The sequence below is a fragment of the Acinetobacter sp. 18QD2AZ41W genome (assembly GCF_009829025.1).
GTDB classification, from domain to species: domain Bacteria; phylum Pseudomonadota; class Gammaproteobacteria; order Pseudomonadales; family Moraxellaceae; genus Acinetobacter; species Acinetobacter pseudolwoffii.
On sequence record NZ_WURP01000012.1, the window covers coordinates 1 to 51,261 of the forward strand.

Genomic DNA, 51,261 nt, shown 5'->3' on the forward strand with positions numbered 1-51,261 from the left:
CACACAAGTTGTTCTTCATAATCTCTTAATGATCTTCTTGCTGATTCGTCACCAGCAAGCTAGGTCGGCTATATTACTCTCTATCTCTAGAAAGTCAACCAGTAATGAAAACTATTTTTAAACTTTCTTTCTAAAACCCAACTTAGTCAATCTTAACTAAGTTACTGTTTTATCAGAAGTTTTAATCTTCATCACCGCCGATGGATGTGCATTCTACAGCATTTCAGATCCCTTGCAACACTTCTTGCAAAGATTTTTTATCGTGTGTTTATTTTTCAAACCAATAAAAACATAAGATACTGTTATATATAGTTAATTTATTTTCATTATTTTTGATTTTCATGTGATCTAGCTAAGAACTCTCACCCAAGTAATTACAACCAATTGTTTTAATTAAAATTATTTAAAAAAATCATTTATTACGCACTCCCTATTGCTTAAGGCGTAGTCAATTCTTGTTTTATTCTTCACCGCCCTGACGCTTATATAGACAAAACTTGTTTTATACGGCCTTCTTCCTAGAAATTGGCACTCTATTTAAATATGCAAAATAAACTCCGACCTTAAAATTAAAAAAGCCATTGCTTAAAAGCAATGGCTTTTTCAAAAGATTAGACAACAATTAAAACTTCATACTGACTCTTGCCCAGTAGTTACGGCCAATATTGTTAAATTGCTCATTGGCAGCAAATCCAAAACCAGAACTGCCCATCTTGTTCAAATGCTCGGCATAGGTACGATCTAGGACATTATCGACCCCCACAGAAAGATCTACCCCATTCGTAATGTGATATGTGCCATTTAAAGACAGTGCGCCAAAGCCTGCACTTTTCTTAACATCATAACCAACGATATTCCCTTCACGCTCACTAATTCGGTTTTGACCATCGACCAAACGCCAGTAAGCACCCAAAGTATAATTATCCTGGATATAACGTAAATTCACCCGAGCCTCTAAAGGTGAAATCTGTGGCAACGGCGTATTATCAGTGGTGTTTTCACCCCATGCGTACATGGCACTGACATCAGCCTGAATCGCATCACTAAACTGATAACCAATGCCCGCTTCTGCACCTGCAATGACAGCATCGACATTTCGTGTTTCAGCTTGATCGTTTGCATTGTATTTGGTCAAAATAAAATCTTGAATCAAGCCTGTATAGGCAGATACCCATGAACTTAGGTTTCCATGTTCATGTTGGTAACCTAAATCCAACTGTAGGGTTTTCTCAGTATCAATGCTTTTAAAGGTATTGGTATTACCATTCCCTGTTTTAGGACTGAATAATTCCCAGTAATCCGGCATACGTTCGACATAGCCCACGCCAATATAGGTCTTACCATCGTCATGCTCGGGATGATGATTTTCAAAACGTACAAAGGCACTCGGTAGAGTTTCTTTACGTTCCTGATTTGACTCCACTGCTTCTACATTGACCTGATCCAGACGCAAACCAGACACTAGCTTATTGTTATCACTAAGCTGATAACTGAGCTCACCAAAAGCCCCAACAGACTGGAATTCCATATCTTTAGTACGTGACTGATTTTGATACGGCGTCATCAGACTTCCGTTACGTTTAGTATGTTGGTTATTCTGACTATCGATACCAGTAATCAGCTGTAATTTATTCCATTCATTGGTCATTGCCATACGAGCATTCAATGTTTTACGCGCAACATTGCTCGCCATGGGCATACTCATCATGGGACTAGCCTGAAACTCACGCAGACTATAATTATCCATGACATGATCATTAAAGTTATAGTTCACCTGTGCTTCAATCTTTTGAATCACATCGCTAATATTTTTCTTTTCGAGCTTTAGACCGAGACTTTCACGGGCAAATTTCGATCCATCCATAGCCCGACCAGCATAGACTGCTTCAGCATCCGCTTTACCACCGGTCAGTTCTACCCAGGTATTTTCATCAGGTGTCCAGCCTAAAGCCAGATCCGCATTCCAGCGCTCCCAATCCGAAGGAACAATGGTGCCATTTCCATCTTTATAACTGCCAGATACAGAACGGTTGGTATTCAGACGGATATATTTCTGCTCATCGCCTGCTGCCACTTCAATATTCTGATCCAGTCGGTCAAATGAACCCATCAAGACACTTGTTTGACCACGATAGTTTTTATCATCTTTAAACTGTTCCGGACTGCGCTCAAAAATCACGGTTGCGGCAGATCCAGTATTGGCATATTGAACCGTTTGCGGGCCTTTGATCACCGTAATCTGGTCGTAACTTTCTGGGGAAATATATGAGGTGGGTGAGTCCATCCGACTTGGACAGGCCCCCAGGTTTTCAGTGCCATCGGTCAGGATTTTAATTCTTGAACCAAACATACCCCGGAAAGTCACATCACCATTGGTGCCGGCACCGCTATTCACCGCACTAAAACCGACAATGCTTTGTAAATAGTCTGCACCATCTGATGCCGGAATCGGTTGAATCGGCTGTTTCGGATCAGCACGGACAATCAGTCCATTGGCATCATTACCTGCTGTAGAAGTCACCACAATCGGTGCCAAAGTTTGCACGGGCATCGTTTCATTTGCCATTGTGGCTGGTGAATAACAGATAACACAAATCGCAGCCGCAAGTGGCTGTAAAAAAAATTTAGGCTGAGCCATTTTTTTATCTCACTGAATACATAAAAAAGCATGGCTTGAGTCAATAACAACCCAAGCGAAAAATGCAGGTTTATGCAGGCAGTGGCGGCGCTCGTCCCTGAGGAATTAAAAAGAGCTGCTGAAGGACAAACCAGACATGCTTAAAGGTTTTTTGATAAGCAATTAAACGTACCTGAATCCGGCCAAGTACCTGTTTGATATCCAGATCCGGCGGTAAGACTAAATTGGCATAAACCGTACAGTATTGACACTGATGATTGGCATCATGATGATCATGCTGAATATGACCAGATTGGACTTTGAAATGGTGATGTTCACTGGCACTATGCTGTGTATGAACGTCTGTCGCGATAAGAAGCGCACGCGTGATGGTTTCGCAGACCGGAGCAACCTGATATTGCGTCGGTAACAAAGGCTGTAAAAATACAGCAATCTGTAGAAACACAGCTGCAAATGCAAATAGCAGCCCCGCGCGTAAAAACACAGGCCACTCCTAAAATATGCTCATGTCGATTATAACAAAGCCCAATCAGAATTGGGCTTTGTTGGATCATTAAAATAAATTAAAAAAATATCCTAGCGTTTAACTGCCACCTTGTCTTTATTACGCTGGCGTACCAGTTTTTCTACTTTTTCACGTGCACGTTGACGTTTTAATGGCGATAAATAATCAACAAATAATTTGCCACTTAAGTGATCCATTTCATGTTGAATACACACAGCGAGAAGTCCGTCAGCTTCGAGTTCAAATGCTTGACCTTCCAGATTAATTGCCTCGATTTTTACACGTGACGGACGGTCAACTTTATCGTATATTTGAGGAACTGATAGACAGCCTTCTTCGTAGGGCTGCGTTTCTTCAGTCAATGGTGTAATTTTGGGGTTAATAAACACCATCGGTTGATCTTTATTTTCAGACAGATCCATAACAATCAGCTGAATATGACGATCCACCTGAGTCGCGGCAAGTCCGATACCTGGTGCTTCATACATGGTTTCAAACATATCTGCAGCGAGCTGACGAATTTCATCAGTCACATCTTCGACAGGTTGTGCAATGGTACGAAGACGGGGATCCGGGAAACTTAAAATAGGTAATAAGGCCATACTGCGTCCTCAATTATGCCATTGATCAAAAAACCAAATGAAGGGAATGCTTCATCAAAAAAATGTGTGTAAGATCGTTATTATAACGCAACTACGCACATAATTTTAGGAATTATGATAATGAAAAAGGTTTTGAAGGGCATGCCATTTTTTAGTGCCTTGGGGTTTAAAAATCAGATGCTGGCACTCGCCGTTTGTGTCGGTGTCGGTATGGGGACTATTCATTCTGCCGAGGCCGCACCTGCACGTAATGTCAATCCGCCGGCATTAAAAGCCAGTGCACCCAATGTTTATGTGGTCAAAAAAGGCGATACCCTCTGGGACATCTCAAAACGCTTTTTGAAAAACCCGGTGCGTTGGCCTGAAATCTGGGCCAGCAACAAGCACGTGAAAAATCCACATTGGATTTTCCCGGGCGATCGCCTGTTGATGTGTGATTATCAGGGCCGTCCGATTATTGGCAAAGATGAAGGTGATGGTTGTGACGGTATTATCAGCCGCTATCTGGGCAGCACCTCTCTGCAACCTCAGATTCGGGTTGAATCTTTAAACAATACCATTCCAGTGATTCCACTAGAACATATCAAACAGTGGCTAGAGCGCTATACCCTGATGGCGCCTGATTCAGTTCAAGGCACCCCATACATTCTTGGAACTGCCGATCAGCGCGTACTGGCGGGCAAAGGCCAGAAAGTCTATGTACGTGGTAACGGTCTGGTCGTTGGTCAACGCTATGCCGTTTATCGTGAAGCTGAGCCTTATGTATTTACCGATGCCAATGGTAAGAAATATACTGCTGCACTCGAGCTGCAACAGGTGGCATCTGGTATTGCGGTACGTAGTGAAGGTGATGTGACCACACTGGAGCTGACTGACAGTTATAACGCGGAGGTGCGTCGCGGTGACCGCGTACTCGCTGAATACGACCCGATGTTACCGACGCTGTTCTACCCAACCAATGCAGAAAGTATTGTGCCTGGTGGTCAGATTGTGCGTGTATTGGGGTCGATTGGTACTGCAGCACGTCATAGTGTCGTCACCCTTGACCGTGGTACAGCACATGGCGTTCAGACAGGTCATGTCTTTAGCGTAAACCAGAAAGGTGAAGTGGTGACTGATCCGAAGACTAAAGAACGGGTGCAATTGCCAGGTGAGCGTATTGGTCAGGTCATGGTCTTTAAAGCCTTCGATCAATTGAGCTATGCCTATGTGCTGGATAGCGAGCTTCCAATTAAAGTGGGTGCCGGCATTCAGCCTCCTTTGTTAGAAGACTAAGGTTGCAAAGTGGGATGATGTTGATAGATCAGCATCATCTCAATTATTTTCATTCATACCAATAATAAGAAGACGCAAAAATAGGTCTCACTATGTTGAACAGATTGTCGACATCACAAATCAATGCCATCACGCTGTGGTATTTGGTGCAACATTCCCTTACCAGCTTTTATAAAATCAGTCGGCATTATGCAAATCTTGCGGATGCAGTCCATTGTTCTCAAATCGAGACCTGGCAAAAGCTCGGCCTTCATAAAAATCATATTCAACGCCTGAAAGACTTTCAAAGCAGCGAATCTCAAACCCATTTTCAGCACAGTCTAGAACAGATTCAGTTGCACAGTGATTTTGTGCTTTTGCATACAGATGCTGAATATCCACAACAACTGAGTCATTATGAGCATAAGCCGCCGATTCTGTTCGGGCAGGGACATGCAGATCAGTTACTCCAGCCACAAATTGCGATTGTTGGCAGTCGCAAGCCAAGTCCGCACGGACAGCAAGTCGCCTATGACTTTGCCTTTTATCTGAGTGAGCAAGGTTTTTATATTAATAGTGGCTTGGCACAAGGGATTGATGAAGCAGCACATCGGGCTGCGCTACAACATCGACGAACGATTGCAGTGATGGGTACAGGGATCGAACAGACCTATCCTGCTGTACATCAAGCACTACGTCAGCAAATGATTAACCACGGTGGTACAGTTATTACTGAGTTTTTACCTTTTACCCCACCCTTGCAGCAGCATTTTCCACGGCGCAACCGAATTGTCAGCGGCTTAAGTCTTGGGGTGATTGTGGCAGAAGCCGCGTTAAAAAGTGGTTCATTGCTTACGGCACAATGGGCAGCGGAACAAGGCAAGAACATATTTGCAATTCCGGGGCATATTTACAGTGAACATCATCAAGGTTGTCATCAACTGATTCGTGAAGGTGCAATTTTAATTGACCATCCACAGCAAGTGATTGAGGATTTAGCCCTAGCAACACAGTGGCAAGCGAATGCAAATCACTTCAAAAAAGATACTTATCCTGAGCAAGAGCGCACTATCCCGCCCCATTTAATTCATCTTTATAATCAACTCGATTGGGTCGGACAGAGTCTGGATCAGCTCAGTTTTCATTTACAACAGGAAGTATCTTCCTTGACCAGTCAATTGATGGAACTTGAGCTGCTCGGCTTGAGTACTCAACAAGCGGGCATGTATCAGCGTTGTCGTCCACTGAAATAAAGTTCACAATAGGGCTTTGTTGTTTTGTATAAGGTATTCACATGATTACTACCTCTGTTGCTGAAGCAGCAGCATGTCTTAAAGACGGACAAGTCTTGGCATATCCTACAGAGGCTGTTTGGGGCTTGGGTTGCGACCCTTATAATGAACAGGCATTTCATCAGATTTTAAAATTGAAACAGCGCCCGATTGAAAAAGGGGTGATTCTATTGGCAGCGCATATTTCACAGGTGGAACATCTGCTGCAAGATTTAACTACAGAAATGCGTGAACAAGTGATTGAATCCTGGAGCAATGACAGACCCGCTGAACGCGCCATTACCTGGCTGCTTCCCGCGCATCAGGAGATTCCGGCCTGGATTAAGGGCGATCATCCCAAAGTGGCGGTTCGCGTTACCAACCATCCACTCTGTATGGCACTGTGTCAGGCCTTTGGCGGTTTTATTGTGTCTACCAGTGCCAATCCTTCAGGATTGGAACCGGCACGTTCACTGCAAGATGCGATTCGCTACTTTGATCAGAATCTGAATTATCTGAATGGTGACTTAGGGTTAAGCCAGCAACCGAGCCGGATTATTGACGCCGTCAGTGGGGCGATTATTCGCGACTAAGTTGGTTCTCAGTCGACTCAGATATTCAAGCTCGACTAAAGTTTTAAGACAAAAAAAAGCTCAACCATATAGGGATGGTTGAGCATAAAAAAGGATGTGCATAAATCACATCCAGAGGGTTCAGAAATCTCTGGGAGTTTGATAAAACAAGGAAAAATATGTTTAATCATTCTCGATGGATGCATTATGAGAGAAAATTAGTGCAACGACAAGTACAATAAAAAACTCAATTAATACATATTTTCTATTAATACTAGGCAACTTTTAACCAAAATTCAAACTATCTTGCTCTTTCTATTCCAGTTTTAAAATAAATTAAGATTTTTATATTTATTTTCACATTTAAAAATTGGGATTTAACAGGCTATTTCAATTAAAAAACCTTGATTGTTTGCTTAATATTTAAACAATTAATATCTTGATAAACTGTTCCTTAGCTTATCACTTTGCTCTTCCCGGATATTGTGCCCATATAATTCCCAGTAAAATGATACCACCTCCAATACTGTGATACATGGTCCAGGCTTCACCTAACCAGAGATAGGCGACTATCGCGGTAAAAACCGGCATCAGATTCATAAAAATACTGCTACGATTTGGACCGAGTTGCTGTACCGCCATCATCCAAAAGAACGGAGCTAAAATAGAAGGAAAAATTCCGGCATAAACAATACTGGCTGCATTATGGCTATTGATACTGTCCAGACCGAAGTAAAGTACCAACGGAATATGATAGAGACAGGCCATAAAAATCTGGATATACAGACTCAGCAACAATGGAATCTGAATCTGCCATTTTTTCAGCAAGACGCCATAGCAGGCATAGAAAAATACTGCGATCAGCATCAGCAAATCACCGATATAACTGTCGCCCACCGTCAAGAAATGCAGCCCCTGCCCTTGGGCCATGACATACATCAGCCCAATAAAAGACAGCAGACTCCCCAGTACCGCAGCCTGTGTCGGGCGAATTTTTAAGACAAAAATACCCACAATAATGGTAAAAATAGGAATAAAGGCATTGATCAGCCCCATATTGGTCGCAGTGGTAAAGTGTGCAGAGCTATAGGCCAATCCTTGATACAGCACCATCCCCAAGGCACTCAAAACTGCAAAGTGTCCAAGATGTGGTCGAATTTCCGGCCAGGCCGCTTTGACCTTGGGCAACAGAAATGGGCTTAAAATTAGCAGTGCCAGTACCCAGCGGTAAAAACTGATACTGATGGGAGAAATATAATCCGCCACATAACGTGTCACCGTCATGTTTAAGGACCAAATAAAAACTGCGGCCAATGGCAATACCATCGCCCACCAGACTGCTTTGTGCTGCTGTGTCATACCCTCATCCATGTGTCGCTTGTCTTGTTATTTAGCGATTGCTATTTGCGCACCCTAGCATAATAGATTTTTCACATGATATTCAGGCAATTTACCGATTTAAGCCTCCTGCTTCAGCTGCTGTTACTTGTATTGAATCTAAATACCCGTTAAAACAAAGACGATTCAGTCTGAATAAACAGGAAATCTAATGACTCGCTCTGTATATGACATTCCAGTCAAAACCATTCAAGGCCCAGAAACCACCTTAAACCAGTATCAGGGCAAGGTATTGCTTGTGGTGAACGTGGCATCGAAATGTGGTCTGACTCCGCAATATGAAGGTTTGCAAAAGCTGTATAAAGACAAAAAAACGCAAGGTCTGGAAATTCTGGGCTTCCCTGCCAATAACTTTCTGGAGCAGGAACCAGGTAGCGAAGCAGAGATTCAGGAATTCTGCTCTATCAATTATCAGGTTGACTTCCCGCTCTTTGCTAAAATTTCTGTGGCGGGCGAAGACAAGCATCCGCTCTATACCACGCTGACTCAAGCTGTACCAGAGCGGATCGGTGAAGGCCCGTGGTGGAAAGATCTGGTCGATTATGGCCTGACTCCAAACCAACCGCCTGAAGTGTTATGGAACTTTGAGAAATTTCTGATCAATAAGAATGGCGAAGTGGTTGCACGTTTTGCGCCTGACATTACTGCAGATGATCCGCGAATTGTGGATGCGGTAAATGCCGAACTGGCCAAATAATTGCTAATCGCAAAGTAAGTATGTATTTACCCAATAGATACTTACTTTGTAATTTAAACACAGCGAGTTAAATACATAATGATTCATATAAATCCTATCTATAAGTCGCCCTCAACTTTTATTTTTGGCTATAGTTCGTCGCCTGTTCATCAATCTAACAGGCCTAATCTGCAACGATCCTCGGTTAGATTAACAATACACTTGAAGCAATAAACCATTGAGTAAAAGCAAGCGTATTTTCTATATCAAATGCATTCTACGCGTATGAGAAACCCGTACTGGATCAAGTGAATAGGGAGAATGTAAGCATGCATATCCAGAACTCTCCGTTTCTTAACATCATTACAGCCCAAACAATTTATTGAGTTGAAAACGTGAGTTTTATCTTTATTTTTTAAGCATTTTTAATCGAAGACGGTCTGCGCTTCAGTAAATTTGTTATAACTTTGCAACAATCTTTTTTATCTCCATAGTTTGTCCCTATATTAAATCATGAAATATTTCCACCTGCACCGAGACCCTGATTCCATGTCCAAGATTCTTGCCAATGCCGTTCTTCCTTTTGCATTATTTAGCTCAGGGATTTTACTGATGGGATGTGAACAGGCAGTTGAAGCACCCACTGAGCAAGCGGAAACTCGTAGTTCCGATCTTGACACTGCCAGCCAGCCGCAAACTGGCGCTACCGCACCAACTGAGCTTAGATCGGGCAATATGTTTTATATGGTTCGTGATGTGGCTGACTTACAGCTGAAAGCAGGCAGTTATGTGGAACAGTTGAAGCAGACTCAGACTGAGCTACAAAGTGCAGTAGAAGCCAAGGATACTCAGCAACTGCAGTCCACCGCAACCCAGTTACAACAGCAACTCAACAGCTTTAATCAGGTACTCGGCAACCTGAACTTAAAAAGTCAGGAAATTGACCAGATCCGCAGCAATATCATGAGTGCCAATCAGCAAGTCTTGGCCTCACCGCTGTTGAATGGTGACATGGATTTAAGCCAGATCGACCTGAAAAAAATTGAATCGCAGATGGTCAATGTGCAAGCTGAAATGATCAAACTGGCGGGGCTGCTGATCCAGAATCCAGAGCAAAAATCAGACAGTACGACTGAACAGGAAAATACCTAAACCTTCATCTAAGGCGATAGATCGGAAAGCATCTTCCTCAATCGCCTTATCTGCTTTACACTGTAATTTATTATAAAAACTAATTTAAATTAAAAGCTTATATCTAATAAAATAATCAGGAGTTCAATCATGTCGAATTCAGTGCTGTATTCTGTTGTTCCGGTCGAATCCCGACTTGACCTGAAAGATCCCTTTATTTTTACTGTTCACCATCAGGATCATTATCCACAAGGCAATGCCCAATTAGGGCCAGTTACACCGCCGTATCAGCATGAATATGACATGTATTATGGCGAGCAAATTCCCGGCTTTCCGGAGCATCCGCATACCGGTTTTGAAACCATTACCATTGTCGAGCGCGGTTATGTCGACCATTTTGACTCGCTCGGAAACTCGGGACGTTATGCCGCAGGTGATGTGCAATGGCTGACCACCGGCAATGGGGTACAGCACTGCGAAATGTTTCCCTTAGTTCATCAAGATCAGGATAATCCTCTGGAGCTGTTTCAAATCTGGCTGAATTCCTCACCGGAACAGAAAAAGCAGCCGGCCGATTATAAAATGTTGTGGCGTGAACAGATTCCGCATGTATTTTCAGCCAATGCAGCCGGACCTAAAGCGGATATTCGGGTCATTTCAGGGCAGTTTAAAGACACCGAAGCACTGGATCGTCCACCCCATTCTTGGGCAGCACCTGCTGAAAACAGGGTCAATATTTACCTGATCACACTTGCGCCTGAGGCAGAGCTGATTATTCCGGCAAGTACTGCGAGCGCGACGCGTTTTTGTTATTTCTACCAAGGCAAAAGTCTGGAGCTGGAAGGACAGAAAATACAGGTCAAGCATCTGATAGAACTCAAACCAGATCAGGATATTCATCTCAAAGGTGGTTTACTGGAATCACATATTTTATGGCTAGAAGGTGAACCGATTGGTGCACCCGTGGCGATGCGCGGGCCCTTTGTGTTAAATACTCCGCAGGAACTGGATGCTGCTTTTCGCCGTTATCGTGACACCCAGTTTGGTGCTTGGCCTTGGCCAAACGCTGAACCATCATTTCCACGAGAACGACCTCGTTTTGCCAGCTATGACGGTGGTCAACGCGAAGAATATCCAGAACAAAGAAGCCACTGAATAGTGGCTTCTTTGTCGAGTCAATATTTTATTTCTTCGGGCTTTTGACCACGACCAGTTTCTTTTGCACAAATTCTTTGAAACCATCAATCGAGAGTTCATGGCCATAACCGGAGTTCTTCATCCCGCCAAATGGTAATTCCGGCGTGGTATCGGTAAACCAGTTGATCCAGATCATGCCAGTTTCTACCCGTGATGCTAGTTTTTTAGCGCGCTCGATATCCTGTGAATGAATCACGCCACCTAAGCCATAATTGGAATCATTGGCAATTTCGACAATCTCATCATCATCCTTCGCCACATAGATTTGCGCCACCGGGCCAAAAAATTCTTCATACCAGGCTTCATTTTCACGCGTGATATTTTCCAGAATGGTTGGGGCATAGAAATTGCCTTGATGGTCTACAGCCTTACCGCCAGTGACCACAGTCGCACCTTGTGCTACTGCCTTCTCGACCTGCTTGGTAAGTTTTTCCAGCGCATCTTTTGAAGAAAGCGGCCCTAACGTGGTTTCAGGATCGAGCGGATCACCCAGCTTTAACTGTTCAAAAGCTTTCAGCATGCCGGCTTTGAATTGTTCGGCAATTTTTTCATGCAGAATAAATCGCTTCGCTGCCGTACACACCTGCCCGGCATTATTGACCCGCGCCTGACAGCCTAACTTGATCGCGCGTTCGAGATCTGCATCATCCAGCACAATAAAGACATCATTACCGCCCAGTTCCAGCGTTGATTTTTTAAGATGTTTTCCGGCCTGTTCAGCGACTGCACTGCCCGCACCTTCTGAACCTGTCAATGCCACACCACGTACACGTTTGTCTGCAATCACCTCAGCGACCTGGTCACTGCTGATAAACAGGTTGGTCCAGACACCTGTGGGTGCGCCTGCATCCAAGATCAGTTGTTCAAAGGCTTCCGCACATTGCGGAACAATGCCAGCATGTTTTGCCAGAACTGGATTACCAATGGCACAGTTCGGTGCAAAGACCCGCATCAGTTGATAAAACGGAAAGTTCCACGGTTCTACCGCCATGATAATACCCAGTGGATGATGCTCAACCCAGGCCTCACCCAGTTCCGTTTCATAGGACACGGGCGCTAAAAATTCTTTGGCATGATCAGCATAGTATTCGGCAATTTTGGCGCAGGTTTCGATTTCACCTTCACTCTGCTTAATGAGTTTTCCCATATCCAGCGTCATGAGCTTGGCCAGTTCAGATTTTTGCTCTCGCATATTGCTGGCCAGTTTACGAAGTACTTCAATACGGGTATCGGCCTGTTGAGCCCATTCCGATTTCAGGATTTTTTCTGCTGTATCGAGGGCATTTTGAATATCTTGATCGCTATGGGATGGGTAGTCTTTCAATTTTTGATTGGTAAATGGATTAATAGATTGATAAGCCATGATTTTCCCTTTTTCAATTATAAGTTTCGCCTGTTCAAAACCCAATCGCATCAAGTTATAACAAGCGAGTATCTGTTCGAATTATTTAACTTATCATTGATTTATTTATGGCGTGTGCCTGCTTACAGATTGGTTCAAAACATTACTGAGAAAGGGTAAAAGTTATATCGAGTGGTACAAAATGAAATTTTCTAATAAATATCAAACTAAAGCCAATAGTGATGAAGTTAGGGTTCGAGCAAACTATAAAAAGCTTGAAGTACCAAGTTTAGCAGAAGGTTTTGATGAGACATTTAAGGTGAAGATTGTGGGGAATTTTCGATTATTCCCCATCCCTCAGCTCTATTAAAGTCTTTTTTTGGGTTTTCTTTTATGTGTGGTTTCTCGCACTACAGGTATCGGGTGTCTAGGTGATGGTCTCAAACTGACACCCTGTATCACTTTTTTTCTGATTCTTCCTCCAATTTATAATAGACAAATAACTGATGAATCAGATTTTCTAAAACCTTTAGATGCAAAATTAAATCTTTTCTAGACTTACTATCAGCACGATGTGCAGCATCATTTCCTAGATAACGAATATCATCTAATAAACCTCTTTGTTTTGTTGAAATAAAACCATCAACCTCAAACTGAGTTAGAATTATTCCTAGATCATCAGACTTCCCAAAATACTTTATAATTTGCTCTAAAAGAGTCCTTAAACCTAATCCTGTTAGTAAAGGCATCTTATTATTCAAAGCAATAATGACTTCCTCATAAGTACAATAAATTTCTTCAGGCAAAATTTTTGCAAACTCTTTAGAAAATGCGGTTTCTTCATCGCGTATTGGATATAGTTGAATTTGAGCATTTTCCTCATAAATTGGAGTACCGTCATACTCTTCTCCTATTTGAAACACTTCTTCTGAATTTATAATTTCCTTTTTATAAGTAATAGAACCACAATTAATACATTTCAAAACCTTATAATTTTTATAAAGTTGGAATTCCCCATAGTCCTCACTATCAGTTATATTAACAATAATATTTTGCTTTATATCAATTTTACATTTTATACATAAACATTGATCGAATATTTCTGGCTCGCTAACTTGGACACTGCAATTTTTATCAACAAATATTTTCATATTTTTTCCATGTTATAAATTATCATAAAAAAACCACCCTTTCGGGTGGTTTCTTCAATCTCAAACCGTCTCTTATTGAGCGCGGTTTTTGATTTTGCGGATCGTTTCCAGCTGTGCAGCAGTTTCTGCAAGAGCAGCCAATGCAGCAGCAGAATCCAAATCGCTCTTTTGATTGGCAAGCAATTGTTCAGCGTGTTTACGCGCTTCAATAATTGCCGCTTCATCTAAGTTGTCGGCACGGATTGCAGTATCTGCAAGAACCGTAACAACGTGCGGTTGAACTTCTAGAACACCACCAGATACATAGATCAACTCTTCTGTACCGTTTTCCAAAATAACGCGGATCGCGCCAGGTTGGAGCAAAGTTACCAGCGGAGCATGGCCAGGCATAATACCTAACTCACCGCCAGCACCTTTTGCAATTAGCATCGTTACAGTGCCTGAGTACAAAGACTCCTGAACACTTACAACATCACATTGCATAGTCGCCATGAGAATCTCCTAAATTAGAGTCGCTAATTAAAGTTTCTCGGCTTTAGCAATCACTTCGTCAATACCACCAACCATGTAGAACGCTTGTTCTGGGATGTGATCGTATTCACCAGCTAGAAGACCTTTAAAGCCACGAATCGTTTCTTTAAGAGATACTAATTTACCAGGTGCACCAGTAAATACTTCAGCTACGTGGAACGGTTGAGAGAAGAAACGCTGGATTTTACGCGCACGGTAAACAACCAGTTTATCTTCTTCAGCAAGCTCGTCCATACCAAGAATCGCGATGATGTCTTTAAGCTCTTTATAACGTTGCAATACGTTCTGTACAGAACGTGCAATTTCATAATGCTCTTGACCAACAACTAACGGATCTAATTGGCGTGAAGTTGAGTCTAGTGGATCGATCGCTGGATAAATACCAGAAGATGCGATGTCACGGCTCAATACTACAGTTGCGTCCAAGTGAGCAAACGTTGTAGCAGGCGATGGATCTGTTAAGTCATCGGCAGGTACGTATACCGCTTGGATTGACGTAATAGAACCAGACTTAGTCGATGTAATACGTTCTTGAAGAACACCCATCTCTTCTGCAAGTGTAGGCTGGTAACCTACTGCAGATGGCATACGACCTAGAAGTGCTGATACTTCAGTACCCGCTAGTGTATAACGATAAATGTTATCTACGAACAATAGTACGTCACGGCCTTTACCGTTTTCGTCTTTCTCGTCACGGAAATATTCAGCCATAGTAAGACCAGTCAACGCTACGCGTAAACGGTTACCTGGTGGCTCGTTCATCTGACCGTAGACCATTGCTACTTTGTCTAGAACGTTAGAATCTTTCATTTCGTGATAGAAGTCATTACCTTCACGAGTACGCTCACCAACACCAGCAAACACAGATAAACCTGAGTGAGCTTTCGCGATGTTGTTGATCAATTCCATCATGTTTACAGTTTTACCAACACCGGCACCACCGAACAGACCAACTTTACCACCTTTCGCAAACGGGCATAGCAAGTCGATGACTTTAATACCAGTTTCTAGAAGGTCAGTAGAAGCTGCTTGTTCTGCATAAGAAGGTGCAGAGCGGTGAATTGGTAAACGCGCTTCAGTCGCAACAGGACCAGCTTCGTCGATCGGGCGACCAAGAACGTCCATGATACGGCCTAGAGTCGCTGTACCTACAGGTACAGAAATCGGCGCGCCAGTGTTAACTACGTTCAAACCACGCTTAAGGCCTTCAGTAGAACCCATTGCAATAGTACGAACTACGCCATCACCAAGCTGTTGCTGAACTTCTAAAGTAGTTTCAGTACCATCTACTTGGAGAGCGTCATAGATCTTAGGAACGCTGTTGCGTTCAAACTCGACGTCGATAACCGCGCCGATGATCTGAATGATACGACCGCTATTCATTGCTGTCTCCTCAATTCAAAATAATGTTAAACGGCAGCGGCACCACCAACGATCTCAGAAATTTCCTGAGTAATCGCGGCTTGACGCAGCTTGTTATAAATAAGTTGCAGGCTCTTAATGATCTCGCCTGCGTTGTCTGTCGCTGCTTTCATAGCGACCATACGTGCAGACTGCTCACATGCGATGTTTTCAATCACACCTTGATACACCACAGACTCGATATAGCGAACCAACAAGCCATTTAAAAGCTCTTCAGCTTCAGGCTCGTAGATATAATCCCAACCGTATTGACGGTTAAGAGTCTTGTCTTCTTCAGCAGCAGCCAAAGGAACAAGTTGTTCGATCTTTTGATTTTGAGTCATGGCATTGACAAAGCCGTTTGACACTAGATAAATACGATCTAACTCGCCTTTATCATAAGCATCCAACATCACCTGTACAGAACCAGATAACTGCTCAAGACTTGGAGTATCACCGACTTGCGTCGTCGCCCCAAGCACTTTACCGCCGTAGTTTTTAAAAAACGAAACCGCTTTTTGACCAATTAAAGCAAATTGAACTTCAATTGACTGCTCTTGTTGCTGTTGAACGTGTTTAACCACTTTCTTGAACAAGTTAATGTTCAAACCACCAGCAAGGCCACGATCTGAAGACACAATGATATAGCCAACGCGCTTAACCGGGCGTTCAACCATATAACGGTGTTTGTATTCAGGGTTCGCTTGGACCAAATGAGCAATTACACGGTGCATATTTTCGGCATACGGACGGCCTTGAGCCATGCGCTCTTGCGCACGACGCATCTTAGAAGCTGCTACCATTTGCATCGCTCGAGTAATCTTCTGCGTGCTCTTGATACTAGCTACTTTGGCGCGAATTTCTTTTAAATTTGCCATACGCTTAACCTAGTATTCGAAAGCCCTTGCGAGCTTCCGAAGGTTGATTCCGTGAACCAAACCAACACTAATCTAGCAAGTTGCTAAATTAGTAAGTTTGAGTCGCTTTAAAGCTTTCAATACCTGCTTTGATTGCAGCTTCGATGTCTTTGTTGTAATCACCAGAGGCATCGATTTGTTGCATTAACGCAGCATGTTCTGAACGGAAGTAAGAAATTAACGCAGCATCAAAGTCTACGATTTTCTTAACGTCTACGTCAGCCATGTAGCCTTCGTTAGATGCATAAATTGAAACAGCCTGGTCAGCAATTGAGTATGGAGCATATTGTTTTTGCTTCATTAACTCAGTTACACGTTGACCATGTTCAAGTTGCTTACGAGTTGCTTCGTCAAGATCAGAAGCGAACTGAGCAAATGCTGCCAATTCACGGTATTGCGCCAAAGCAGTACGGATACCACCAGACAATTTCTTGATGATCTTGGTTTGCGCTGAACCACCAACACGAGATACAGAGATACCCGCGTTCACAGCAGGACGAATACCTGCGTTGAATAATGATGTTTCAAGGAAGATCTGACCATCAGTAATCGAAATTACGTTGGTTGGTACGAATGCAGATACGTCACCCGCTTGAGTTTCAATAATCGGCAATGCAGTTAATGAACCAGTTTGGCCTTTAACTTCACCGTTAGTGAATTTCTCAACGTAGTCAGCAGATACACGAGAAGCACGTTCAAGTAGACGCGAGTGTAGATAGAACACGTCACCTGGATAAGCTTCACGACCTGGTGGACGGCGTAAAAGCAATGAAATTTGACGATACGCAACAGCTTGCTTAGACAAGTCATCATAAATGATTAACGCATCTTCACCACGGTCACGGTAGTATTCACCCATTGTACAGCCAGAGTACGGAGCCAAATACAGCATTGCTGCTGGATCAGATGCACCTGCTGCGACAACAGTGGTGTACGCCATAGCGCCAGTTTCTTCCAGCTTGCGTACTACGTTAGCGATAGTCGATTGTTTTTGACCAATTGCTACGTATACACATTTAATGCCAGAGTTTTTCTGAGCGATGATCGCGTCGATCGCCATTGCTGTTTTACCAGTTTGACGGTCACCAATGATCAACTCACGCTGACCACGGCCTACAGGGATCATTGTATCTACTGATTTATAACCAGTTTGTACAGGTTGATCCACTGACTGACGCCAAATTACGCCTGGTGCTACTTTTTCAACAGCATCAGTTAATTTAGCATCGATCGGGCCTTTACCATCAATCGGGTTACCCAAAGCATCGACTACACGGCCTAAAAGTTCTGGACCAACCGGAACTTCTAATACACGACCTGTGCAACGCGCTTTTTGACCTTCTTGAAGGCTTAAGTAGTTACCTAAAACAACGACGCCCACTGAATCCTGTTCTAGGTTCAGTGCCATACCATAAAGGCCGCCGTCGAATTCGATCATTTCACCGTACATTGCATCAGCAAGGCCGTGAATACGCACAATACCGTCGGAAACCATAACAATGGTCCCTTCGTTCTTAGCGGTTGCGCTGGTGTCCAGATCGCCGATACGCTGTTTAATGAGCGCACTGATCTCGGATGGATTCAGTTGTTGCATTGCGCTATACCTCAATCTTTTTAAAGTTCAGTCTTCTTATTTCTTAAGCAAGAAGACGAGTACGCATTTTCTCAAGCTTGTTAAGCGCAGAATCATCTATCACTTGGTCGCCTGCACGAATAACTACACCAGCAATAAGCTCTGGTTTCACTTCTACAGAAACACTTACTGCAGCTTCGAATTTCTTCTCTAATGCATGCGTCAGTAATTGTTCCTGAACAGAAGTTAATGGGAATGCTGATTCAATCACAACATCCACAGTATTGTTATTCTGTGATTTGAGCTGTTCATATTCTGCAGCAATTTCAGGAAGAAGCGTCAAACGGTTGTTTTCAGCAAGCAATGTCAGGAAGTTAGACACTGCTGCAGTTTGGTCTTCACCTAAAACTTTGGCAAAAAGAGACACCTGCTCAGCAGGTGTAAGCTCCGGGCGATTTAGATAAGCTGAAAATGCTTCGTCTTGCACCGCAGCACTGAGCAATTCAAGTGCAGTTGACCAAGAGTCAGTTGCACCCTGCTCAGAAGCGTAAGCAAATGCTGCTTTTGCATAAGGGCGTGCTAACGTCAAGAGTTCAGCCATAATCTGCCTCTCTTAAAGTTTAGCAGCCAGCTGAGTCAGCATGGCATTGTGAGCTTCTGCATCAACTTGCTGGCTAAGAATTTTCTCAGCACCAGTCACTGCAAGAGCAGCCACTTGTTGACGCAATTCTTCGCGAGCAGAATTGATTTCGGTATCAACAGCTTCTTTCGCTTGTTGACGAATACGCTCACCTTCAGCAGATGCTTGAGTACGCGCTTCTTCTACCAACTGTGCTGCACGACGGTTCGCTTGTTCGATCAATTGAGCCGCTTGTGCTTTTGCCGTGTCCAGTTCAGCTTTCACTTGTGCTTGCGCATCTGCAAGGTCAGCTTTCGCTTTTTCAGCAGCATTTAAGCCATCAGCGATACGACGCTGACGTTCACTAATCGCATTGATTAGTGGTGGCCATACAAACTTCATGCAGAACGCGACAAAAATCGCAAACGCAATCGCTTGGCCAAACAATGTGAGGTTGATATTCATTGCAAATTCCTCAAATAGTGAATTTCGGAATTAAGCTGATTAACCTACAAATGGATTAGCGAAGATGAAGAACAAGCCAATACCAACACCGATCATAGGCACAGCATCAAGAAGACCTGCGATTAAGAACATACGAGTTTGAAGTTGCGGAGCCAATTCTGGTTGACGAGCAACAGCTTCAAGGAAACGGCCGCCTAGAAGACCAAAACCAATCGCAGTACCTAAAGCACCGAAAGCGATCAAGATAGCAGATGCAATTGCAACTAGACCTAAAGTGAGTTCCATGATAATTCCTCAGAGGTTAGGTTTTATACCAAATTAAGTTAAAAAATTGTGTGCCCAACCATCCGTTGACAGTTAGGCAATACCATTAATGCTTTTCGCTTGCCATACTCATGTACACGATAGTCAACATCATGAAAATGAATGCTTGTAGCGTAATAATCAAAATGTGGAAAATCGCCCAAGGCACAGACAACGCCCACTGGATCCAGAACGGTAATAACGCGATAAGAATGAAGATTAACTCACCCGCATACATGTTACCGAACAGTCGTAGAGCCAATGAAACTGGTCGCGCCAAGAAAGTGGTCAATTCCAACAATAAGTTGAATGGAATCAAAAGCACTTTAGCAACTGGGTTACTTGGGTTAAATGGGTTAAGTGCTAACTCACCAACGAAGCCGCCAACACCTTTCTCACGAATACTATAGAAAATGATCAAGAAGAATACAGAAATAGACATACCGAGGGTAACGTTTGGATCTGTAGTCGGAACAATTTTAAAGTAAACCTGATGAGGGTCTACACCCAGCATAGAAGCAATCGCGTGTTGAGCTACATAAGGAATAAAGTCAACAGGGATCAAATCCATCAAGTTCATGAGGAAAATCCACACGAAAATGGTTAAAGCTAAGGGTGCAATTAATCGAGACTTCCCGTGGAAGGTATCACGTACACTTGAATCTACAAACTCGATAATCATTTCAATTGCAGACTGGAACTTGGTAGGAACACCAGCATTAGCCGCTTTCGCAACCAACCAGAATAACAAACAGAAAATCAGACCCAGTCCGATAGACCAACCCATTGAATCCAAGTGAATAGCAGTGAACCCCATCTGTTGAGCTTCAGCACCGCTCTCGGCCAATTTCCATGTACCATCTGGCATTTTGCCATAGGTCATGTTGGTCAAGTGATGCTTGATATACTCGGTCGAAGTAAGGGCATGTTCTTCAGCAGCCATAAATCACACCTGGTCAATGTCAAAAAACTAATAGAACAAACGAATATCGCGTGCTGCTTGATATCTCGCCTGCTCCTGAAAAACTTTTCAATTTCTTGTTGTGTCTATACTCATTTTTGTAGACGTGACGCCCAAAACGGAGCGACCCACGACATGGCTTGAACAAGTATAAAACCACAAAACAACGCCACCGCTGACAACGGTTCGACATTGCTTAAAATTAAAATGAAACCAACAATCACAATTGCAAACTTTCCCATTAAGCCTTTATACATGTTCGAAAGAACTTGTTTAGACGCGCGGGCTCCTGCTGCTCGAAACGATTGCCACGAAAAATAACAAGTCGCAAGCCAACAAACGAGCGCACCTAATGCTGCACTCAGGGCTGCGGTTGAGTCTTTCACGACCCAGCCGATCAAGGCTGAAACAGGGATCATACAGGCTTGCAGGAGGACCAAAGCTTTCGCTAATCGTCGGTCAATCAAGCGACTAGTTCGGCTCATTATTTATTCACTCACAGCAATCATGCTTGACAAGTTTAACAGGTGATTATTTTTAATCGCAGGCATTATAGAGTTACACCCCTGAACATGCAATCTTTTCCCGACCTTAGTCGTGTTTTTTTAAATCTGGGCAATGCTGTTAAACTAATCAAAATCTGTCTATTTTTTAAATCATTAGCGTGCATTTAATACGCACTTCTGGGTTTCTGCTGCTAATTGCTGCCAGGCTTGCACAAAGTCCCCTGCCCCGCTCATGCTTTCATCGACATGCTGAAACACCACCGGTTTCAGTTTTCGGTACTGATTTTCACTGGCATGACCTTCGGCCAGAAGGCACATTTTAGGCTGTGGGCGATGATCCTGTAAGAACTTGATTTGTGCCACAGTTGGCGAGACATGTGGATCATCGGTCAGTGCGCCCATGAATTTCAGATTCAAGGGACGTTCCAGATATTGATAGGCATCATGATACGACCAGTAAGCTTTGACTTTAGTGCTGGAACTATAACGCTGGGCCGTCGCAAACATGCTTTGCGCAAAGTCGCGTGCATTTTTCCAATACAGTTCACGGTTCTCCGGCAATTGTTGCGAACGCAGCGCCGCAATAAAGAAACCAATCCTTACGGCATTATTCGGATCGAGCCAGACATGCGTATCTACCGTATTTTTTAAGGCCTCACCACGCGGGTTACGCATCGGCAATGTGGTCAAAATACCGGACTCTAAAATAGCGATACCTTTATGACTGTCATTCAGCACTTTGGCCAGCGGTGCCTCATGCGCCTGACCCAGCCAGATCACCAGACCGGCATCCTGAATGATTTTACGATGTGCCGGGGTCAGACTGACATCATGTCCGCTCTGATTGGCCAGTAATAAGGTCGGCTGTTCCACGCCCTGGGTAATTTTCTTGGCAATCAGATAGATCGGCTGAGTCGAGACCACCAGACTTTGTGACCAACTGAGTGTGCTGAACAAAGCCAAAAGACCCATTGCAAGGAGACGGAACATGAGTAGAAATCACTTAAAAACGAGAAAATTAGTGAGTGTTATAATATAACAAAAATACAAAAATACCTATGCCCAATCGAAACTCTGAACGCTTCATGTTAAGATTTGAAATCTATTAATTTTCAGTTTCGCACTTGAGGTGAACTATGGGTTCTTGTTCGCACGAACACCACAACGCATTGCACGGCGTACACGACCATCCCAATGTCGCACAACGTCTTGCTGAAGCGGAAAGTCTTTGTGCAGCAACAGGCGCACGCCTTACCCCTTTGCGTAAAGAAGTGCTGGAACTCATTTTAAATGCGACTGGCCCGATGGGGGCTTATGATTTACTGGCACAAATGAAAAATGCCAGTGATCGTCCTGCGGCGCCACCTACGGTATACCGAACTCTGGATTTTTTATTGGATAAAGGGCTGATTCACCGCCTGACCTCGATCAATGCCTATATTCCTTGTTGCCATCCACGTGAAGGGCATCAGGCGGCTTTTTTAATCTGTACCGAATGTAAAGCGGTGACAGAAGCATCAGCGCAAGGTCTGCTTGACCAACTTGATGCACTTGCAAGCTCGGATGACTTTAGCGCACATCACAGTATTATTGAAATTTCAGGAATCTGTCAGCAGTGTCGCAACAAAGCTTAAGTGCCTCCCCACTGATTCAGCTCTCCCAGATCTGGGTCAAGATTGATGAGCGTGATATTTTAAAAGCCATTGATTTTTCATTGCAAGAAAAAGAGATTGTCACGCTGATTGGCCCGAATGGTGCAGGCAAGTCGACTTTAATTAAAGTCATGCTCGGCATCTTGAAACCGCAATCCGGTGAGATCAAAACTGCACGTAAACTGAAATTCTCTTATGTGCCGCAAAAATTCAATCCATCGCATAGCTTGCCGCTGCGGGTCAAAGATTTACTGGCGCTGGAAAAATGCCCATCCAAAATCAAAACCGAAATTATTCGCGATACCGGTATTAGTAAACTGCAAGATTCCAAAGTTCAGCAACTCTCAGGCGGTGAGCGTCAGCGGGTGCTCTTGGCACGGGCCTTATTACGCCAGCCGGATATTCTGGTACTGGATGAACCGATGCAAGGTCTGGACATTCAATCCGAAGCTGAACTGTATGAATATGTGCGTAACTTGCCGGAAAAATATGGCTGTGCCGTATTAATGGTGTCACATGACCTGCAATGGGTGATGCAAGGTACGACTCGGGTGGTGTGTCTAAATAAGCATATTTGTTGTAGCGGCCTGCCGGAAAGCGTGCAGCAGCATCCGGAATATCAGGCGATTTTTGGCACCAATCGGGTGTTTTATCAGCATCATCATGATCATTGTGCGCATGGCGATTCTGCTACGCCGTGTCAGCATGATACGCGCCCTCATATTCACCCCGAGCCGGAAGCTTAGACCATGATGGATTGGTTACAACTCCTTTTACCTGCATGGATTATGGGCACGCTACTGGTGTTTCTGACGGCACCGCTAGGCTGCTTGATGCTGTGGCGTCGTATGTCATTTTTTGCTGATACTATGGCACATGGTACTTTACTGGGTGTTGCGATTGCAGGCGCCTTAAGTCTACCGCTGTGGATGGGCGTGACCTTCTTGGCATTATTGCTGGTTGCCATTCTGTGGGTGCTACATGATCCCCGCCTCCCCAATGATGCCCTGCTTGCACTGTGTTCAGCGACCTTACTTTGCTCGGGTTTATTGTTTATTCAACATTTACCAAGTTTAAGACCTGAACTGCTCAGCTATTTATTTGGTGATCTACTGACCATTTCCTGGACGGACTTGCCCACGTTTGCCATTGTGATCATTCTGGCCTTAGGTGTTTTATATAAAAGCTGGCAAGCCCAGATTCAGATCGCGATTGATCCGGATATGGCGGTCAGTGAAGGGGTAAATGCCAAATGGCAACGCCTGATCTTTATGTTGCTATTGGCACTGTTTACCGTACTGGCTTTACGTGCAGTCGGTTCCCTATTGATGGGTGCATTGTTGGTTATTCCTGCTCTGACTGCTCGCCTTTTGGCAAACTCTCCACGCCAAATGGTGATCTGGGCATTCGTGATTGCACAGATTGGCGTGACAGTAGGCCTCTGGTCGAGCGCAGGCCTTAATACTTCAACTGGGCTGACCATTGTGCTGACCATGGCAGTGTTATTTGCAATGATGTTTATCTTTCAGAAATTTAAAAAGCTGAGCTAGGACATGGGGACTAAACGCTACTTTGTGAGTGCCTGTTTGCTCGGTCAAAAAGTTCGTTACGATGGCAAGGATTGCCTTGTCAAAGAAGTGCTCGAATCTTTAGTTCCAAATCAATATATCAGTCTGTGTCCTGAAATCTCAGGTGGACTACCGATTCCACGTCCACCTGCCGAAATTCAAAATGGTTCAGGTTCAGATGTACTGCTACAAAAAGCATCGGTTATCGATGTACTTGGAAACGATCTTTCTAAAGCTTTTATACAAGGTGCATATCTCGCTTTAAAAGTTGCGCAAGACTTTCACGCCACACATGCAATTCTTAAAGCCCACAGTCCCTCTTGTGGTAGTGATTTGATTTATAACGGATCATTTTCAGGACATAAAATTCAGGGTGATGGTGTTACCGCTGCACTCTTTAAACAGCATAGCATTGTTGTGATGACTGAAGATAAGTTTTTAGCGGCTTTAAAATAAGTATATTTATTTAATTTGATCAATAATTTATTAAATACTATATTGTGTGTGGACTTTAAAAAAAATTCTATGGATATCCAAACTTTTCAACTTTTTGCACGCTACCACATTTGGGCAACACATCAGTTATGTATCTCTTTGACAAATTTATCTGATGAGGATTTTCAAAAAAACTGTGGCCTATTTTTTCACAGCATTTTTGGTACATTAAATCACTTATTGGTTGCCGAACAACACCTTTGGTTTTCACGCTTCAAATATGGCATTTCACCTAAGCTTCACTTAGATCAAATTTTAGAAAATGATCGCCATAGACTGATTAAAAGAATAAAAAAAGGCTGTTATGCATGGCAAGAATTCATTCATGATCTCAACCAAACAACGCTAGATAGTGATATTCATTATACCAATACACGTGGTCAAAATATGACGCTGCCCTTTGCTGCAACCTTATTACATGTATTTAATCATGCAACTCATCATCGTGGACAAATTACTGCAGTCATGACAAATTTAGGTTACCAATCACCTGAGCTCGACATGTTATTTATGCTAATGGAAGATCAAAAAATCTAGATCACTGCTGCACCAAACTCAACAAACTAGCAGCACAACCGAATAATACGGCAAATGTACGATTTAGAATTTTCTGTTGTTTTGGTGACTTGAGCAATCGTAAAACTTTTGCAGCAAGCCCCGTGTAGCCCGCCATCACAATCAGATCAATCGTGATCATGGTCAGCGCCATAATCACATACTGAATCCATTGTGGTTTGGATAAATCCAGAAATTGTGGCAATACAGCCAGTAAAAACACAATGGCTTTGGGGTTACTCATATTCACCAAGAAACCATATAAAACCAGTTTTCCCGAAGACTTACGTGCCAATTCATGTTTAATTTCGATGGATTGTACCGGCGCTTTCCACTGTAAAATAGCCAAATATAATAAATAGCCCACACCAAACCATTTCACCACCAAAAATGCCCATGGCGTGGTCGCAAACAGCACCCCCACTCCGGCTGCCACCACTGCAATCTGCACCAGTAATGCCAGTTGCAGACCCAATGCATTCCAGTAGCCATGCCGAAAACCATAATTCAGCCCACTCGACATCGAAGAAATTGCCCCTGCACCGGGTGAAACACTAATCACCCAACAGGCCAGCATATAGGCAAACCACATTTGGTAGGACATGAACATTGAACTCTGGAAAACTTGCACAATATTATAGGACTTATCCAATAGATTCAGGCTAAAAAATTGCTTAAATATAAGGCGCTGCACTGTTCACTCTGCAGAGCTTCAGGCACAATATGTGCATTAAAAAACAGGATTTATCATTACAGGAGCCATGAATGACAGCCCAATCGGTAATCTTGCCCCTCCCCTCAGATCATGCTCGCTTTATTGTATTGCGTCTTAAAGACTTAAATATTGAAGCACTCAAAGAAAAATTAGAACATCTTTTTACTTCTCGTGATCGTCTGATTACGCAACATCCTCAAGCACAAATTAAAACAGCGGTCGCTTTTGGTCCTGAGCTTTGGTCAAGACTTTATTCACAAAGCCCTGCAGGTTTCAAACAGCTTGAACCGATTCAGGGTTCATTTGCAATGCCGGTTGTTCCGGCAGATATTCTGATTCATATTGCCAGTGCACGGGCGGATATCTGTTTTGCGCTGAGTCAGGCTTTTTTTGAAGGAATTCAGGATCAGGTTGAAGTTCTGGATGAACGTGTCTGCTTCCGCTATTTTGATGGCCGTGATGTGACAGGCTTTATTGATGGCACTGAAAATCCGCAATTCCCAGATGATCGTGCTGAGGTGGCATTACTTGGTGAAGATACGGGCATTTTCCAGGATGGTTCATTTATTTTTGCCCAGCGTTATGCGCATGATCTGGAAAAGTGGAAAAAGCTGAAAGTCGATACTCAAGAGCAAGTGATGGGTCGTACCAAACTGGAATCGATTGAACTGGAGGATGAGGTTAAACCGGCAAATGCTCACGTTGCACGTACTGTAGTGGAAGATGAAGAAGGCGAAGAAATGGAGATTCTCCGTCATTCCTTGCCTTATGGTGATGGCCGTGGTGACCAAGGTCTATTCTTCATTGCCTATACCAAAGATTTAACTATTATTGATGCAATGTTAGAGCGTATGTTTGGTACGTCTGGCGATGGGATCCATGATCGCTTGCTACACTTCGTCACTCCACTAGATGGAGCATATTACTTTGCACCGAGTGAAGAGTTGTTGGAAGAAGTTTTGGAAGGGTGATTTAAGAAGCCGACGGAAGTCGGCTTTTTTTATGAACTAAAGTGTTTTATTTAATTAAAGAAAAAAATCAGGCTATTTCATAATAGTTTAACTACACTCTTTTAAAGTTTTTTTATTAATATACTTTAAATATCCATTTAACTCTTTATTTAGTTGATCTAAATTTTCATTTTTTCTATTTTTTTCATAGTTCAATCTATTTATTTTTTTAGAACCCTCTCCATCTAAGAAATTATAACTATAATTTATTCTGTAACCTTCTAATATTTTAGCATTAGAAAAATATAAAATAGTTTCCGTACCATACACCCCTGAATCACCATCTATTTTAGATACAATTATACATTTAGCCTTGCTAACTTTATAAATACTTATCTCATTATTAAAGATAGGCCCTCCATTCTCTACTTCATAATCAATATTAAATCCTTGTAGTTTTTTAAATTTATTATTAATTTCATAGCCTGTATGCTTATAATATAAATAATTTTTAGCAGTACAACTACTAGACAGAAAAAAAATACACACTAATAAAAAAATGGGCTTCATACACAGATATCCTGATTATTAAAATTCCAATTTTTTATAATTACTTACACCAATTTCTAATAACTTTGGTTTTAAATCACGCCAAGTTTTTCCATTAGGATGTAATTCATAATGGGGATTGTCTATTATAGTCTTCCACCTCCCTCCCCAAACCAACCCCAATTCCTCCCCTATAGGCCCTAATTTTTTGTGATCACTCTCTGTTTGTTTTGTTCTGTCTTCTATACTTAATTCTTTATTAAAAAGAACGATTTCGCCATCTCGGACAGAGTATAGATCTATTGCAAGACCATATTGATGATAACTGCTCAATCCTTTAGCCTTTGTATTAGCGCTTGATAACGCATCTTGCGCAGAGGGACTTCTATAACCATCTGTAATCACCCAGCATATACCTAGTTTTTGATACCCTGTATTAATTAATTTAATAATATAAGGTTGATAAACCGAATGAAGCTCAGCTATTCGAGCTAATGTTCTCTTATAATATTTTTCTCTTCCACATGCTTGTGGCAATAAACCATTTTTATTGACAGGTAGCGGCGATTCAACCTTAGCTACAGGCGTTTTTTCTTTATTTTCAGAGGCATTTTGTTTAACTATGGGGGGAGTTAAAGAACTATCTTCTCCTTTCTTCTCTGCTTGAGGTTTAGTTGAAATAGAAGTAACTTTACGATCATAAACTTTTAGTTTTTGATTTGGACTGATTTTATCACTACTTAAATTATTAAGCTTTCTAATTTCATCTGGAGAGTTTCTTGTAAGCTTAGCAATCAATGATAAAGTATCACTCTTCTGAACAACTATAACCTTCGTTTTTTCTTGCTTCCTTGATGCTGGTACTTCTAGCTTAGATTTACTTTCAGATGCTAAAACAGTTACTTCAGTTTTTTTAAGAGGAATCTTAAGTACTTGTCCTGGATGGATATCTGTATCACTTTTTAGATTATTTATCCTACTCAACTCCGCTGTAGTTGTATGGTTATCAGCTGCAATCCGGGATAAATAATCACCTTCAGCGACTATATATGTTGATCTTAAATATGTACCTGTTGCTACATCCTTGGCTGAGAGGTTTAAACCTTTCAGAAGTACTTTAGGGCTACGAACAATAAAGACTACCTTTTCACCAATAAGTTCTATTTTAACCTTAGATTTATATTGGCCCGATGTAATACTTTTTATTTTTACATCAATAGTAGTGCCAACTGGCCGCCTAATCCATACAGATTCGCCGCTTGCAGGTGTAACATAATCAGAAATTAGCGTTGAACCTACCCAGAGTTGATGAACTAAACCATTGATGGGTTGGTCAAGAGCATCTAAAAATTTAATATTTGCAAGACAGTTCATAATTATTCCTCATTTTCCTCATCTTGATCTTGCCCACAAGAACTACAAATATGATCTATTTCTTCTAAATTTTCATCATCGACAAGCACAGTCCATTTATCTTCTGTACCAATGAGAATGTCGTAACCTTCGTTATTATAATTACTCATACGTTGAGTTCGACCATGTTGATCAAGTGTGCCTAATACATAGGTATTATTTCTATTATTGATTAATTTATATTTAACATCCTTAAAATCAGCCTCATAGAAAAGATTATAAAAATCCCATTTATTTGTGAAAGTCTTAATATCTTGAATTATAGGTAAATTGGGTATTTCAGCTTTAGCGGTCGCTCCACCTTCAAACAAATGCTGCCCCGCTTTACATTCAAACTTTCCACCAGTTGTGATACATACTCCACTGCTATTAATCTTTATTTGAGACCCTCCCGCGGTTAGCAGGATCTCTTTCGGACTGGTGATCTCAATCTTGTCTTCAGTTGAAATCAGCTTAATCACCTTCCGTGCAATTGCTTCGATGGCATCATCTTGGGCCTGTATTTCAATTTTACCTTTGCCTGCATATAAGCGTGCTCCGTTCTGAGCAGCAAATAGGCTGATCTTGTGCTGCGCATGTGCAATCAGAGACTGTTGAGTCGATAGATGGATACTTTCCCCTGCACTGTAATTTATCTGCTGGTCTGCAGATAAATGAATATTTTCATTTGTACTCAGCGCAATCGAATGTGGTGCCGTTAATACCATAACAGCCTGTTTAAATGCAGTGGCTTTGCTCGCATCTTCAGTTTCTAGTTGATTCAGAAATTGTTTTAAGCTATTAAAAAGCTCAAGCGGATCAGTTTGCTGAGCTTCTGCCATGTCACTCAGAACTTTGGTGTTATTCAGATTTGATTCCATCTGGTTCTTGGTAGGCTTAGCATCCAGGTGATTACCTGCTGCTGTATCTTGCGAATAGGTCGAAATCAGTAAGCCTTGCCCTGCTCGTACCACCCCCCACTGATCTGTCCTAAGTTCAAACCCTTCCCCACGACCTTCACTCGATTCTGTTTCTTTAGGATGACTGAGATTTCCTAAATTCAACTGGCTAGCACCATGACTACTGTGTAACTGCGCACTAATCTGATCCGTCGTATCATCAAAACGCAGCTGGTTGAAACCCTCGCCATCCACTTCTTGGGAACGGATCCCACTGAGTTTTCTGGTGGCTGGTAATTGTCCCTTCGCATCAAACATCACTGGATGTCGTTCTGCTTCGTGAATCCGTCCCATAACAAAGGGCCGATCGATATCGCCTTCAAAAAAATCAATCACCACCATTTCACCAACTCGTGGATGCAATCTGACTCCATAACCTTCACCAGCCCAAGGGGTTAATACATCAATCCAGGCCGAATCGCTATCATTGTCATTGCTGCCTGCACCGGCATCATGTTGATGGTCATCACTTCGGGTAAATAGAAAACGAACTTTCACTCTTCCCCAAGCATCGACATGGATTGTTTCACCTTCAGGCCCGACCACTCGAGCTCGCTGCGGATATGCAACGGGGCGATGCACAAAAGGCTGATATTCAGGTACGACCGGAATGTCACGACGGACGATATACAGCTGATTGCCCTGCCGTTCTTCCTCCGAAATTTGCCAATCACTTTGGCCGAGCAAGCTGTCTAGCTGCAATAAAATATCTTTAGGTAAATTATTCTGGTTATAGAAGCGTTTACCCAAAATCAAAAATTCACGCTCATGCACGGGATGCTGATCAATTTCAGCATGCTGTTTTAATTCAAACCAATACCCGACCTGAGCATCACGTACACTGCTGCTGGCTTTAAAATATTTGGATTGCAGCGCATGATAATGATTGAGCTGCTGATTCAGTCGTTCCAGTTGTGCCGTACCAGATGCCGTCACCTGATCCTCGGCATTCAAATCACCTGTCCAGGCCGGACTAATGTTCCAGGCATCCTCAAGATTCAGACTGGCCGTATCCTGCACGCTACTTTGCTGATGAGTATTTAATAAGGACTGGCTTTGATCCTGCGCAAGGTGCTGCGCTTGCCAGCGCTGGGTATGGGTACTGTTGGAATTAAGCTGACGTACGGCAATCAGACTGGTCAGCGTATCAAACTGCTCGGTGGCATGACTGCGATGGAAGCGGATTGAACGGCGTTTTAAAGCTGAAAAGGCTTGAGAATGATCGATTAAACGCAGGATCTGCGGCTGAATCTCAGTAGCGGACACCGGAACAATGGAGTGCTTTTCATCAACCAGCCAGTTTATTCCTTCACTACGCCATAAACGTGTTAAAAAATCATAATCCGACTCATTGGACTGCATCACAAAAGGGCGTACATCGTAATCCCGATTTAATCCGGTCAAGTCCAGACTAAGACTGGCTGCAAATAATGCACTTCTGCTTTGCCATTCACTAAATAATATTTCACTGATTTCGCGCACGCTCTTATTCATAAACACCCGACTATTACGGCGTTTGTGCCAGAGTGCAGTAGCATCCTGCATAGTTAATTTATACAAGCTCAAGGCACCGTCGCTGTGTCCCTGACTGGCTGCGGTAATAATGCCACTGGTTCGAAAAAGTTCGCCACGATCTGTTACCTGATCTACTGCCACCTGACAGCCTATAAATTGCTTTAAAGCAAGATTGGCCTGCGTAGAAAGGCAGATCAGTTCTGCCTGCAGACCCTGATTAATCTGATGCTGGCCATCAATCCGCTGAATCAGGACCTGATGATTTAAGAGCAGATGTGAAAACTGCAGATGCAGCGCACGATGCTGCCGGTTCAGCCCAAGTTGCTCCAGCAGCAGATGAATATGTTTTGGCATTTTATAGTTATAGTTTTAAGCATTATTATTGTGGAGCAAATTCTAGGAAAAGTTGTCCATTTCGTCCAGCTCGGTGTGCATTTCACATAATTAGGCATTTGATTTTCAGTAATTCAATTGCACCTATTTAATAAATCTCTGAAAAATAGAGGTAAAAATAATGCCAAATATTTCAGAATTTTCTGATTATCCAGAGTAGAACTTGCTGCTACACTGGATTCAATCTTATTTTCAAGGCCAAGGACATGCTGGAATTCCCCTCTAAACTGCCTGATCTAGGCATCACGATTTTTAGCACCATGTCGGCCCTGGCACAAAAACTCGGCGCATTGAACCTTTCACAGGGATTTCCAGACTTTCCTGCGCCACCGGCATTGATTGAGGCTTTGAGTCGGGCCAGTCATAACGGATTTAACCAGTATGCACCTGGAGATGGCTTGCCGATATTGCGCGGGCTGGTGGCCGATCTGTATCGACAGCGCGATCAGCTGAGCATTGACCCGCTAGAAGAGATCACGATTACTTCCGGCGCCACAATTGCGATTTTTTGTGCGATTCAGGCCACAGTTCGTGCGGGTGATGAAGTGATTATTTTCGATCCGAGCTATGACAGTTATGCACCTGCAATACAGCTGGCTGGTGCAACCCCCGTACATATTGCATTACAGCATCCAGAGTTTTCTGTGGACTGGAGTCAGGTGAAAGATGCCATCAATGACCATACCCGCATGATTGTGGTCAACACTCCTCACAATCCCAGCGGTAGTGTCTGGTCCAGAGCAGACTGGCAGCATCTGATTGAGCTGATCCGTGAGCGCAATATTGTGGTGTTATCCGATGAAGTCTATGAACATCTGGTTTTTGACGGCGTTCAGCACCATTCAGCCTGGTCATTTCCTGAACTGCGCGAGCGTAGCTTCGTGATCGGTTCTTTTGGTAAAACCTTTCATGTCACCGGCTGGAAAACCGGTTTTTGTATTGCGGCACCGCCACTCATGAAAATGTTCAGACAGATTTATCAGTTTGCCAGCTTCTGTGGCGTGACTCCGATTCAGGTGGCTTTGGCGGAATACATGCAACAGCATCCTGAACATATACGCGAACTTTCACGGTTCTATCAAAACAAACGGGATTTATTTAATTCATCAATTGAAACATCACGTTTTAAATGGACGCCCTCTCAAGGAACTTATTTCCAGAATCTCGATTATTCGGCTATCCGGCCTGATTTAAATGATGTAGAGATGTGTCATTTTCTGGCAGAGCAACACGGGATCGTGGCAATTCCAGTCTCTGTGTTCTACCAGCAAGCGCCTGCCGATTTACGCCTGCTCAGGTTCTGTTTTGCAAAAAAAGAACAGACCCTGATTCAGGCAGGTCAAATTCTTTCAAAGGTTTAATTCAAATTTTAACTAAAATTCTTATAAAATAAATGCCTTAGTTACTTAAAAGCTAAGGCCTTTATTCCTGCTTTATTCAATAATAGCAACATAATTAAATAGATGAAAAATCAATAACAGGATAGGGCATGGTACAGCAATCACTGATCCAACAACAGAATTTATGGAAGGCCTTTCTGGTATTTCTGTTGCCATTAATTGCAACCAATATCCTGCAAAGCCTTTCAGGCACGATTAATACGGTTTTTGTCGGGCAAATGCTGGGAGTCAATGCCATTGCTGCGGTTGCGGTATTTTTCCCGATCCTGTTTTGTTTGATGGCTTTTGTCATTGGCTTATCTGCCGGTTCTACTGTACTTATTGGACAGGCCTGGGGCGCAAAAAATATCGAAAAAGTGCGCTGTGTGGTCGGTTCAACTTTATTTATGACCTTGATTGGCGGAAGCTTGATCGCGCTGTTTGGTGTGATTTTTGCCGAAAATATCCTCTTGGCGCTCGGTACAGATCCGGAGGTGATGCATTTATCCTTGCCCTATGTGCAATGGATGCTGGCAGGTAGTCCCCTAATTTTTATTTATATTATTTATACCTCTATCTTGCGCGGTGTAGGCGACAGCACCACACCGCTGTTTGCTTCCGCACTCACCATTGGCGTGGGCTTGGTAGTCACCCCGATATTAATTGCCGGATATTTTGGCTTTCCCCAAATGGGCATTATCTCGCCGGCAATTGCCACCATTTTGGGTAATCTGGCCGTATTGTTGTTTCTAGTCCTGTATTTAAATTATAAACAACATCCGCTCAGGCTCGACTGGGCATTATTAAAACATATCCGCCATCAGCCTAAATTAAGCAAAATTATTTTAAGTCTGGGCGTTCCGACTGGAATACAGATGATCACGACTTCTGTCGCCGGTCTGGTGATTGTCGGCTTGGTCAACCGCTATGGCGCAGAAGCAACGGCTGCCTATGGTGCGGTCAACCAGGTGTTAAATTATATCCAGTTTCCTGCTCTGTCGATTGCGATTGCAGCTTCTGTGTTTGGTGCACAAGCGATTGGTGCAGGAAAATCCGATTTGCTGAATAAAGTCACACGGACTGCACTCAGTATGAATATTCTGTTTACTGGTGGTTTGGTGGTTTTGGCCTATCTGTTCTCAAAATATTTAATGGCACTGTTTATTACTGATCCTCAGGTCGTGGTGCTGGGTCAGCAACTTTTATTCATTGTGCTTTGGTCTATTTTATTCTTTGGTGCCAGCGCCATTTTTGCGTCAATTATGCGTTCAAGTGGTACGGTAACTGCACCGATGCTGATCAATATTTTTGCAATTCTCTGTATTGAAGTTCCTGCCGCTTATCTGTTTAGCCGGTGGTGGGGGCTGGAAGGGATCTGGTATGCCTATGCATTGGCCTTTGTCAGCATGTGTATTTTGCAGGGACTGTATTATCAGTTGGTCTGGAAGAAAAAAACCATTAAAATATTGGTTTAGCTTCATTATTTTACATGCCTACAGCCTTACAGCAACTCACTCCTGATCTACAATAAAAGATTAAAAACCCGCTTTTGCGGGTTTAATATCCAATGATTTAAGCAGATTTTTTCTTCTTTTTGCCGAATTGGCTTGCCAGTGCAGTGACATGCTGATAACCGGTTGGTAAAATCCGCTGAATCAGGTCAATTGCTTTAGCATCATTACCGATCAGCAGACGGCGCTTGTCTTTTTGTACCGCCTCCAGAATTTGACGAGCGGCTTCTGCAGGTGGACAACGCAATAATTTATTAAAATTACGGGCCGATTTTTCCGGATTCATACCTAAAGTTAGCAGACTGTTATTCATTTTTGCTGCATTGGCAATGTTGGTACGGATACCCCCCGGATGCACACAGAGCGCACTGACTCCGCAGTTTTCCATGTCCAGTTCCTGACGCAGGGATTCAGTAAAGCCACGTACTGCAAATTTGGTTGCGTTATAAGCAGACTGGGTCGGTTGAGCAGTCAGACCAAACAGGCTGGAAATATTGATGATATGGCCATCGCCAGTTTTCTTGATCAAAGGTAAGAATTCTTTGGTACCGTAAACCACGCCCCAGAAATTGATTCCGACAATCCATTCCAGTTCTTCATAAGATGCCCCTTCAACGGTTGAACCCAGTGCAACGCCGGCATTGTTAAAGATCATATTGACACTGCCATGATCCTGTTCCACCTGTGCCGCCCAGCTACGCACCTGTTCTAATTCAGCCACGTTCACTTTTTGAATCGTGATACGAACATCAGTCCCTTGGAGTAATTCCACGGTTTGCGCCAGACCCTGTTCATTGATATCACTCAGCGCCAAGTGACAACCCTGCTGAGCCAGTAATACTGCCAGTTGCTGGCCAATACCCGAACCTGCACCGGTAATCGCAGCGACTTTATTTTTAAAATTTTTCATTCAATTTCCTTATGTAAACCACTGCCCTTCCATGACAGCAGGATCTTGCTCTGTTGTTTCAGGAGTTAGCACAGATCCTCAATATAATTTTGACAATATAGATTGTCAATAATTATCCGATGTCCTTAGCGGCCAAATTCCTCTGCTGAATTTCGACATAGGTCAAAGCGTGATTTATTGCTAAGATATTCAAAATCTTCATGCAGATGAGTAGCCAGGCCTTATGACCGATTCAATCAATGCAGCAGCACCATCACGACCACCCAAAAGCAAGGAACGTCAGTTTAAAGGCCTGTCGATGGCTGAGCGACAGCAGGTACGTCGTGAAAAGCTGATTGAAGCCGGCATTGAAGCTTATGGCAGCCATGGCTTTTTTTCAGTAACCGTAAAAGATATCTGCAATGAAGCCAAACTGACCGAACGTTATTTTTATGAATCTTTTAAAAAAAGTGAGCACCTGTTTCAGACCATCTTTTTAAAACTGATTGATGAACTGCAACAGAATGTCATGCAGGCCATGATGCAGGCATCCACTGATCCGAAAAAAATGATTGAAGCGGGGCTAACCGCCTTGCTTAGCACCTTGCGTGACAATCCGCGTATGGCACGGATCATTTATATTGATGCCATGCTGGTGCAGGAGTTGCATAATCAGGCCACCATTCATGAAACCATGTCGCGCTTCGACCGCATGATTCATGCCTTTGTCATGTTAATGATGCCGCAGTTAAATCGTAGTGAGCAGGAAATTTCACTGGTGTCGACCGGTTTAAATGGCTATGTCACCCAAATTGCCATTCGCTGGGTCATGAGTGGATTCAAGCAGTCACTTGAGGAAGTTTTATCATCGTGCAGTGTGGTATTTTTGGCATTATTGGAGTCATTTTCAGACAAAAAATAGCTGTTAAATCAAAGGTTTAATCAGATTTTCTGCATTCTAAAACAGATTGCAGGTTTCTGCTGAAGCATCGATAAAAGTAAAATTAATTTATGATTTTTTAACAAGTTTCTTTACTAAAATTGTCACAAATCTTTGCGAATTTCAGCAGTTTTTCCCTTTCTGCAATGATACTGTCATAATTAGTCTTTGTAATAAGCCTGTCATAAATATAAAACGGTTCACCGTTTACATGAAATAGGGTATTGCGTTGTGAAAGATGACTACATATTAATCGTCGATGACGAACTCCCGATTCGGGAAATGATCCATACCTCTCTGGATATGGCCGGTTTTCAATGCTTACAGGCCGAAGATGCCAAGCAGGCGCATCAGATGATTGTGGATCAGCGTCCGGCACTGATTTTGCTGGACTGGATGATGCCGGGCGGGATCAGCGGTGTAGATCTATGTCGTCGTCTGAAACGTGATGAAAGCCTGTCAGAAATTCCGGTGATCATGCTGACCGCACGCGGTGAAGAAGACCACAAAGTACAAGGTCTGGATGCCGGTGCCGATGATTACATGACCAAGCCGTTCTCGACCCGGGAACTGGTGTCACGCATTAAAGCTGTCCTGCGCCGTGCCAATGCACTCAGCGGTGAAAAAACCATTGATGCCAATGGCCTGATTCTGGATCCGGTCAGTCAGCGGGTTAATTTTGGCGATAAAATTCTGGAAATGGGGCCAACTGAATACCGTCTATTGGCGTTCTTTATGACCCATCCGGAACGTGCCTATACCCGTGCGCAATTGCTGGATCAGGTTTGGGGCGGCAACGTCTATATTGAAGACCGCACTATTGACGTCCATATACGCCGTTTGCGCAAAGTGCTGGAACCTTATGGCGCAAACCGCTATGTACAAACCGTACGTGGAACCGGTTACCGTTTTTCAACCCGTGCAGATGTGGCTTTAGGTTAACGTCTTTTAAGGTAAATCTTGTTTTATGTATGAACCCTACCCTGTCCCCGAACTGGCACGTGAGCACAAAAGAATCCGTTACAGCAGTTTATGGGATTTTGCCAAACAGGATTTACGCTTACTGGCTTTTTTCCTGATCATCGCCAGCCTTATCGGTTTTGGGATTGGGTATTTCTGGATTTGTATCGTCATTGCCTTTGTGGCGTTCTTTAGCACCCAGATGCGCTCTTTATATCTGGTCAATGAATGGATTTCTAATCGCCCTTATGATGTTCCGCCGAATATCGGCGGGATTTGGGGCGCACTGTTATTCAATGTTTATCGCGCTCAGCGGCAGGAACGGATTGTGCAGGCAGAAATGGTGGAACTGATCGATCGAGCGCAGTCTTCACTGGTGGCCTTGCAAGAAGCAGTGGTTTTAATTGATGAAAACCAGCAGATTGAATGGTGGAATCCAGCCGCCGAGCGTCTGCTCGGAATTTCCAGTGATGACCGTCGCCGTAATATTTTAACTTTGCTGCGCCAACCGAGTTTTATTGAATATTATCATCATATTGATGAGTCACCAGATGGCCTGAAAATGCGATCTTCGCTGTTCGAAGATCATTATGTCCAGGTCAAAATGACCCGTTTCGGCGGTGAAAGCCGGGTACTGGTCGCCTATGATGTGACCCGGATGCACAATCTGGAACAGATGCGTAAAGATTTTGTCGATAATATTTCGCATGAGCTGCGCACGCCTTTAACCGTACTCAGTGGCTATATTGAAACCTTTACCGACCAGGAAGATATCAATCCGCGCTGGAAACGCGCCTTTGATCAGATGCAGTCGCAGACCCGACGCATGAACGCGCTGGTGAATGACCTGCTACTGCTGTCACGTCTGGAAAATGACAAGAATATTGCCAAAAACCAGATCATCGAAATGCCAAGTCTGATGAATCAGCTATTTGATGATGCACAGGCCTATAATATCGACTATGGGCATACCCTGAATCTGGATATTGACAGTCATTGCGATCTGATCGGTTCAGATATGGAACTGGCCAGCGCCTTTAGCAACCTGATCACCAATGCGATTAAATATACGCCTAAAGGTGGAATCATTACCATGGGTTGGCATGATGATGGTGAATCTGCCTATTTTGTAGTGGAAGATAACGGCATCGGAATTGATCCCAAACACTTGCCCCGTCTGACTGAACGTTTTTACCGGATCGATTCAGATCGTAGCCGGCGTACTGGTGGAACCGGTTTAGGATTGGCAATTGTTAAGCATGTCCTGATGCAACATCAGGCACATCTCGAAATTGAGTCCAAGGAAAACCAGGGTTCCACTTTTAAGGTGATTTTCCCCAAAGAGCGCCTCAGCTTTCCAGACTGATATCCCCCCATTAAAAAAGCTGCCATCGGCAGCTTTTTTTTCAGGATGCTATCTGTTTTTCTTTGGCCAGTGCACGCGCATAGGCTGCACGTTGCGATACCCGTTTCAGATAAGCCTGAATCGCTGGATAACTTTGGCCAGTCCGGCTTTGCATGGCCTCCAAAGGAAAACTCATCTGAATATCGGCAAAACTGAAATGTCCGGCAAAATAATCATGCTCACTCAAATAACGTTCCAGAAACTGGATATGATCTTTTAAGCGGCTTTGTACAAACTGTTTTTTCACCCCATCACATATTTTCTTGGCCACAGGCCGAATCAGCAAAGGGGTATGTTTCGGTACAGTGGTCATCACCAGTTGCATCACCAGCAGTGGCATTAATGAACCTTCTGCATAATGCATCCAGTAACGGTACTGGGCCTTATCGGCAGGATCTTTTGGGCGAAACTGCTGCTGTTCATCATAGCTTTCCTGTAAATACTCCAGGATCGCCGCAGATTCCGCCAGTACCTGCTCCTGATCGGTCAGAATTGGTGCCTTACCCAAGGGATGGATCTGTTTTAAAGCGGGTGGCGCGGAAAGATTAGGCTGGCGCTGATAATATTGCACTTCATAATCCAGTCCTAACTCTTCCATGGCCCAGAGAATACGAAACGATCGTGATTGTTCGAGATGATGTAAAACACGCATATTAGACTCATGATTTTATTGTTCTTACTTTTCGAGCATAACAAAAAGCAGCAGACTTTAGCTCATTTTTTGATGACTGTAATGATATGTATCCTATGTTGCAGATTCACTATTTGAGTTCAATTCAGACAGCGCTCCATATTCTCATCATTTTTAGCATTTATCGGGAAGCACGCATCTGGTCTGGAAATGCGGGCGCTTCTAAACGTGGCCCATCATAGGCAGGAATGGAACCAAAACGTTCATGACCTTCAATCCATTGTTCCCGCGCAATTTTAAGTTCCTCTGTCGTACGCCCGACCAGATTCCACCACAGTAAAATCGGGCTTTCAAATGGTTCCCCACCAATCAATAACACCCGGCTCCCGGCATGAATTTCAGCATTGACCTGTTGCAACCCGGGCTCCAGGATCAGCATATTATCTTCAGTCAGTTCATGCACATTAATGCTGGCCGTCCCTTCAAGCACCATAAAGCCATATTCAAATTTCGGATTCAGCGGCAAGCGCATACTGCTACTTTCAGCTGCATACAGATCCACTCCGAGCAATTCACTATGTACTTTAACTGGTGATCTCGTTTTTAAATATTCTCCAACCAGCACGGTAAACTCGATGCCTTGCTCATTTATGACCGGCAATTCAGGATAATGGTCGAAACCCGGTGCCATATTGATCTTGTCATCCGGCAAGGCAATCCATAACTGCGCTGCATGCATATGCGTTTCACTCTCGGGAGACACTTCGGTATGTGAAATGCCATAACCCGAGGTCATCAGATTGACCTGCTTGGGACGAATCAATTGCTGATTTCCCAGACTGTCATTGTGCATCATGCTGCCTTCGATCATCCAGGTAAAGGTCTGCAGACCAATGTGCGGATGTGGTCCGATATCCAGACCATCTCCTTGCGGGAAAATGGCCGGACCCGCATGATCCAGAAAACACCAGGCACCAATCATGCGCTTATGCCGGCTCGGCAAGGCGCGTTTAATCACGGTGCCCTGCCCGATTTCTGCGCGACGCAAAGGAAACTCCTGAATAAACTGATTCACGTACTTTTCACAATCATCGGAATCCGACAGTTCAATATCACTATTATTCGACATGGCTGAGCTTACCTCGGCATTTTCATTCTACTTTTGAGTGGGTGAGACATGCATTTGACCGATTCAAGATGCCTCTCTGTTCAGGACAATGTACAGGGTCTATGGGCAAAATCTATCCCTGGAAATATTTAGATACGTATAAAACGCCTCACTAGTCCCATCAATTTAAATCCTGAAAAGCTGATGAGATTTGTATCCAAAGCCCCAAACTTGAGTTTTAGCAAGTCAATCATGATTTAGGTACATGGCGTTATGAGTTTAAATAAACTGAAGATCAGGAATGTCAGTTATGTTTCACGTGAAACGAATCCATAACAACCAAATATCCCCATGAATAAGATGATTATTCATGTATTTCAATCACTTTAAATTTCACAAACCACAAATTTTGTTACGTTTTAGCTTTAAAAACTTCCCGGATACCCAATTTTTGGGAGGTTATTTTTTACTCAACCACGGCATAATAGGCACCTATAAAAATATAATACTGGACCAGGACATGTCTGCTCAGAATGAGAACATATATTCAACGGCGAATGTATCTTTTCAAAATTCGATGACCGATAAATCACTGAAATTATCTGAATGTGATCTGCAAAACCGTCAGCTGATTGAACAGGCGCTGACAGATCCTCATGCCCGTATTCCTGCCCCGTTTCAGCAGTATTTTTATGATTATGTCTATACGCATAGTCATCATAACTTGCGTCAAATTAACTATCTGGCGCAAATTGCCTTTTTACTGTATTTCTTTGCCGATATTCTGATTATTCCAGATATGTTTTTTATTTCTGGTCTGATGCGCGTCGTTCTGGTTCTGGGCGCGATGTTTTGCTGTTATTACCTATTTAAAAAACATAAAAATATTCAGATTCTGGACAGAATCTTGCCGATAGGCACCACTGTGGCTGCAGCTGCATGGATTGGCTTGCTGGTGCTTTCAAGCAGCCCCCATGTTGCTACCTATATTTATGCCTCTGCGATCTTTATTCTCATCACCAATCTGTGTATACAGACCCAATTTAAAGTTGCGGTCTATTGTTCCATCTTGATTGCCCTGTTTATCATGATTGGAGTGACCCAGTTAATGAATGCATCTCAAGCCTTTATTTTTACTGTCGTTTTTAGTCCACTCTGGTTTTTTAGCATTTATATTAACTGGAATAATATTCTGAACGTACGGCGTTCCTTCCTGCGCTCTTTGCTGGACGAATGGAACTATCAAACCTTAAAAAATCTGGCACATACGGATGATTTGACCCAGTTATACAACCGCCGCCATTTTGTCGATATGGCTGAACGTTCTATTCATCAATGGCCCAAACATGCCAGCACCTGCCTGCTGATGTTTGATGTCGATCATTTTAAAAATATCAATGACAACTATGGGCATGACATCGGCGATCGCGTACTACAACTGATTGCTGAAGTCACCCGTAAAGAAATGCGCCATAGCGATGTACTGGCACGTTTTGGTGGTGAAGAGTTTATTGCTCTCTTGGAAGATACCCAGCTGCCAGACAGTCTGGTGATTGCAGAGCGAATTCGTTGTGCAATTCAGAAACAATTTGTTTATGCCAAACCGAACCAGCCCATTCGTTTTACCATTTCGATTGGTATAGCAGAACTGGAGTCGCCTACGCAAAAGCTGGAGGAGCTGATCAAGCAAGCCGATATCGCTTTATATCAGGCGAAAAAATCAGGCCGAAATCGGATTGAAGTTTATCATTCCAAAATGCTGGAAAAGCCCAAACCTGCTCCAGCCAATCCTTGGAATGCCTTTAAGCCCGTGACCCAGCAAGGTCATTCAAAGGCCAATCAAACCAAGCAATTCTGGTCTGCCCTTTAAATAATGAAATCAGGAATATTAGTGAAAGCTTAAATTTTTATAAACTTTACATGGAAAAGTTACATATTCTATCACGAAGAAAAAATCCTCATAAAAACTCATAAAAAAGAGCACCGAAGCGCTCTTTTTTTATCGGGATATCTCCGATCAACCAGATATTTACCACGTGCATAGCGCTTGGCATCATTCAGGCAAGAAACCGTGCTTCGTGAAATCCCTCACTGCCGCGAGCATAGCCTTTGCCGTAATTTAGGCAAAAGCCGTACTCCTTGAAATCCTGATTGGCGCAACCATAGCCTTTGCCGTAATTTAGGCAAGAAGCCGTGCTTCGTGAAATCCCTCACTGCCGCGAGCATAGCTCTTGGCGTAAAATCGGCTAAAAGCTATCGCTTTTAGAAATCCCGATTTTACTCCCATTCAATAGTTGCAGGTGGTTTAGACGATACGTCATACACAACACGAGAAACATCTTTAATTTCATTCATGATACGAGTCGAGATTTTATCGACTAGATCATAAGGAAGATGCGCGAAACGAGCAGTCATAAAGTCCACAGTTTCTACTGCACGCAGTGCAATTACCCATGCATAACGGCGACCATCACCGACAACACCGACAGATTTCACCGGCTGGAATACCGCAAATGCTTGAGCAGTCTTGTCATACCAACCGCTGGCACGAAGTTCCTGCATAAAAATGTCATCAGCAAGACGTAAAATGTCTGCATATTCTTTTTTCACTTCACCCAAGATACGCACACCTAGACCTGGGCCTGGGAATGGATGACGGTAAATCATGCTGTGTGGCAAGCCCAAAGTGGTACCCAATTTACGTACTTCATCTTTAAACAAGTCACGTAATGGTTCAACCAGTTCAAAAGCCAAGTCTGCTGGTAAACCACCCACGTTGTGGTGCGATTTAATCACATGTGCCTTGCCCTGTTTGCTTGCAGCAGATTCAATCACGTCTGGATAAATCGTACCTTGAGCCAGGAATTTTACCCCATCTAATTTACGTGCTTCTTCAGCAAAGACTGCAATAAACTCACGGCCAATAATTTTACGTTTTGCTTCAGGATCAACTTCGCCTGCAAGTGCAGTCAAGAAACGCTCTTCTGCAGCAGCACGGATGACACGAATCCCCATATTGTCAGCAAACATTTGCATCACTTGATCACCTTCGTTCAAACGAAGCAGACCATTGTCGACAAACACACATGTCAGCTGATCACCAATCGCTTTATGCAACAGCGCTGCAACGACAGATGAATCCACACCACCTGAAAGACCAAGTAATACTTTTTCATCACCGATCTGTTGGCGAAGCTGTTCTACACGTAGATCAATAATGTGTTCTGGCGTCCATAGACCGCGGCAACCACAAATTTGATGAACGAAGTTCGACAGTAATTCTGCACCTTTAGAGGTATGTGTCACTTCAGGATGGAACTGAATGCCATAGAAACCACGAGTTTCGTCAGACACCATCGCAATTGGACAGCTTGGAGTTTGTGCAGTGATCTGGAAGCCTTCTGGAATACGGGCAACCTTGTCACCATGACTCATCCAGACATGCAACTGGTTTTCACGGTCCTGTAAATTACCGATCAGCTTGTCACGTACCACGATATCAACTTCTGCATAACCGAACTCATGCACAGTACCTGGCTCGACTTTACCGCCAAGCTGTTCGCACATGGTTTGCAGGCCATAACAAATACCCAATACCGGCACACCGAGCTCGAATACCACTTGTGGCGCACGCGGGCTGCCTTCAAGGTGAACGCTCTCAGGTCCACCAGACAAGATGATACCGTTTGGATTAAATGCACGAATGTCTTCTTCAGACATATCATAGGCATACATTTCAGAATATACACCAGCTTCACGGACACGGCGTGCAATGAGCTGACTATATTGAGAACCGAAATCCAGAATCAGGATACGATCTTCAGTAATTTGAGTATTGGTAGTCATGACGAACAACTATGAAAGGCAAACGAAAGATAAGCGCCGTATTCTAGCATTTTTCTTGTGTTTAAGCACACTATTCCAATTGGTTTAAATATTAAACAGTTAAGAAATTTCAGAAAATAATGCCCTCATTTTTGACTGGTTCACAGGAGAGCAGAGTTTCGCTGCTTTCCTGTTCCAGCCAAATGAATGGTTTATTTCACGCGTTCAATCTGAATCACTTCAATATCGGTGGGTTTGTTGCGGTGCGTATCGACCTCGCCCCAGACTTCTACCCGATCGCCTGCTTTGAGCTTTAATCTTTTCCAGTGGTCGTCATCCACATCAATCATGATGCTGCCGGTTTTATCTCTTAATTCAAATTCGTCACTTTGTGCTGCACGCTGTTTGACGATCTGCCCCCTTAAGGTCACGCCGGTTTCATCTTTCATTTTATGTGCCTGAGCAATACTGACTACATTCTGTTTTGCTTCCTCCAGAATAGCCTGATCTGATTTAGCCCAAAGTGCCGGACTGGCAGCTGCCAGAACCAGTGTCGCCAGAATATATTTTTTCATGTGTTTTGACCTGCCATTTTTATGATGATTCTATGATCTAAACAGAAAGCCGAAATAGATGCCGCAGACGTTGTGTAACGCCATGATGAACTTGTGTTGTCTGCTCAAAAAGCCCCAATAAAAATATGCTCATACCCTGATACATCCATTTTAAAAGTGAAGGGATTCGCCCGACAGCAGAAAAATAAGCCGCAAAATAGTCGACTTTTATTACTGACTTTATAGGTGATCGCTGTTAGGATTTGAGCACACTTTTGCTTGTACTGGGCTCATGGAACTGATTGATTTTATCTTGCATGTTGATGATCACTTGCTTGAATTTATCACCAATTACGGGATCTGGATTTATGCCATTCTTTTCCTGATTATCTTTGTGGAAACAGGTTTGGTGGTGATGCCGTTCTTGCCCGGCGACAGCTTGCTATTTGCAGCAGGTGCTTTGGCAGCGTCTACAGGTGTGATGGATCCCTGGGTACTGATTCCGCTTTTATTTATTGCGGCAGTATTGGGCGATACCCTGAATTACCATATTGGCAAATATATCGGGCCGCGGGTTTTCGAGATTGAATCGCGCTTTATCAATAAAAAACATTTATTGGCGACCCAGCAATTCTTTGCCAGACATGGTGGTAAAACCATTATTTTTGCGCGTTTTGTGCCTTTTGCTCGTACCTTTGCACCTTTTGTCGCTGGTGCTGGCAGCATGAATTACAAATATTTCCTGAGCTATAATGTAGTAGGTGGATTTATCTGGATCAGCTCATTTGTCATTCTGGGCTATATGTTCGGTAATATGCCGATCGTCAAAGATAACTTCACCTATTTGATTTTCGGTATTATTATTTTAAGTGTCTTGCCAGGTGTGATCGGCTTTATTCAACAAAGACTCAAAAAAAGTAAAACAGCTTAAGATTTTTTATAGCCTGTGCATTTAATCCCAGAGCTTGATCAGTAATGGGATCAGACAAAGCAGTACAAACAGAGCCGAGCCTTTATAAATAAGGCCGGCTTTTATTTTTTCAGAGTGACTGCTCAAAATTGCCTGACCAAAGACCATCCAGAAAATCCCTACTGGAACGGTACTCAAGCAAAAGGCAGCAAACACCAGAACAAAGTTGGTCGGACTTTGCCAGGTTTCCATGGGTAAAATCCCGGAGGCCAACAATGCTGCTTTAGGATTGCTTAAGGTGACAGTAAACATTTGCCAGGGACGAATCTGCGGATGATTTTTGCTATAGCGTTCTAACTGCTGGGCCTTATATAAATGCAGCGTCATCCAGCCCACACAGATGGTACTCAGGACATACAACAAGCTTTTGAAATTTGGCCAGATCGGTAAAGCCAGATGAATTAACAAAGCCCAGACATTAATCGCATAAAAATAGCCCATCAGAATGGCAGGAATATAAAGGCTGGTTTTGGCCTGACCCTGCTGATACGCAGAGCTGGCGACCAAGGCATTCGCCGGCCCTGGAATCATCAGAACGGCGATTAGCCCCAATACAAATAACCAATTTTCAATCATCGTGATGAACTATTCCGGGCCTAGCTTATAGCTTAATCAATATTCTCATGCCAGAACAGCTCTATAAATCTAGGATGCTGAGACGATACGCGCCATTTCAAGTGATATTAAGCGGAATATCAGCTCGGCTATTTTGAAAAAATCATAAAAAATGCTGACCCAAGATCAGCATTTATGAAGAGATCAGGAATTCGTTATTTAGCAATATTCTGACGAACCACAATCGGACAATTTTTGTAACGGGCGGCCTGAACAATCGCTTCCTGTTCACCTAAAAGCCGTGCCAGTTCGGTTCGCTTGGTATTGGATGACTGTCCCATATTGACGGAAACACTCGGACCAATTCCCCAACCACCGCGACTGCCCCAGCCACCACCCAGACCGACGCCCACACCTACACCCGTGCGTTTTGGCGCTTCCACGCCATTGTCGATATATTGCTGAATACGGTTATATTCGCCTTGCAGCTGCTGACAACCCAAGGTCTGATACTGGGTCGGGGACACATAGGTGGGTTTCACCGTTGTTGCACAAGCACTCAGCAATGCAAGTGCTGCAATACTCAGGCTTAATTTCACAAGTTTCATAGTTAACTCGATCTTAGTTCTGCTCTATCTCATTGAACAACGATTGATAGGCCTGAGTCAATTTATGATCAGTAGCCAAATGAATCAGGGGCTGATTTTTATGATGAGATTCTTTCATTAAGATGGAGGGCGGTAACATACTATTGAGTACGGGCAATCCTTCATCTTTCAGTTGCTGCACCACTTCACGCGGTAATCTGGCCTGTGCCTGAAACTGATTCACCACAATACCTTCAATTTCCAGTCTTTCATTATGGTCATCTTGGGTTTCAATGACATTTTCAATCAGGGTCTGTAAGGCGCGTTTAGAAAACACATCACAGTCAAATGGAATCAGCACGCGGTCTGCAGCAATCAAAGCCGACAGTGTAAAGAAATTAAATGCCGGCGGGGTATCAATAAACACCCGATCATATTGCCCGGACAATTGTTGTAAAGCATCTCGCAGTTTGTAGATTTTATGCTTGGACTCCAGTGCATGTGCCAAGGCGCCCAGTGTCGGGCTGGCTGGAATCACATCCAGATACTTAAAGGGAGACTGATGCACATAACTTTCCAGACCTTTGCTACGGCTTTTCAAAATCGAGCCAATTGCATTGCCGAGCAAGCCTTTACTTTGCTGATTGCCCAGCACATTTTCAAAATAGTTTTCAATATTCGGTTCTAATGCCGGCTTGTCACTTGAATAGGTCGCATCGTCACCTAATACGTATTGACTGGAATTGGCTTGTGGATCCAGGTCAATGAGTAAAGTTTTTAAACCCTGATGTGCGCTGATCGCGGCCAGATTAACGGTAATACTGGACTTACCCACCCCACCTTTTTGATTAAATACCACACGTGTATTCATGTCCCCTCCTGTTATTTTTAACTACTTTTATCACACTTGTATTTTTTAATTATTCACATAGGCAGACTGCGCTTGAAGTCACAGCCTGCTTGCTTTTAGCCAAAATTCGGCTTGATCATCACCAAGATCAAAATAGAAACCAATGCAACTACCGCAATAAATAAGCCAGCCCGGCGTTGTGCCAGCAAGATTGAATCATCTTTTTTATAGGCTTTAGCTAAAGAGGATACCAGCACAAAAAATAAAATAACCTTGGCATAAAACCAGGGTTGCACATCAAAATCCTTGATCACCAATGACACAATACCTGTAAACGCGATCACCGTAATGGCCAGATGCTGTAAAGCCACCAGCGCAATTCGTGCCTTTGGATTCGGTAGGTTGCCTTGTGTACCAATAAACAAAGTCAAGGCACGGGCAAGAATGGCGACAATCGCCAATCCTGCTGCTGACATATGAATAATTTTGACTAAAAGTTGAGTTTCCATCATTTCCTCTTAGTTTTTTGGTGCATGTGCACAAGCTGGACTGGTCGTGTCCTGCCCTGCCCATTCTTCAGGCAAAAATGCGTGGATTGCCAGCGCATGAATCTTGTCTTTGGCCAGTAAATCACCAGCAGCAGCATAGACTTTCTGATGACGCTGGACTGGACGTAAACCGGCAAAGGCCTGACTGACAATCACAGTTTTAAAATGAGACTCTTTTCCAGGGAAATAACCGCCATGACCCGAAGATTCATTCACCACGTCTAAATGGGTCGGAGATAATTGTGCTAAACGATCTTTCAGTTGTTGTTCTAAGCTCATGGCCTGACTCCAATCTTTGAAAATATAAAGTCAGTATACCTTGTTCTGCTGAGTATTTTGGTAATCTGTTACAGCGCAATCTGTTGATTGTGGCGAAGTTTCATGAATTCCCACATGAATATTGGTGATTTATTGTCTGGTCTAAAATATTTTGCTTTTATTTTATGCAATTGATACAAGATTTTTAACAAAGGTGTTGACCACATTTTTTCATGCTGTATTATACACGGCATGCGGGAATAGCTCAGTTGGTAGAGCATAACCTTGCCAAGGTTGGGGTCGGGAGTTCGAGTCTCCTTTCCCGCTCAAAATTTTTTCATTTAGTTTTTTCATTTAAAAAACTTTATAGACTCCGCGGGAATAGCTCAGTTGGTAGAGCATAACCTTGCCAAGGTTGGGGTCGGGAGTTCGAGTCTCCTTTCCCGCTCCAGATTCAAAAAGCCCTCATCGAAAGATGGGGGCTTTTTTATTGTTGATTTTATTATATTTTTAAAAATCCCCCTTCCTTTGTTATTCAATTCAATAAAAAATATTCTTAATGTAATTTATATTTTGTGACCAAGATGTGACCATGGCGTGCCCACGACCTTATCCGTTGTTCTGAACTGTAATTACGCTCCACTGGTCAAGAATGTGACGGATTATACCGAAGAAGAATATCAGTCCATTCGGACAGAGTTACTCCGTAATACGCATGGTCAAAATCATTGGTTTATGATTGCCCATTTACTGGGTCACATTGACCCTACAGAAACCTTTAAAAGCTATATTCATCTGAGCTACCTGATCGCTGGGCATAAAATACTGCAATATCATCCAGACATAGATACTCAATTAGTAAAGAAGATGATGGGCTACCTACCTTCTTTCAAATTTTTAAACACAGTAAAAGATACTGCTCCATTCAATTTTGAAAAGCATGCTATTCATTTAAGTCAGCAGTTACTCAACGACCAAACTGACTGGTTAAAAAGTAACATAGAAGACATTCTGGATGAGGTTTCATTTAACTCACAGCCTCATGATTTTTCTAAATATTTCGCAGGAACAAAGGAATCCAAAATCTCATTTGCATGGTTTTTTAAGTGCCTAAATTTACTGGAAATTCATCATGATCCAGACCGGGTATCACAGGAAATGAGCTTACCTATAGAACTGGTTGAGTACTGGTATAAAAATGCCAAACAACTGGGCCAACTCAAGTCTCAAAAAAACAACCCAAGGTTATTTGATCTCAACAACACGAATCATCTTGATAAACCTTTAAAACCCGCCATGATTGATACCGTTGAAGAGCGCACAGCAAAGAACTATTTCTTTGAAAATATTCAAAATATCTTTGAAAAAAAGCCAGATCAAATAAAAGCGGTGCTTGAGACATTTTTAAGTCGTGTTACGGTTTCGCATACTGGCATTCATTATCGATGGAATAAAATCGATCAATTGGAATCATTTTATTCCAAGGTAAAAGACCTGTTTCCCCATCAATTTTGGCATTTGCTTGGACAAGACTTGGTACAATTGCTAGATAAAAAGAAACAGCCTTTATTACTGAAGCTGGCTAAATCGAGCACAACAGAGCATCCTATCACTCAAGAAGATTATGTTCGTCTCCAGCTTTACTCAACAAAAGATGCCAAAGCACTGGCCGCATTTAAATTCTGTTTACATTTAGCCTGTATTGGCAGACCTCGATCTCTTGAACTTAAAGCTGAAGGTCTAAAAATAACTACATGCTGTTAAATAATTTAACCGTTGCTTCCTTATCTAAAGCCAAATTTAATATATTTAGTAAAAATTGAGTATCTGATCAACGATAATTAAATAGTATAAACTCTATGAATTAGCAGCGTCTGAAACAGGGATCGGTCATGCGTACAACATCAGAAAAAACTGCAAAAAAGAAAATGATATTAGCTAAGGCAGTTTTAGCTGCTGCTGAACGACTTGGTCTTGCACAGGATCAACTAGCCTTAATACTCAGTATAGATTCGGTGAAAACTTTAACCTCTCTTGAATTAGATCCCACTTCAAAACAGGGAGAAATCGCCCTCACTTTAATCCGTATTACCACATCATTAGATGCTCTTACAGGTGGGGATACAGCCTGGATGCAGCATTTTATGAAATCACCCAATAAATTGATGAATAGCATTCCAATAGAACAGATTCAGAACCCTCAGGGATTGGCCTCTGTTTTACAATTGGTGGAAGGTCTTCGGGCTAAACTTTAAGATAAGCAAAGTATTAGGCTATACACAGAAAAGTCTTTCAGAAAAAACTAAAGTGAATAAAACAACAATTTCAGAGATAGAGAATGGCCATTTTACAGGTTCATTTGACATATTTGAACGTGTACTTGATGGCATGGGTTTACAATTCGAAGTGAATAAAAAAAGTTTAACTTGCCCCAATGGGATGAAATTGAAGAAATATTGTAAGCGTCCGCTGAACACACCTTATGAATTCATCCTATAAGCCTTAATTTAGTCCCCACTTAAAAACAAGTGGGGA

General features: G+C 43.0%; 51 protein-coding genes, 2 tRNA genes and 2 pseudogenes. 25 read left to right on the plus strand and 30 right to left on the minus strand.

Annotated elements, in window-relative coordinates:
* Positions 1 to 622 precede the first annotated feature (622 nt).
* The 3 genes from GVV58_RS12685 to def form a co-directional block, all read right to left on the minus strand.
* Positions 623 to 2,638, minus strand: coding sequence for a TonB-dependent copper receptor (locus GVV58_RS12685; RefSeq protein ID WP_159516701.1), 2,016 nt, complete (start codon positions 2,636 to 2,638; stop codon positions 623 to 625).
* Positions 2,639 to 2,708: 70 nt separating this feature from the next.
* Complete coding sequence (locus GVV58_RS12690; RefSeq protein WP_159516702.1) at positions 2,709 to 3,122, minus strand: DUF2946 family protein; 414 nt, start codon at positions 3,120 to 3,122, stop codon at positions 2,709 to 2,711.
* Positions 3,123 to 3,214: 92 nt separating this feature from the next.
* Positions 3,215 to 3,745, minus strand: a complete 531-nt coding sequence (gene def / locus GVV58_RS12695; protein WP_005173860.1) for a peptide deformylase — start codon at positions 3,743 to 3,745, stop codon at positions 3,215 to 3,217.
* A gap of 120 nt (positions 3,746 to 3,865) precedes the next feature.
* Between def and GVV58_RS12700 the strand changes: the two genes are divergently transcribed.
* From GVV58_RS12700 to GVV58_RS12710, 3 genes are all read left to right on the plus strand, one after another.
* The gene (locus GVV58_RS12700) at positions 3,866 to 5,020 is read left to right on the plus strand and encodes a LysM peptidoglycan-binding domain-containing protein (protein ID WP_159516703.1); all 1,155 of its coding nucleotides are present in this window, start codon (positions 3,866 to 3,868) and stop codon (positions 5,018 to 5,020) included.
* A 92-nt stretch (positions 5,021 to 5,112) separates the two neighbouring features.
* Positions 5,113 to 6,252 carry a DNA-processing protein DprA gene (gene dprA, locus GVV58_RS12705; protein ID WP_159516704.1) on the plus strand — a complete coding sequence of 380 codons (1,140 nt, stop codon included), beginning with the start codon at positions 5,113 to 5,115 and terminating at the stop codon, positions 6,250 to 6,252.
* Positions 6,253 to 6,293: 41 nt separating this feature from the next.
* The gene (locus tag GVV58_RS12710; protein WP_159516705.1) at positions 6,294 to 6,863 is read left to right on the plus strand and encodes a Sua5/YciO/YrdC/YwlC family protein; all 570 of its coding nucleotides are present in this window, start codon (positions 6,294 to 6,296) and stop codon (positions 6,861 to 6,863) included.
* A 441-nt stretch (positions 6,864 to 7,304) separates the two neighbouring features.
* Here GVV58_RS12710 and GVV58_RS12715 read toward each other — a convergent pair whose 3' ends face one another.
* Positions 7,305 to 8,201 (minus strand): DMT family transporter, encoded by an 897-nt coding sequence (locus GVV58_RS12715; RefSeq protein WP_005173847.1) that lies wholly within the window; start codon positions 8,199 to 8,201, stop codon positions 7,305 to 7,307.
* A 190-nt stretch (positions 8,202 to 8,391) separates the two neighbouring features.
* Here GVV58_RS12715 and GVV58_RS12720 point away from each other — a divergent pair, with 190 nt between their 5' ends.
* From GVV58_RS12720 to GVV58_RS12730, 3 genes are all read left to right on the plus strand, one after another.
* Positions 8,392 to 8,937, plus strand: a complete 546-nt coding sequence (locus tag GVV58_RS12720) for a glutathione peroxidase (protein WP_100358032.1) — start codon at positions 8,392 to 8,394, stop codon at positions 8,935 to 8,937.
* Positions 8,938 to 9,465: 528 nt separating this feature from the next.
* Complete coding sequence (locus tag GVV58_RS12725; RefSeq protein ID WP_005173841.1) at positions 9,466 to 10,068, plus strand: hypothetical protein; 603 nt, start codon at positions 9,466 to 9,468, stop codon at positions 10,066 to 10,068.
* A gap of 129 nt (positions 10,069 to 10,197) precedes the next feature.
* A complete protein-coding gene (locus tag GVV58_RS12730; RefSeq protein ID WP_100329710.1) occupies positions 10,198 to 11,202 on the plus strand; it encodes a pirin family protein in 1,005 nt (334 codons plus the stop codon).
* 28 nt (positions 11,203 to 11,230) lie between these two features.
* On the opposite strand, the gene GVV58_RS12735 is transcribed toward GVV58_RS12730, so the two are convergent.
* Positions 11,231 to 12,607 carry an NAD-dependent succinate-semialdehyde dehydrogenase gene (locus GVV58_RS12735; protein WP_100358034.1) on the minus strand — a complete coding sequence of 459 codons (1,377 nt, stop codon included), beginning with the start codon at positions 12,605 to 12,607 and terminating at the stop codon, positions 11,231 to 11,233.
* A gap of 181 nt (positions 12,608 to 12,788) precedes the next feature.
* Here GVV58_RS12735 and GVV58_RS12740 point away from each other — a divergent pair, with 181 nt between their 5' ends.
* Complete coding sequence (locus GVV58_RS12740) at positions 12,789 to 12,956, plus strand: hypothetical protein (protein WP_159516706.1); 168 nt, start codon at positions 12,789 to 12,791, stop codon at positions 12,954 to 12,956.
* A gap of 88 nt (positions 12,957 to 13,044) precedes the next feature.
* Here the strand turns inward: GVV58_RS12740 and GVV58_RS12745 are convergent, their stop codons facing one another.
* The 11 genes from GVV58_RS12745 to GVV58_RS12795 all read right to left on the minus strand — a co-directional run bounded on the left by GVV58_RS12745 (position 13,045) and on the right by GVV58_RS12795 (position 22,003).
* Entirely contained in the window at positions 13,045 to 13,737 is a 693-nt protein-coding gene (locus GVV58_RS12745) for a DUF4145 domain-containing protein (protein WP_252721272.1), read from the minus strand.
* 72 nt (positions 13,738 to 13,809) lie between these two features.
* On the minus strand, positions 13,810 to 14,229 hold the full coding sequence (locus GVV58_RS12750; protein ID WP_005094544.1) for a F0F1 ATP synthase subunit epsilon: 420 nt from the start codon (positions 14,227 to 14,229) through the stop codon (positions 13,810 to 13,812).
* A gap of 27 nt (positions 14,230 to 14,256) precedes the next feature.
* Entirely contained in the window at positions 14,257 to 15,651 is a 1,395-nt protein-coding gene (atpD, locus tag GVV58_RS12755) for a F0F1 ATP synthase subunit beta (RefSeq protein ID WP_004280997.1), read from the minus strand.
* A 26-nt stretch (positions 15,652 to 15,677) separates the two neighbouring features.
* A complete protein-coding gene (gene atpG / locus GVV58_RS12760; protein ID WP_004280996.1) occupies positions 15,678 to 16,547 on the minus strand; it encodes a F0F1 ATP synthase subunit gamma in 870 nt (289 codons plus the stop codon).
* A gap of 88 nt (positions 16,548 to 16,635) precedes the next feature.
* On the minus strand, positions 16,636 to 18,180 hold the full coding sequence (atpA, locus tag GVV58_RS12765; protein WP_074383695.1) for a F0F1 ATP synthase subunit alpha: 1,545 nt from the start codon (positions 18,178 to 18,180) through the stop codon (positions 16,636 to 16,638).
* Between the two features lie 43 nt (positions 18,181 to 18,223).
* A complete protein-coding gene (locus tag GVV58_RS12770) occupies positions 18,224 to 18,760 on the minus strand; it encodes a F0F1 ATP synthase subunit delta (RefSeq protein ID WP_005173826.1) in 537 nt (178 codons plus the stop codon).
* A gap of 12 nt (positions 18,761 to 18,772) precedes the next feature.
* A complete protein-coding gene (locus tag GVV58_RS12775; protein WP_005173825.1) occupies positions 18,773 to 19,243 on the minus strand; it encodes a F0F1 ATP synthase subunit B in 471 nt (156 codons plus the stop codon).
* A 39-nt stretch (positions 19,244 to 19,282) separates the two neighbouring features.
* The gene (atpE, locus tag GVV58_RS12780) at positions 19,283 to 19,528 is read right to left on the minus strand and encodes a F0F1 ATP synthase subunit C (protein ID WP_000424060.1); all 246 of its coding nucleotides are present in this window, start codon (positions 19,526 to 19,528) and stop codon (positions 19,283 to 19,285) included.
* An 85-nt stretch (positions 19,529 to 19,613) separates the two neighbouring features.
* Positions 19,614 to 20,489 carry a F0F1 ATP synthase subunit A gene (atpB, locus tag GVV58_RS12785; protein WP_005094552.1) on the minus strand — a complete coding sequence of 292 codons (876 nt, stop codon included), beginning with the start codon at positions 20,487 to 20,489 and terminating at the stop codon, positions 19,614 to 19,616.
* 110 nt (positions 20,490 to 20,599) lie between these two features.
* On the minus strand, positions 20,600 to 20,992 hold the full coding sequence (locus GVV58_RS12790; protein WP_005173819.1) for an ATP synthase subunit I: 393 nt from the start codon (positions 20,990 to 20,992) through the stop codon (positions 20,600 to 20,602).
* A gap of 174 nt (positions 20,993 to 21,166) precedes the next feature.
* Entirely contained in the window at positions 21,167 to 22,003 is an 837-nt protein-coding gene (locus tag GVV58_RS12795) for a metal ABC transporter substrate-binding protein (RefSeq protein WP_159516707.1), read from the minus strand.
* Between the two features lie 146 nt (positions 22,004 to 22,149).
* On the opposite strand from GVV58_RS12795, the gene GVV58_RS12800 reads away from it, so the two are divergent.
* The 5 genes from GVV58_RS12800 to GVV58_RS12820 all read left to right on the plus strand — a co-directional run bounded on the left by GVV58_RS12800 (position 22,150) and on the right by GVV58_RS12820 (position 25,265).
* A complete protein-coding gene (locus tag GVV58_RS12800; RefSeq protein WP_100355400.1) occupies positions 22,150 to 22,647 on the plus strand; it encodes a transcriptional repressor in 498 nt (165 codons plus the stop codon).
* Complete coding sequence (gene znuC / locus GVV58_RS12805; RefSeq protein WP_005173813.1) at positions 22,629 to 23,411, plus strand: zinc ABC transporter ATP-binding protein ZnuC; 783 nt, start codon at positions 22,629 to 22,631, stop codon at positions 23,409 to 23,411. Before GVV58_RS12800 ends, znuC begins: the two co-directional genes overlap by 19 nt.
* A gap of 3 nt (positions 23,412 to 23,414) precedes the next feature.
* Positions 23,415 to 24,215, plus strand: a complete 801-nt coding sequence (gene znuB, locus GVV58_RS12810; protein WP_100329705.1) for a zinc ABC transporter permease subunit ZnuB — start codon at positions 23,415 to 23,417, stop codon at positions 24,213 to 24,215.
* Positions 24,216 to 24,218: 3 nt separating this feature from the next.
* Positions 24,219 to 24,689, plus strand: coding sequence for a DUF523 domain-containing protein (locus GVV58_RS12815; RefSeq protein WP_159516708.1), 471 nt, complete (start codon positions 24,219 to 24,221; stop codon positions 24,687 to 24,689).
* A gap of 69 nt (positions 24,690 to 24,758) precedes the next feature.
* On the plus strand, positions 24,759 to 25,265 hold the full coding sequence (locus GVV58_RS12820) for a DinB family protein (RefSeq protein ID WP_074383697.1): 507 nt from the start codon (positions 24,759 to 24,761) through the stop codon (positions 25,263 to 25,265).
* A gap of 1 nt (position 25,266) precedes the next feature.
* Here GVV58_RS12820 and GVV58_RS12825 read toward each other — a convergent pair whose 3' ends face one another.
* Positions 25,267 to 25,887: a LysE family transporter gene (locus GVV58_RS12825; protein WP_159516709.1), complete on the minus strand. Its 621-nt coding sequence runs from the start codon at positions 25,885 to 25,887 to the stop codon at positions 25,267 to 25,269.
* Between the two features lie 161 nt (positions 25,888 to 26,048).
* Between GVV58_RS12825 and GVV58_RS12830 the strand changes: the two genes are divergently transcribed.
* Positions 26,049 to 26,969: a Dyp-type peroxidase gene (locus GVV58_RS12830; protein WP_100329703.1), complete on the plus strand. Its 921-nt coding sequence runs from the start codon at positions 26,049 to 26,051 to the stop codon at positions 26,967 to 26,969.
* Between the two features lie 87 nt (positions 26,970 to 27,056).
* Here GVV58_RS12830 and GVV58_RS12835 read toward each other — a convergent pair whose 3' ends face one another.
* From GVV58_RS12835 to GVV58_RS12845, 3 genes are read right to left on the minus strand one after another with little or no spacing between them, the layout of a single operon-like run.
* A complete protein-coding gene (locus tag GVV58_RS12835; RefSeq protein ID WP_100329702.1) occupies positions 27,057 to 27,518 on the minus strand; it encodes a hypothetical protein in 462 nt (153 codons plus the stop codon).
* 18 nt (positions 27,519 to 27,536) lie between these two features.
* Positions 27,537 to 28,871: a LysM peptidoglycan-binding domain-containing protein gene (locus GVV58_RS12840; protein WP_159516710.1), complete on the minus strand. Its 1,335-nt coding sequence runs from the start codon at positions 28,869 to 28,871 to the stop codon at positions 27,537 to 27,539.
* 2 nt (positions 28,872 to 28,873) lie between these two features.
* Entirely contained in the window at positions 28,874 to 31,717 is a 2,844-nt protein-coding gene (locus GVV58_RS12845) for a type VI secretion system Vgr family protein (RefSeq protein ID WP_159516711.1), read from the minus strand.
* Positions 31,718 to 31,962: 245 nt separating this feature from the next.
* On the opposite strand from GVV58_RS12845, the gene GVV58_RS12850 reads away from it, so the two are divergent.
* Together GVV58_RS12850 and GVV58_RS12855 are read left to right on the plus strand one after the other, a co-directional pair.
* Positions 31,963 to 33,117 (plus strand): methionine aminotransferase, encoded by a 1,155-nt coding sequence (locus GVV58_RS12850; protein ID WP_159516712.1) that lies wholly within the window; start codon positions 31,963 to 31,965, stop codon positions 33,115 to 33,117.
* Between the two features lie 128 nt (positions 33,118 to 33,245).
* A complete protein-coding gene (locus GVV58_RS12855; protein ID WP_005094582.1) occupies positions 33,246 to 34,610 on the plus strand; it encodes an MATE family efflux transporter in 1,365 nt (454 codons plus the stop codon).
* Positions 34,611 to 34,707: 97 nt separating this feature from the next.
* Here the strand turns inward: GVV58_RS12855 and GVV58_RS12860 are convergent, their stop codons facing one another.
* Positions 34,708 to 35,556 (minus strand): SDR family oxidoreductase, encoded by an 849-nt coding sequence (locus tag GVV58_RS12860; protein ID WP_159516713.1) that lies wholly within the window; start codon positions 35,554 to 35,556, stop codon positions 34,708 to 34,710.
* 223 nt (positions 35,557 to 35,779) lie between these two features.
* Here GVV58_RS12860 and GVV58_RS12865 point away from each other — a divergent pair, with 223 nt between their 5' ends.
* The 3 genes from GVV58_RS12865 (at position 35,780) to phoR (ending at position 38,801) form a co-directional block, all read left to right on the plus strand.
* Positions 35,780 to 36,457, plus strand: a complete 678-nt coding sequence (locus tag GVV58_RS12865) for a TetR family transcriptional regulator (protein WP_005173788.1) — start codon at positions 35,780 to 35,782, stop codon at positions 36,455 to 36,457.
* 249 nt (positions 36,458 to 36,706) lie between these two features.
* Positions 36,707 to 37,417: a phosphate regulon transcriptional regulator PhoB gene (phoB, locus tag GVV58_RS12870; protein WP_005094589.1), complete on the plus strand. Its 711-nt coding sequence runs from the start codon at positions 36,707 to 36,709 to the stop codon at positions 37,415 to 37,417.
* 25 nt (positions 37,418 to 37,442) lie between these two features.
* Positions 37,443 to 38,801: a phosphate regulon sensor histidine kinase PhoR gene (gene phoR / locus GVV58_RS12875; RefSeq protein ID WP_005094591.1), complete on the plus strand. Its 1,359-nt coding sequence runs from the start codon at positions 37,443 to 37,445 to the stop codon at positions 38,799 to 38,801.
* A 40-nt stretch (positions 38,802 to 38,841) separates the two neighbouring features.
* Here the strand turns inward: phoR and GVV58_RS12880 are convergent, their stop codons facing one another.
* Together GVV58_RS12880 and GVV58_RS12885 are read right to left on the minus strand one after the other, a co-directional pair.
* A complete protein-coding gene (locus GVV58_RS12880; protein WP_100358042.1) occupies positions 38,842 to 39,492 on the minus strand; it encodes a glutathione S-transferase in 651 nt (216 codons plus the stop codon).
* Between the two features lie 160 nt (positions 39,493 to 39,652).
* Positions 39,653 to 40,600 carry a pirin family protein gene (locus tag GVV58_RS12885; protein WP_159516714.1) on the minus strand — a complete coding sequence of 316 codons (948 nt, stop codon included), beginning with the start codon at positions 40,598 to 40,600 and terminating at the stop codon, positions 39,653 to 39,655.
* 499 nt (positions 40,601 to 41,099) lie between these two features.
* On the opposite strand from GVV58_RS12885, the gene GVV58_RS12890 reads away from it, so the two are divergent.
* Entirely contained in the window at positions 41,100 to 42,449 is a 1,350-nt protein-coding gene (locus GVV58_RS12890; RefSeq protein WP_159516715.1) for a GGDEF domain-containing protein, read from the plus strand.
* Between the two features lie 407 nt (positions 42,450 to 42,856).
* Here the strand turns inward: GVV58_RS12890 and guaA are convergent, their stop codons facing one another.
* Entirely contained in the window at positions 42,857 to 44,425 is a 1,569-nt protein-coding gene (gene guaA, locus GVV58_RS12895; protein ID WP_005094597.1) for a glutamine-hydrolyzing GMP synthase, read from the minus strand.
* Positions 44,426 to 44,616: 191 nt separating this feature from the next.
* Positions 44,617 to 44,979, minus strand: coding sequence for a NirD/YgiW/YdeI family stress tolerance protein (locus GVV58_RS12900; RefSeq protein ID WP_005173783.1), 363 nt, complete (start codon positions 44,977 to 44,979; stop codon positions 44,617 to 44,619).
* 271 nt (positions 44,980 to 45,250) lie between these two features.
* On the opposite strand from GVV58_RS12900, the gene GVV58_RS12905 reads away from it, so the two are divergent.
* Positions 45,251 to 45,889, plus strand: coding sequence for a DedA family protein (locus GVV58_RS12905; protein WP_005094600.1), 639 nt, complete (start codon positions 45,251 to 45,253; stop codon positions 45,887 to 45,889).
* A gap of 21 nt (positions 45,890 to 45,910) precedes the next feature.
* Here the strand turns inward: GVV58_RS12905 and GVV58_RS12910 are convergent, their stop codons facing one another.
* The 5 genes from GVV58_RS12910 to GVV58_RS12930 all read right to left on the minus strand — a co-directional run bounded on the left by GVV58_RS12910 (position 45,911) and on the right by GVV58_RS12930 (position 48,747).
* Positions 45,911 to 46,504, minus strand: a complete 594-nt coding sequence (locus tag GVV58_RS12910; protein WP_005094603.1) for a hypothetical protein — start codon at positions 46,502 to 46,504, stop codon at positions 45,911 to 45,913.
* 194 nt (positions 46,505 to 46,698) lie between these two features.
* Complete coding sequence (locus GVV58_RS12915) at positions 46,699 to 47,091, minus strand: hypothetical protein (protein ID WP_005094604.1); 393 nt, start codon at positions 47,089 to 47,091, stop codon at positions 46,699 to 46,701.
* A gap of 13 nt (positions 47,092 to 47,104) precedes the next feature.
* The gene (locus GVV58_RS12920) at positions 47,105 to 47,941 is read right to left on the minus strand and encodes a ParA family protein (RefSeq protein ID WP_100535337.1); all 837 of its coding nucleotides are present in this window, start codon (positions 47,939 to 47,941) and stop codon (positions 47,105 to 47,107) included.
* Positions 47,942 to 48,036: 95 nt separating this feature from the next.
* Positions 48,037 to 48,429, minus strand: a complete 393-nt coding sequence (locus tag GVV58_RS12925) for a SirB2 family protein (RefSeq protein WP_159516716.1) — start codon at positions 48,427 to 48,429, stop codon at positions 48,037 to 48,039.
* Positions 48,430 to 48,438: 9 nt separating this feature from the next.
* Positions 48,439 to 48,747: a BolA family protein gene (locus tag GVV58_RS12930; RefSeq protein WP_005094610.1), complete on the minus strand. Its 309-nt coding sequence runs from the start codon at positions 48,745 to 48,747 to the stop codon at positions 48,439 to 48,441.
* A gap of 233 nt (positions 48,748 to 48,980) precedes the next feature.
* On the opposite strand from GVV58_RS12930, the gene GVV58_RS12935 reads away from it, so the two are divergent.
* From GVV58_RS12935 to GVV58_RS12955, 5 genes and pseudogenes are all read left to right on the plus strand, one after another.
* Positions 48,981 to 49,053 (plus strand) — tRNA-Gly (locus GVV58_RS12935).
* A 48-nt stretch (positions 49,054 to 49,101) separates the two neighbouring features.
* Positions 49,102 to 49,177: transfer RNA gene (locus GVV58_RS12940), tRNA-Gly, on the plus strand.
* Positions 49,178 to 49,335: 158 nt separating this feature from the next.
* Positions 49,336 to 50,490, plus strand: a pseudogene (locus GVV58_RS12945) (site-specific integrase); the annotation flags it as partial.
* Positions 50,491 to 50,618: 128 nt separating this feature from the next.
* A complete protein-coding gene (locus tag GVV58_RS12950; protein ID WP_159516717.1) occupies positions 50,619 to 50,981 on the plus strand; it encodes an MbcA/ParS/Xre antitoxin family protein in 363 nt (120 codons plus the stop codon).
* Positions 50,941 to 51,188, plus strand: a pseudogene (locus tag GVV58_RS12955) (helix-turn-helix transcriptional regulator). Before GVV58_RS12950 ends, GVV58_RS12955 begins: the two are co-directional and overlap by 41 nt.
* Positions 51,189 to 51,261 lie beyond the last annotated feature (73 nt).

Bases quoted from the DNA above. Each gene is read 5' to 3' on its own strand.
- GVV58_RS12685 (WP_159516701.1), bottom strand. From the start codon at position 2,638: ATGGCTCAGCCTAAATTTTTTTTACAGCCACTTGCGGCTGCGATTTGT.
- def (WP_005173860.1), bottom strand. From the start codon at position 3,745: ATGGCCTTATTACCTATTTTAAGTTTCCCGGATCCCCGTCTTCGTACC.
- GVV58_RS12700 (WP_159516703.1), top strand. From the start codon at position 3,866: ATGAAAAAGGTTTTGAAGGGCATGCCATTTTTTAGTGCCTTGGGGTTT.
- dprA (WP_159516704.1), top strand. From the start codon at position 5,113: ATGTTGAACAGATTGTCGACATCACAAATCAATGCCATCACGCTGTGG.
- GVV58_RS12710 (WP_159516705.1), top strand. From the start codon at position 6,294: ATGATTACTACCTCTGTTGCTGAAGCAGCAGCATGTCTTAAAGACGGA.
- GVV58_RS12715 (WP_005173847.1), bottom strand. From the start codon at position 8,201: ATGACACAGCAGCACAAAGCAGTCTGGTGGGCGATGGTATTGCCATTG.
- GVV58_RS12720 (WP_100358032.1), top strand. From the start codon at position 8,392: ATGACTCGCTCTGTATATGACATTCCAGTCAAAACCATTCAAGGCCCA.
- GVV58_RS12725 (WP_005173841.1), top strand. From the start codon at position 9,466: ATGTCCAAGATTCTTGCCAATGCCGTTCTTCCTTTTGCATTATTTAGC.
- GVV58_RS12730 (WP_100329710.1), top strand. From the start codon at position 10,198: ATGTCGAATTCAGTGCTGTATTCTGTTGTTCCGGTCGAATCCCGACTT.
- GVV58_RS12735 (WP_100358034.1), bottom strand. From the start codon at position 12,607: ATGGCTTATCAATCTATTAATCCATTTACCAATCAAAAATTGAAAGAC.
- GVV58_RS12740 (WP_159516706.1), top strand. From the start codon at position 12,789: ATGAAATTTTCTAATAAATATCAAACTAAAGCCAATAGTGATGAAGTT.
- GVV58_RS12745 (WP_252721272.1), bottom strand. From the start codon at position 13,737: ATGAAAATATTTGTTGATAAAAATTGCAGTGTCCAAGTTAGCGAGCCA.
- GVV58_RS12750 (WP_005094544.1), bottom strand. From the start codon at position 14,229: ATGGCGACTATGCAATGTGATGTTGTAAGTGTTCAGGAGTCTTTGTAC.
- atpD (WP_004280997.1), bottom strand. From the start codon at position 15,651: ATGAATAGCGGTCGTATCATTCAGATCATCGGCGCGGTTATCGACGTC.
- atpG (WP_004280996.1), bottom strand. From the start codon at position 16,547: ATGGCAAATTTAAAAGAAATTCGCGCCAAAGTAGCTAGTATCAAGAGC.
- atpA (WP_074383695.1), bottom strand. From the start codon at position 18,180: ATGCAACAACTGAATCCATCCGAGATCAGTGCGCTCATTAAACAGCGT.
- GVV58_RS12770 (WP_005173826.1), bottom strand. From the start codon at position 18,760: ATGGCTGAACTCTTGACGTTAGCACGCCCTTATGCAAAAGCAGCATTT.
- GVV58_RS12775 (WP_005173825.1), bottom strand. From the start codon at position 19,243: ATGAATATCAACCTCACATTGTTTGGCCAAGCGATTGCGTTTGCGATT.
- atpE (WP_000424060.1), bottom strand. From the start codon at position 19,528: ATGGAACTCACTTTAGGTCTAGTTGCAATTGCATCTGCTATCTTGATC.
- atpB (WP_005094552.1), bottom strand. From the start codon at position 20,489: ATGGCTGCTGAAGAACATGCCCTTACTTCGACCGAGTATATCAAGCAT.
- GVV58_RS12790 (WP_005173819.1), bottom strand. From the start codon at position 20,992: ATGAGCCGAACTAGTCGCTTGATTGACCGACGATTAGCGAAAGCTTTG.
- GVV58_RS12795 (WP_159516707.1), bottom strand. From the start codon at position 22,003: ATGTTCCGTCTCCTTGCAATGGGTCTTTTGGCTTTGTTCAGCACACTC.
- GVV58_RS12800 (WP_100355400.1), top strand. From the start codon at position 22,150: ATGGGTTCTTGTTCGCACGAACACCACAACGCATTGCACGGCGTACAC.
- znuB (WP_100329705.1), top strand. From the start codon at position 23,415: ATGATGGATTGGTTACAACTCCTTTTACCTGCATGGATTATGGGCACG.
- GVV58_RS12815 (WP_159516708.1), top strand. From the start codon at position 24,219: ATGGGGACTAAACGCTACTTTGTGAGTGCCTGTTTGCTCGGTCAAAAA.
- GVV58_RS12820 (WP_074383697.1), top strand. From the start codon at position 24,759: ATGGATATCCAAACTTTTCAACTTTTTGCACGCTACCACATTTGGGCA.
- GVV58_RS12825 (WP_159516709.1), bottom strand. From the start codon at position 25,887: ATGTCCTACCAAATGTGGTTTGCCTATATGCTGGCCTGTTGGGTGATT.
- GVV58_RS12830 (WP_100329703.1), top strand. From the start codon at position 26,049: ATGACAGCCCAATCGGTAATCTTGCCCCTCCCCTCAGATCATGCTCGC.
- GVV58_RS12835 (WP_100329702.1), bottom strand. From the start codon at position 27,518: ATGAAGCCCATTTTTTTATTAGTGTGTATTTTTTTTCTGTCTAGTAGT.
- GVV58_RS12840 (WP_159516710.1), bottom strand. From the start codon at position 28,871: ATGAACTGTCTTGCAAATATTAAATTTTTAGATGCTCTTGACCAACCC.
- GVV58_RS12845 (WP_159516711.1), bottom strand. From the start codon at position 31,717: ATGCCAAAACATATTCATCTGCTGCTGGAGCAACTTGGGCTGAACCGG.
- GVV58_RS12850 (WP_159516712.1), top strand. From the start codon at position 31,963: ATGCTGGAATTCCCCTCTAAACTGCCTGATCTAGGCATCACGATTTTT.
- GVV58_RS12855 (WP_005094582.1), top strand. From the start codon at position 33,246: ATGGTACAGCAATCACTGATCCAACAACAGAATTTATGGAAGGCCTTT.
- GVV58_RS12860 (WP_159516713.1), bottom strand. From the start codon at position 35,556: ATGAAAAATTTTAAAAATAAAGTCGCTGCGATTACCGGTGCAGGTTCG.
- GVV58_RS12865 (WP_005173788.1), top strand. From the start codon at position 35,780: ATGACCGATTCAATCAATGCAGCAGCACCATCACGACCACCCAAAAGC.
- phoR (WP_005094591.1), top strand. From the start codon at position 37,443: ATGTATGAACCCTACCCTGTCCCCGAACTGGCACGTGAGCACAAAAGA.
- GVV58_RS12880 (WP_100358042.1), bottom strand. From the start codon at position 39,492: ATGCGTGTTTTACATCATCTCGAACAATCACGATCGTTTCGTATTCTC.
- GVV58_RS12885 (WP_159516714.1), bottom strand. From the start codon at position 40,600: ATGTCGAATAATAGTGATATTGAACTGTCGGATTCCGATGATTGTGAA.
- GVV58_RS12890 (WP_159516715.1), top strand. From the start codon at position 41,100: ATGTCTGCTCAGAATGAGAACATATATTCAACGGCGAATGTATCTTTT.
- guaA (WP_005094597.1), bottom strand. From the start codon at position 44,425: ATGACTACCAATACTCAAATTACTGAAGATCGTATCCTGATTCTGGAT.
- GVV58_RS12900 (WP_005173783.1), bottom strand. From the start codon at position 44,979: ATGAAAAAATATATTCTGGCGACACTGGTTCTGGCAGCTGCCAGTCCG.
- GVV58_RS12905 (WP_005094600.1), top strand. From the start codon at position 45,251: ATGGAACTGATTGATTTTATCTTGCATGTTGATGATCACTTGCTTGAA.
- GVV58_RS12910 (WP_005094603.1), bottom strand. From the start codon at position 46,504: ATGATTGAAAATTGGTTATTTGTATTGGGGCTAATCGCCGTTCTGATG.
- GVV58_RS12915 (WP_005094604.1), bottom strand. From the start codon at position 47,091: ATGAAACTTGTGAAATTAAGCCTGAGTATTGCAGCACTTGCATTGCTG.
- GVV58_RS12920 (WP_100535337.1), bottom strand. From the start codon at position 47,941: ATGAATACACGTGTGGTATTTAATCAAAAAGGTGGGGTGGGTAAGTCC.
- GVV58_RS12925 (WP_159516716.1), bottom strand. From the start codon at position 48,429: ATGGAAACTCAACTTTTAGTCAAAATTATTCATATGTCAGCAGCAGGA.
- GVV58_RS12930 (WP_005094610.1), bottom strand. From the start codon at position 48,747: ATGAGCTTAGAACAACAACTGAAAGATCGTTTAGCACAATTATCTCCG.
- GVV58_RS12950 (WP_159516717.1), top strand. From the start codon at position 50,619: ATGCGTACAACATCAGAAAAAACTGCAAAAAAGAAAATGATATTAGCT.